The sequence below is a fragment of the Enterobacter sp. 22499 genome (assembly GCF_052044815.1).
Lineage (GTDB): Bacteria > Pseudomonadota > Gammaproteobacteria > Enterobacterales > Enterobacteriaceae > Enterobacter > Enterobacter bugandensis.
This window is the reverse complement of sequence record NZ_JBQENR010000002.1, coordinates 286,858-344,528: the sequence shown is the minus strand read 5'-3', so window position 1 is coordinate 344,528 and position 57,671 is coordinate 286,858. Positions and strand designations below refer to the sequence as shown.

51 protein-coding genes (2 of these 51 only partly in view) are annotated in these 57,671 nt (G+C 56.6%); 26 read left to right on the top strand and 25 right to left on the bottom strand.

Translation table 11 applies throughout. From position 1 onward, the window contains the following. Positions 1-293: the start of a DEAD/DEAH box helicase gene (locus tag ACTJI7_RS09505; RefSeq protein ID WP_047363059.1), read on the bottom strand. The gene continues 1,468 nt to the left of window position 1, outside the view; only the first 293 of its 1,761 coding nucleotides appear in the window; its start codon is at positions 291-293; its stop codon lies off the left edge, out of view. 152 nt (positions 294-445) lie between these two features. Here ACTJI7_RS09505 and rsuA point away from each other — a divergent pair, with 152 nt between their 5' ends. The 3 genes from rsuA (at position 446) to ACTJI7_RS09490 (ending at position 2,989) form a co-directional block, all read left to right on the top strand. After that, positions 446-1,153: a 16S rRNA pseudouridine(516) synthase RsuA gene (gene rsuA / locus ACTJI7_RS09500; RefSeq protein WP_028013885.1), complete on the top strand. Its 708-nt coding sequence runs from the start codon at positions 446-448 to the stop codon at positions 1,151-1,153. 15 nt (positions 1,154-1,168) lie between these two features. Continuing rightward, positions 1,169-2,365, top strand: coding sequence for a Bcr/CflA family multidrug efflux MFS transporter (locus tag ACTJI7_RS09495; protein ID WP_041908984.1), 1,197 nt, complete (start codon positions 1,169-1,171; stop codon positions 2,363-2,365). Positions 2,366-2,644: 279 nt separating this feature from the next. Then, positions 2,645-2,989 (top strand): YejG family protein, encoded by a 345-nt coding sequence (locus tag ACTJI7_RS09490; RefSeq protein WP_028013883.1) that lies wholly within the window; start codon positions 2,645-2,647, stop codon positions 2,987-2,989. 3 nt (positions 2,990-2,992) lie between these two features. On the opposite strand, the gene yejF is transcribed toward ACTJI7_RS09490, so the two are convergent. From yejF to ACTJI7_RS09445, 9 genes are all read right to left on the bottom strand, one after another. Continuing rightward, positions 2,993-4,582, bottom strand: a complete 1,590-nt coding sequence (gene yejF, locus ACTJI7_RS09485; protein ID WP_063155046.1) for a microcin C ABC transporter ATP-binding protein YejF — start codon at positions 4,580-4,582, stop codon at positions 2,993-2,995. A 1-nt stretch (position 4,583) separates the two neighbouring features. Next, positions 4,584-5,609 carry an ABC transporter permease gene (locus ACTJI7_RS09480; protein WP_063155045.1) on the bottom strand — a complete coding sequence of 342 codons (1,026 nt, stop codon included), beginning with the start codon at positions 5,607-5,609 and terminating at the stop codon, positions 4,584-4,586. Then, positions 5,609-6,703, bottom strand: coding sequence for a microcin C ABC transporter permease YejB (locus ACTJI7_RS09475; protein WP_063155044.1), 1,095 nt, complete (start codon positions 6,701-6,703; stop codon positions 5,609-5,611). The genes ACTJI7_RS09480 and ACTJI7_RS09475 overlap by 1 nt, the downstream gene beginning before the upstream one ends. A 9-nt stretch (positions 6,704-6,712) precedes the next feature. Next, on the bottom strand, positions 6,713-8,518 hold the full coding sequence (locus tag ACTJI7_RS09470) for an extracellular solute-binding protein (protein WP_028013879.1): 1,806 nt from the start codon (positions 8,516-8,518) through the stop codon (positions 6,713-6,715). A gap of 74 nt (positions 8,519-8,592) precedes the next feature. After that, the gene (locus tag ACTJI7_RS09465; RefSeq protein WP_063437075.1) at positions 8,593-10,149 is read right to left on the bottom strand and encodes a cyclic di-GMP phosphodiesterase; all 1,557 of its coding nucleotides are present in this window, start codon (positions 10,147-10,149) and stop codon (positions 8,593-8,595) included. A 127-nt stretch (positions 10,150-10,276) separates the two neighbouring features. Beyond that, the gene (gene mepS / locus ACTJI7_RS09460; RefSeq protein WP_028013877.1) at positions 10,277-10,846 is read right to left on the bottom strand and encodes a bifunctional murein DD-endopeptidase/murein LD-carboxypeptidase; all 570 of its coding nucleotides are present in this window, start codon (positions 10,844-10,846) and stop codon (positions 10,277-10,279) included. A 415-nt stretch (positions 10,847-11,261) separates the two neighbouring features. Next, positions 11,262-11,975 carry a phosphatase PAP2 family protein gene (locus ACTJI7_RS09455; RefSeq protein ID WP_080461434.1) on the bottom strand — a complete coding sequence of 238 codons (714 nt, stop codon included), beginning with the start codon at positions 11,973-11,975 and terminating at the stop codon, positions 11,262-11,264. 33 nt (positions 11,976-12,008) lie between these two features. Next, complete coding sequence (locus ACTJI7_RS09450) at positions 12,009-12,995, bottom strand: CobW family GTP-binding protein (protein WP_048960965.1); 987 nt, start codon at positions 12,993-12,995, stop codon at positions 12,009-12,011. 123 nt (positions 12,996-13,118) lie between these two features. Beyond that, positions 13,119-14,585: a mannitol dehydrogenase family protein gene (locus ACTJI7_RS09445; RefSeq protein WP_045629871.1), complete on the bottom strand. Its 1,467-nt coding sequence runs from the start codon at positions 14,583-14,585 to the stop codon at positions 13,119-13,121. 205 nt (positions 14,586-14,790) lie between these two features. On the opposite strand from ACTJI7_RS09445, the gene uxuA reads away from it, so the two are divergent. Further along, complete coding sequence (gene uxuA, locus ACTJI7_RS09440) at positions 14,791-15,981, top strand: mannonate dehydratase (protein WP_192979356.1); 1,191 nt, start codon at positions 14,791-14,793, stop codon at positions 15,979-15,981. A gap of 45 nt (positions 15,982-16,026) precedes the next feature. Here uxuA and yeiP read toward each other — a convergent pair whose 3' ends face one another. Beyond that, positions 16,027-16,599 (bottom strand): elongation factor P-like protein YeiP, encoded by a 573-nt coding sequence (gene yeiP, locus ACTJI7_RS09435; protein ID WP_008500940.1) that lies wholly within the window; start codon positions 16,597-16,599, stop codon positions 16,027-16,029. A 162-nt stretch (positions 16,600-16,761) separates the two neighbouring features. On the opposite strand from yeiP, the gene ACTJI7_RS09430 reads away from it, so the two are divergent. Next, on the top strand, positions 16,762-17,016 hold the full coding sequence (locus tag ACTJI7_RS09430; RefSeq protein ID WP_028013872.1) for a YkgJ family cysteine cluster protein: 255 nt from the start codon (positions 16,762-16,764) through the stop codon (positions 17,014-17,016). Here the strand turns inward: ACTJI7_RS09430 and setB are convergent. Further along, positions 17,013-18,194, bottom strand: a complete 1,182-nt coding sequence (setB, locus tag ACTJI7_RS09425) for a sugar efflux transporter SetB (protein ID WP_222563428.1) — start codon at positions 18,192-18,194, stop codon at positions 17,013-17,015. The two genes, ACTJI7_RS09430 and setB, sit on opposite strands and share 4 nt — an antisense overlap. Positions 18,195-18,555: 361 nt before the next feature. Here setB and fruB point away from each other — a divergent pair, with 361 nt between their 5' ends. From fruB to fruA, 3 genes are read left to right on the top strand one after another with little or no spacing between them, the layout of a single operon-like run. Next, positions 18,556-19,686 carry a fused PTS fructose transporter subunit IIA/HPr protein gene (gene fruB / locus ACTJI7_RS09420; RefSeq protein WP_192978688.1) on the top strand — a complete coding sequence of 377 codons (1,131 nt, stop codon included), beginning with the start codon at positions 18,556-18,558 and terminating at the stop codon, positions 19,684-19,686. Then, the gene (gene fruK / locus ACTJI7_RS09415; protein ID WP_010433510.1) at positions 19,686-20,624 is read left to right on the top strand and encodes a 1-phosphofructokinase; all 939 of its coding nucleotides are present in this window, start codon (positions 19,686-19,688) and stop codon (positions 20,622-20,624) included. Before fruB ends, fruK begins: the two co-directional genes overlap by 1 nt. A gap of 16 nt (positions 20,625-20,640) precedes the next feature. Further along, on the top strand, positions 20,641-22,326 hold the full coding sequence (gene fruA, locus ACTJI7_RS09410; protein ID WP_192978690.1) for a PTS fructose transporter subunit IIBC: 1,686 nt from the start codon (positions 20,641-20,643) through the stop codon (positions 22,324-22,326). Positions 22,327-22,372: 46 nt separating this feature from the next. Here the strand turns inward: fruA and nfo are convergent, their stop codons facing one another. Together nfo and ACTJI7_RS09400 are read right to left on the bottom strand one after the other, a co-directional pair. Further along, positions 22,373-23,230, bottom strand: coding sequence for a deoxyribonuclease IV (nfo, locus tag ACTJI7_RS09405; protein ID WP_041909003.1), 858 nt, complete (start codon positions 23,228-23,230; stop codon positions 22,373-22,375). Between the two features lie 64 nt (positions 23,231-23,294). Next, positions 23,295-24,341 carry a YeiH family protein gene (locus ACTJI7_RS09400; RefSeq protein ID WP_028013867.1) on the bottom strand — a complete coding sequence of 349 codons (1,047 nt, stop codon included), beginning with the start codon at positions 24,339-24,341 and terminating at the stop codon, positions 23,295-23,297. Between the two features lie 97 nt (positions 24,342-24,438). Here ACTJI7_RS09400 and yieE point away from each other — a divergent pair, with 97 nt between their 5' ends. Together yieE and ACTJI7_RS09390 are read left to right on the top strand one after the other, a co-directional pair. Further along, positions 24,439-25,305, top strand: a complete 867-nt coding sequence (gene yieE, locus ACTJI7_RS09395; RefSeq protein ID WP_045629869.1) for a DNA-binding transcriptional regulator YeiE — start codon at positions 24,439-24,441, stop codon at positions 25,303-25,305. 158 nt (positions 25,306-25,463) lie between these two features. Beyond that, complete coding sequence (locus tag ACTJI7_RS09390) at positions 25,464-26,933, top strand: amino acid permease (protein WP_028013865.1); 1,470 nt, start codon at positions 25,464-25,466, stop codon at positions 26,931-26,933. A 54-nt stretch (positions 26,934-26,987) separates the two neighbouring features. On the opposite strand, the gene ACTJI7_RS09385 is transcribed toward ACTJI7_RS09390, so the two are convergent. Then, the gene (locus ACTJI7_RS09385) at positions 26,988-28,973 is read right to left on the bottom strand and encodes a ligand-gated channel protein (protein ID WP_126300529.1); all 1,986 of its coding nucleotides are present in this window, start codon (positions 28,971-28,973) and stop codon (positions 26,988-26,990) included. Between the two features lie 268 nt (positions 28,974-29,241). Beyond that, positions 29,242-30,069: an S-formylglutathione hydrolase gene (fghA, locus tag ACTJI7_RS09380; protein WP_182033958.1), complete on the bottom strand. Its 828-nt coding sequence runs from the start codon at positions 30,067-30,069 to the stop codon at positions 29,242-29,244. A 138-nt stretch (positions 30,070-30,207) separates the two neighbouring features. Here fghA and ACTJI7_RS09375 point away from each other — a divergent pair, with 138 nt between their 5' ends. From ACTJI7_RS09375 to mglC, 7 genes are all read left to right on the top strand, one after another. Beyond that, positions 30,208-31,356 carry a YbfB/YjiJ family MFS transporter gene (locus tag ACTJI7_RS09375; RefSeq protein ID WP_045259730.1) on the top strand — a complete coding sequence of 383 codons (1,149 nt, stop codon included), beginning with the start codon at positions 30,208-30,210 and terminating at the stop codon, positions 31,354-31,356. A gap of 102 nt (positions 31,357-31,458) precedes the next feature. Next, the gene (folE, locus tag ACTJI7_RS09370) at positions 31,459-32,127 is read left to right on the top strand and encodes a GTP cyclohydrolase I FolE (protein ID WP_023330924.1); all 669 of its coding nucleotides are present in this window, start codon (positions 31,459-31,461) and stop codon (positions 32,125-32,127) included. A gap of 18 nt (positions 32,128-32,145) precedes the next feature. After that, entirely contained in the window at positions 32,146-33,303 is a 1,158-nt protein-coding gene (gene yeiB, locus ACTJI7_RS09365; RefSeq protein ID WP_126326824.1) for a DUF418 domain-containing protein YeiB, read from the top strand. A gap of 155 nt (positions 33,304-33,458) precedes the next feature. After that, positions 33,459-34,481 (top strand): HTH-type transcriptional regulator GalS, encoded by a 1,023-nt coding sequence (gene galS / locus ACTJI7_RS09360; RefSeq protein ID WP_048960194.1) that lies wholly within the window; start codon positions 33,459-33,461, stop codon positions 34,479-34,481. A gap of 294 nt (positions 34,482-34,775) precedes the next feature. After that, entirely contained in the window at positions 34,776-35,774 is a 999-nt protein-coding gene (mglB, locus tag ACTJI7_RS09355) for a galactose/glucose ABC transporter substrate-binding protein MglB (protein ID WP_008500923.1), read from the top strand. Between the two features lie 79 nt (positions 35,775-35,853). Continuing rightward, a complete protein-coding gene (gene mglA / locus ACTJI7_RS09350) occupies positions 35,854-37,374 on the top strand; it encodes a galactose/methyl galactoside ABC transporter ATP-binding protein MglA (protein WP_028013859.1) in 1,521 nt (506 codons plus the stop codon). A gap of 15 nt (positions 37,375-37,389) precedes the next feature. Then, entirely contained in the window at positions 37,390-38,400 is a 1,011-nt protein-coding gene (gene mglC / locus ACTJI7_RS09345; RefSeq protein ID WP_013097952.1) for a galactose/methyl galactoside ABC transporter permease MglC, read from the top strand. Between the two features lie 49 nt (positions 38,401-38,449). Here mglC and ACTJI7_RS09340 read toward each other — a convergent pair whose 3' ends face one another. From ACTJI7_RS09340 to ACTJI7_RS09315, 6 genes are all read right to left on the bottom strand, one after another. Continuing rightward, entirely contained in the window at positions 38,450-39,838 is a 1,389-nt protein-coding gene (locus ACTJI7_RS09340; RefSeq protein WP_049137397.1) for a glutamine synthetase family protein, read from the bottom strand. A 121-nt stretch (positions 39,839-39,959) separates the two neighbouring features. Beyond that, positions 39,960-40,679: an outer membrane permeability protein SanA gene (gene sanA / locus ACTJI7_RS09335; protein WP_028013857.1), complete on the bottom strand. Its 720-nt coding sequence runs from the start codon at positions 40,677-40,679 to the stop codon at positions 39,960-39,962. 126 nt (positions 40,680-40,805) lie between these two features. After that, positions 40,806-41,690, bottom strand: coding sequence for a cytidine deaminase (gene cdd, locus ACTJI7_RS09330; RefSeq protein ID WP_048958063.1), 885 nt, complete (start codon positions 41,688-41,690; stop codon positions 40,806-40,808). Between the two features lie 129 nt (positions 41,691-41,819). Beyond that, positions 41,820-42,515, bottom strand: coding sequence for a CidB/LrgB family autolysis modulator (locus ACTJI7_RS09325; protein ID WP_440670182.1), 696 nt, complete (start codon positions 42,513-42,515; stop codon positions 41,820-41,822). Beyond that, complete coding sequence (locus tag ACTJI7_RS09320) at positions 42,512-42,907, bottom strand: CidA/LrgA family protein (RefSeq protein ID WP_045629863.1); 396 nt, start codon at positions 42,905-42,907, stop codon at positions 42,512-42,514. The genes ACTJI7_RS09325 and ACTJI7_RS09320 overlap by 4 nt, the downstream gene beginning before the upstream one ends. 190 nt (positions 42,908-43,097) lie before the next feature. Next, a complete protein-coding gene (locus ACTJI7_RS09315; RefSeq protein WP_028013853.1) occupies positions 43,098-43,802 on the bottom strand; it encodes a type 1 glutamine amidotransferase in 705 nt (234 codons plus the stop codon). A 59-nt stretch (positions 43,803-43,861) separates the two neighbouring features. On the opposite strand from ACTJI7_RS09315, the gene ACTJI7_RS09310 reads away from it, so the two are divergent. The 4 genes from ACTJI7_RS09310 to ACTJI7_RS09295 all read left to right on the top strand — a co-directional run bounded on the left by ACTJI7_RS09310 (position 43,862) and on the right by ACTJI7_RS09295 (position 48,019). Next, positions 43,862-44,659 (top strand): AraC family transcriptional regulator, encoded by a 798-nt coding sequence (locus ACTJI7_RS09310; RefSeq protein WP_126326827.1) that lies wholly within the window; start codon positions 43,862-43,864, stop codon positions 44,657-44,659. Positions 44,660-44,700: 41 nt separating this feature from the next. Beyond that, complete coding sequence (dusC, locus tag ACTJI7_RS09305; protein WP_028013851.1) at positions 44,701-45,633, top strand: tRNA dihydrouridine(16) synthase DusC; 933 nt, start codon at positions 44,701-44,703, stop codon at positions 45,631-45,633. Between the two features lie 152 nt (positions 45,634-45,785). Further along, positions 45,786-47,204, top strand: a complete 1,419-nt coding sequence (gene mdtQ / locus ACTJI7_RS09300) for a multidrug resistance outer membrane protein MdtQ (protein ID WP_028013850.1) — start codon at positions 45,786-45,788, stop codon at positions 47,202-47,204. 50 nt (positions 47,205-47,254) lie between these two features. Then, entirely contained in the window at positions 47,255-48,019 is a 765-nt protein-coding gene (locus tag ACTJI7_RS09295; protein ID WP_440670186.1) for an SDR family oxidoreductase, read from the top strand. Positions 48,020-48,063: 44 nt separating this feature from the next. On the opposite strand, the gene ACTJI7_RS09290 is transcribed toward ACTJI7_RS09295, so the two are convergent. After that, entirely contained in the window at positions 48,064-48,636 is a 573-nt protein-coding gene (locus ACTJI7_RS09290) for a DedA family protein (RefSeq protein ID WP_028013848.1), read from the bottom strand. A gap of 157 nt (positions 48,637-48,793) precedes the next feature. Between ACTJI7_RS09290 and ACTJI7_RS09285 the strand changes: the two genes are divergently transcribed. Continuing rightward, positions 48,794-49,381 carry a Yip1 family protein gene (locus tag ACTJI7_RS09285; protein WP_028013847.1) on the top strand — a complete coding sequence of 196 codons (588 nt, stop codon included), beginning with the start codon at positions 48,794-48,796 and terminating at the stop codon, positions 49,379-49,381. Between the two features lie 167 nt (positions 49,382-49,548). Next, positions 49,549-50,472, top strand: coding sequence for a D-alanyl-D-alanine endopeptidase (gene pbpG, locus ACTJI7_RS09280; RefSeq protein WP_193051503.1), 924 nt, complete (start codon positions 49,549-49,551; stop codon positions 50,470-50,472). Positions 50,473-50,568: 96 nt separating this feature from the next. Here the strand turns inward: pbpG and ACTJI7_RS09275 are convergent, their stop codons facing one another. Next, entirely contained in the window at positions 50,569-51,123 is a 555-nt protein-coding gene (locus ACTJI7_RS09275) for a GNAT family N-acetyltransferase (protein WP_028013845.1), read from the bottom strand. 112 nt (positions 51,124-51,235) lie between these two features. Then, the gene (gene dld, locus ACTJI7_RS09270; RefSeq protein ID WP_440670189.1) at positions 51,236-52,984 is read right to left on the bottom strand and encodes a D-lactate dehydrogenase; all 1,749 of its coding nucleotides are present in this window, start codon (positions 52,982-52,984) and stop codon (positions 51,236-51,238) included. A 189-nt stretch (positions 52,985-53,173) separates the two neighbouring features. Here dld and bglX point away from each other — a divergent pair, with 189 nt between their 5' ends. The 3 genes from bglX to ACTJI7_RS09255 all read left to right on the top strand — a co-directional run. After that, on the top strand, positions 53,174-55,471 hold the full coding sequence (gene bglX / locus ACTJI7_RS09265) for a beta-glucosidase BglX (RefSeq protein WP_041909044.1): 2,298 nt from the start codon (positions 53,174-53,176) through the stop codon (positions 55,469-55,471). Positions 55,472-55,617: 146 nt separating this feature from the next. Then, entirely contained in the window at positions 55,618-56,535 is a 918-nt protein-coding gene (osmF, locus tag ACTJI7_RS09260) for a glycine betaine ABC transporter substrate-binding protein OsmF (RefSeq protein WP_041909045.1), read from the top strand. Between the two features lie 12 nt (positions 56,536-56,547). Next, on the top strand, positions 56,548-57,671 hold the 5' portion of the coding sequence (locus ACTJI7_RS09255) for an ABC transporter permease (RefSeq protein ID WP_440670191.1). The gene runs 34 nt beyond the window's last position; 1,124 of the gene's 1,158 nt are visible here — the first part of the coding sequence; it begins with the start codon at positions 56,548-56,550; the stop codon falls past the right edge of the window.

Sequence of the window (57,671 nt, the reverse complement as noted above, 5' to 3'; positions counted from 1 at the left end):
TGTACGCTGCCGAAAACCACTTTGCCGTGGCTCTCTTTGCGCTTCAGCCCGGCGGCGAAAATGTCGGCTTCCAGCCCCAGCGCACAATATTTGGCATGGTTTTGCGCCACCAGCTCTTTGACGTGGGCCAATACCAGCACGCGACCACGCGCCAGGCGCGCCAGTTCGGCAATGACCAGGCTCTTGCCTGCACCGGTCGGGAGGACAATGGCCGCCGGTTCCCGGTGTTTACGGAACCAGGCGAGCGTCGCGTCAACGGCTTCCTGCTGATAGGGACGAAGTGTAAAAGTCATGGGGTCTCGGTTTCGTTAATCCGCATATAGTATGCCACGAAACTTTTTCCCTTGAGTGGCGCAACCAGACCATTATACTGAACCGTTCCTGACTGCTTCTTTTTTCGGACGCACGGTCCGACATCCAGCACCATTAAGGCTAAAAAGATTTCATGCGACTTGATAAGTTTATCGCTCAGCAACTCGGCGTAAGCCGCGCTATTGCCGGGCGCGAAATTCGCGCCAACCGCGTTACCGTGGATGGCGACATTGTGCGAGACAGCGCGTTCAAACTGCAGCCTGACCATCAGGTTGAGTACGACGGCAATCCGCTGACCCAGCAGCACGGTCCCCGCTATTTCATGCTCAATAAGCCGGAAGGCTATGTCTGCTCAACGGACGATCCGGATCACCCGACGGTGCTCTATTTCCTCGACGAGCCGGTGGCGCACAAGCTGCATGCCGCAGGCCGCCTCGACATCGACACCACCGGTCTGGTGCTGATGACCGACGACGGTCAGTGGTCGCATCGCATCACTTCCCCGCGCCACCACTGTGAGAAAACCTATCTGGTCACGCTGGAGTCACCGGTTGCGGATGACACGGCAGAGCAATTCGCGAAAGGCGTTCAGCTGCATAATGAAAAGGATCTGACCAAACCCGCCGTGCTTGAGGTCATCACCCCGACGGAGGTCCGTTTGACCATCAGCGAAGGACGCTACCATCAGGTGAAACGCATGTTTGCCGCCGTGGGTAACCACGTTGTGGGCCTGCACCGTGAACGCATCGGTGCGATTGCGCTCGATCCCGACCTGGCGCCCGGTGAATATCGTCCGCTGACGGAAGAAGAGATTGCCAGCGTCGGTCTGCCTTCGCACTAATTTCAGGAGAACCCTGTGACCACCAGGCCACACTCGTCGTTCAAAATTGTCTTCATTCTTGGCCTGCTGGCGATGCTGATGCCGCTGTCTATCGATATGTATCTGCCTGCGCTGCCGGTGATTTCCGCGCAGTTTGGCGTACCGGCAGGCAGCGCGCAGATGACGCTCAGCACCTATATTCTCGGTTTCGCGCTCGGACAGCTGCTGTATGGCCCAATGGCCGACAGCCTGGGGCGTAAGCCGGTTATTCTTGGCGGGACGCTGGTCTTTGCGGCCGCAGCGGTCGCCTGTGCGCTGGCGCAGAGTATCGATCAGCTGATTATCATGCGCTTCCTGCACGGGTTGGCCGCCGCTGCCGCGAGCGTGGTGATCAACGCCCTGATGCGTGATATCTACCCGAAAGAAGAGTTCTCCCGCATGATGTCGTTCGTCATGCTGGTGACGACGATTGCGCCACTGGTGGCACCGATGGCCGGTGGTGCGGTGCTGGTGTGGTTTAGCTGGCACGCGATTTTCTGGATCCTGGCGCTGGCCGCGCTGCTGGCCTCGGCGATGATTTTCTTCTTTATTGATGAAACGCTGCCCGTCGAGCGCCGCCAGAAATTTCATATTCGAACCACGATAGGCAACTTTGCCTCGCTGTTTCGCCACAAGCGAGTGCTGAGCTACATGCTGGCGAGCGGGTTCAGCTTCGCCGGAATGTTCTCCTTCCTGAGCGCCGGGCCGTTTGTCTATATCGAATTGAACCACGTTTCGCCGCAGCACTTTGGCTATTATTTTGCGCTCAATATCGTCTTCCTGTTTGTCCTGACCATCATTAACAGCCGCTTTGTCCGGCGGGTGGGCGCGCTGAACATGTTCCGCGCCGGGCTGTGGATCCAGTTTGTGATGGCGGTCTGGCTGGTGGTGAGCGCGTTTCTGGACGTGGGCTTCTGGGCGCTGGTGATCGGCGTGGCGGCCTTTGTCGGCTGCGTGTCGATGATCTCGTCCAATGCGATGGCGGTGATCCTCGACGAATTCCCGCACATGGCGGGAACCGCATCGTCACTGGCGGGAACCTTCCGCTTCGGGATTGGTGCCATCGTCGGGGCGTTACTCTCTATGGCGACCTTTACTACGGCCTGGCCTATGCTGTGGGCGATGGCTTTTTGCGCAACCAGCTCTGTGCTTTTCTGTCTTTACGCCAGTCGGCCGCGAAAAGCGGCGCACTAACGCGCAGATAAGGCCCGAAAGGGCCTTTTTTGTTGACGCATATCAACCAAACTCGCGTTCGTTTATTCCGTGTTTGTTTATTTTATGTAAAATCTATTTATGTAAAAAGTCACATCATTGTATTCAAAAAGGTTGAGTTAGATCGCAGAAACGGGTACATATAGCGCCGACGCGAGCCTCGATACCGATAAAAAAGCGCTGAATAGTGCAGGTTGGCGATGATGTGTTACTATAAATGTAAATAAATTGTGAAGTAAATTTTGCTTCCGGGGAACGAACGTGAATACATTACAACTCTCCATTGTCCATCGCTTGCCCCAGAGCTATCGCTGGTCGGCGGGTTTTGCAGGTTCGAAAGTTGAACCGATTCCGCAAAGCGTCGCGGGCTGTGAGAATTGCCTGGTGGCGCTCAAGCTGCTGAGCCCGAGCGACGAAAATGCGTGGCGGGTGATGGAGCGTCTCAGCCAGGCCCTGACGGATATCGAAGTGGACAGCTCCGTACTGGAGTGCGAAGGGGAGCCGTGCCTGTTTGTCAAAAGCCAGGACGAATTCGCCGCGACCTGCCGCCTGAAAAACTTTGGCGTTGCGATTGCTGAACCTTTCTCCGGCCAGTATCCGTTTTAAGCGCTAGTCTGCCGCGAGCAGCTGGCGCGTGTAGCTCTGCGTTGGCGCAGTAAATACGCGCTGGCAATCACCCTGTTCGACCACCTCACCCTGTCGTAGCACAATCACCTGATGGCATAGCGCCCGAACCACCTGTAGATCATGGCTGATAAAGATATAGGCCAGCCGGTGCTTTTCCTGTAGCCCTTTGAGCAGCGCCAGGATCTGCGCCTGTACGGTTCTGTCCAGAGACGAGGTCGGTTCATCAAGAATAATCAGCTCCGGTTTCAGGATCAGCGCGCGGGCGATGGCGATACGCTGGCGCTGTCCGCCGGAAAATTCCGCAGGGTAGCGGTGGCGAGTGTCGGGATCTAAGCCCACTTCCGCCATCACCCGCATAACCTCCTGTTCCCGCTGTTGCGCACTCAGGCCAGGCTGGTGAACGCGCAGGCCCTCTTCGATAATCTGCAACACGCTGAGGCGCGGGTTAAGCGAGGAGTTGGGATCCTGAAATACCACCTGCATGCGGGGCCGCACGGGCAGCATCTGGCGGCGGTTCCAGCGGTGCAGCGGCATATCGTCAAACAGGATCTCGCCCTGAGAGGCAATTAAGCGCAGCAGCGCCAGACCGGTAGTGCTTTTCCCCGAACCGGATTCGCCCACCAGCCCCAGGGATTCACCCGGTCGCAGCGAGAAGCGGATATTTTTCAGCACCGGGTTCTGGTCAACGATGCGCCGCAGAACGCCTTTGCGGATCGGGAATGAGACGGATAAATCATCGACGCGCAGCAGCGGTGTGCTGTCTGCCGTGAGAGGCACCGGGTCGCCGGAAGGTTCGCTGTCGAGCAGGCGCTGCGTATAGGGATGCTGCGGCGCGTTCAGCAGCGTGGACGCGGTATTCTGTTCAACGCAGCACCCGTTTTGCATGACCGCGACGCTGTCGGCCAGCTTTTTCACGATGCTCAGGTTGTGCGTGATAAACAGCAGGCTCATGTCCAGCTCGTCACGCAGCTCCCTCAAGAGCGTCAGAATTTGCGCCTGCACCGTGACGTCCAGCGCCGTCGTCGGCTCGTCGGCAATCAACAGTTCGGGGCGCGTGAGCAGGGCCATGGCAATCATTACCCGCTGGCGTTCGCCGCCGGAGAGCTGATGCGGAAAATCATTCAGCCGTTTGGCCGCGTTGCGTATGCCTGTACGTTCCAGACAATCCAGAATTTCGCCCCGCGCGGCCTCTTTGCGCATCCCCCGATGAAGTGACAGCACTTCATAGAGCTGTTTTTCCAGCGTATGCAGTGGGTTGAGCGACACCATCGGCTCCTGGAAGATCATGGCAATCTTATTGCCGCGAATACCGCGCAGGGTATGTTCATCAGCGTGCAGCAGCGAACTGCCGTGGAACAGAATATCCCCTTGCGGATAGCTCACGGGCGGGGAGGGCAGCAGACGCAGGATGGAGAGCGCCGAGACGCTCTTGCCCGAACCGGATTCACCCACCAGCGCCAGCGTTTCACCGCGCTGGATCTGCAGCGACAGGTCGGTGACCACGGTACGGGTCTCGCCCTGCTTCGAGAAGGCAATCGACAGGCGATCAATACTGAGAAGAGGCTGCGTCATCTTATACCGCCTTGTTGGGATCGAAGGCATCGCGCACGGCTTCGCCAATAAAAATCAGCAGCGAAAGCAGCACGGCCACGGAAAGAAAGGCGGTGATGCCCAGCCACGGCGCCTGCAGGTTGTTCTTGCCCTGCAGCAGCAGTTCGCCGAGCGACGGCGACCCCAGTGGCAGGCCGAAGCCCAGAAAGTCCAGCGAGGTGAGGGTGGTGATGGAGCTGCACAGAATAAAGGGCAGGAAGGTGAGGGTCGCCACCACCGCATTGGGAAGCATATGGCGGAAGATGATTGCGCGATCGCTCACGCCTAACGCCTGCGCGGCGCGAATATAGTCGAAATTACGGGTGCGCAGAAACTCTGCCCGCACCACGCCCACCAGCGCCATCCAGCCAAACAGAACGGTGATGCCCAGCAGCCACCAGAAGCCCGGCTGTACCACGCTGGAAAGCAGAATGATCAGAAACAGCGTTGGCATACCGGACCAGACTTCGATGATACGCTGCCCCCACAGGTCAATTTTTCCGCCGTAGTAGCCCTGAACGGCGCCGGCCACTACGCCCATTACGCTGGAGAAGACGGTCAGCATCAGTCCAAAGAGAATAGAAATCCGCGTACCGTAGAGGATGCGCGCCAGCACGTCGCCGCCGTTGGCGTCTGTTCCCAGCCAGTTTTGCGCAGAGGGCGGAGAAGGGAAGGGGGTTGTGGTCGCGAAGTTAATGCTGTTGGCGCCAAAGCGCACCGGAGCCCAGAGGGCCCAGCCGTGCTGTTCGATCTGCTGACGCAGCCACGGATCCTGGTACTCCGCCGGGGTGGCAAACGGGCCGCCGAAGTCGCTTTCACTGTAGTTAGCCAGTACCGGCACGTACCAGCGGTCGTTAAAGTGCACCAGCAACGGTTTGTCGTTGGCGATCAGCTCCGAACACATGCTCAGGACAAACAGGACAGCAAAAATCCACAGCGACCAGTAGCCGCGGCGGTTATGGCGAAAACGGGCCCAGCGGGCCTGGTTAACGGGGCTTAAACGCGACATCAGCGGCCCTCAAAATCAATTCGGGGATCGACCAGCGTATAGCTGATATCGCTGATGATATTCAGCAGCAGGCCAATCAGGGTGAAAATATAGAGCGTGCCAAACATTACCGGATAATCGCGCGATACGGTGGCTTCGTAGCCCAGCAGACCGAGACCGTTGAGCGAGAACATCACCTCAATCAGCAGTGAGCCGGTAAAAAACATGCTGATGAACGTGGCTGGAAATCCGGCAATCACCAGCAGCATGGCGTTGCGGAAAACATGTTTCCACATAATCTGCTTCTCGCTGACCCCTTTGGCGCGGGCGGTCACGACATACTGCTTGCGGATTTCATCGAGAAAGGCGTTTTTCGTTAACATGGTCAGGGCGGCAAACCCGCCGATCACCGTCGCCAGCACCGGCAGCGTGATATGCCAGAGATAGTCGGTGATTTTCTGGTACCACGGCAGCGTGCTGAAATCGGCGGAGACCAGCCCCCGCAGGGGGAAGATGTCGAAATAGCTGCCTCCGGCAAAGAAGACAATCAGCAGAACGGCAAACAGAAACGCCGGAATAGCATAGCCGATGATGATGAAGGTGCTGCTCCAGATATCGAAGCGGCTGCCGTTATGCACCGCTTTTCGGATCCCGAGCGGTATAGAGACCAGATAGATAATCAACGTCCCCCACAGCCCCAGCGTGACCGAAACCGGCAGGCTTTGCTTGATCAACGTTAATACGGATGCACTGCGGAACAGGCTATCGCCAAAATCAAAGCGGATATAATCCCAGAGCATCTTGAAATAGCGCTCGTGTATCGGCTTATCAAAGCCGTAGCGATGGGTGATCTCGGCGATCACTTCAGGATCCAGCCCGCGCCCGCCGCGGTAGTGACTTTCACTGATATTCCCCACGCCGGTTCGCGCATGGCTGGCGCCCATGCCTTCTCCGCCGCCGCCGGGCATGCCGGCGCTGTTGCCAAACTCAATGGCGGCAATGGCCTGGTCGACCGGCCCGCCCGGGGCAATTTGCACGATAAAAAAGTTAATGGTGATAATGGCCCACAGCGTGGGAATGACCAGCAGAAGTCGGCGTATTAAATAGGCACCCATGATAATTCCTTATCGCCGCTCGGCAGGCAGTCTGGCGGCTTTATTCACGTCATACCACCAGGTGTCAAAGCCCAGAGAATAGACAGGGCGCACGGCAGGCACGGAGAACTTGTCCCAGCGCGCAAGGCGGTCTTCGCCCATATACCACATGGGCAGCATGTAGTAGTTCCAGGTTAACACCCTGTCGAGGGCGCGACCAAGCGGCAAGAGCTTATCTTTATCGCCCTGCGCCGCCACAATTTTTGCAATCAGGGCATCAATCGCCGGGCTTTTTACGCCTGGCGCATTGTACGAGGAGTCGATGTAGCTGGAGGCCCAGGAGATTTGCAGATCCGAGCTGGGCCACGGCTGCGCGGGCCACAGGCGTTGCATCATGTCGTAATCGCGGCTGCGCATGCGGTTGGTGATCTGCGCGTTATCGACCTGGCGAATGTTCATGGTGATCCCCAGCCGCGCAAGGTTGTGCTTAAACGGCAGCACCCACTGATCGTTGCCGCCGGAGGAGAGCAGCAGTTCAAAGCTTAAAGGCTTGCCGGTTTTCGCATTGACGCGTTTCTGGTTCTTCAGCTGCCAGCCTGCCTCATCCAGCAGCTTGCTGGCCTTCAGCAGGTTGTCGCGGTCGTAGCCGTCACCCTTTGAAGCGGGCGGCTGAAACACCGTGGTAAACACCTCCGGCGGCACTTCCGCTTTCAGCGGCGCCAGCAGGAGCAGTTCGTCGGCTTTAGGGTAGTCGCGCGCGGCATATTCGGTGTTCTGGAAATAGCTGTTCGCGCGGCTGTACGCCCCGTAAAACAGGGCTTTGTTCATCCATTCAAAATCGAAGGCCAGGGAAATGGCTTCCCGAACGCGGCGGTCGGTAAATACCGGGCGCTGAATATTAAACGCCAGCCAGCGCGTGTCCTGGGCGGATTCGTTTTTGTGCTCGTCTTTAACGATGTAGCCTTTCGTGAAGTTTTTGCCGATATAGCGGGTCGCCCAGTTTTTGGCGCTGTTCTCCACGCGTAAATCGAAGGCGCCGGCCTTGAACGCTTCAAACGCCACGTTATCGTCGAGGTAGTAGTCATAGCGAAGGGTGTCGAAATTCCAGCGCCCGCGGTTTACCGGCAGGTTAGCCGCCCAGTAATCTTTCACGCGGGAATAGACCACGTACTGCCCCATGCGCCAGTCGGTAATGCGGTAAGGGCCACCGGCCAGCGGCGGCGTGGAGAGCGGGTCGCTTAACTTATGGTTTTTCCAGAACGATTCAGGCATAACCGGCAGCGAGAACAGGCTAAGCATATTCTCTTTGTTCGGTTCGCTCAGCTCAATGCGTACGGTGAGGGGCGCAATGGCGCGCACCGTTGCGCCTTTATACACAATGCGGAACTGAGGCACGCCTTCGGTCATAAATTTATGAAACGTAAAAGCGACGTCGCTGGCCTTGACCGGCGTGCCGTCGTGAAAGCGGGCCCGGGGGTTTAGGGTAATTTCGGCCCAGGCGAAGTTATCCGCATAGCGCACGTTATCGGCAATCAGCGGGTAATAGCTGCCGGGTTCATCATCCGACGTGACAAAAAGCGTGTCATAAAGCGATTCCGTTCGCGCCGCGGCCACGCCGCGCAGGGCGAAGCGGTTAAAGTTGTCGAACGTTCCCGTTGCCGAGAGCGTGACCTTTCCACCCTTAGGGGCGGCAGGATTGACGTAATCGAAGTGCGTAAAATTGACCGCGTATTTTGGCTCGCCAATCACGGCGAACGCGATGTTCTCTTTGATGGTTTGCGCCTGGCTGGACAGGCTCACGACTGCCAACCAAAGCAACATAAAGCGCATAAACATCTCGCGGTGGCTCCCTCTTTTACAGCCCGGCTCAGTTAAGCTGAATAATAAGTGACGCCACGGGCAATGTGAAATTATTCCCCGTCAGGGGACACTGTATTTTGCCACGTGCGGAACTGCTCCAGCGGCATCGGGCGGCTAATCCAGTAACCCTGCAGATAATTAACCCCATGCTCGCGCAGCCACGCCGCCTGTTCCGGTGTTTCCACCCCTTCCGCAACGGTCGACATATTCAGTCGTCTTGCCAGCGTCAGTACGGCATCCAGCACCGGGGAGGTCACGGTTTCTGTGCCAATGGCGTTGACAAAACCACGGTCGATTTTCAGATAGTCCATGGTGAAATGTTCAAGATAAATCAGCGCGCTGTGGCCGGTGCCGAAATCGTCGATGGCAATTTCAAACCCTTCGTTATGCAGCCATTCGAAGAGGCTGTTAGCTTCCCGATGGTTCAGCATGTCGCGCTCGGTAATTTCCAGTACGATCTGGAAGTAATCAGGCGGCAGCAGGGCTTTGAAGGTGCGCATATCGTCTTTGAAACTTTCCGCATGCAGATGCCCCGGCGCGATATTAATGCCCACTTTGGCACCCGGCGGCAGCACGGTCTGTAGCACTGGCGCATCGTGAATAATCAGGTCAAAAAGATGCAGCGTGAGCGGAACAATCAGCTTCTGCGCTTCGGCAAAATTGATAAAGGCGTCCGGCGGGATCTCACCCATGGTCGGGTGCTTCCAGCGCATCAGCACTTCAAGCCCGGTCATCCTGAGCGATTTGGCGTCGACAACGGGCTGATAAACCACATAAAACTGGCCGCGCTTGATGGCGCTCAGAATCTCTTTGCCCGGATTGAGACGCGTCGTGAGGATGTAGAAGTTAAGCGACCCTGCCGCAATCCCGCACACCAGCCCGAAGAACAGGGCGTAAAGTATCTCATCGGTCGTCCACTCCTCGGCGTACAGGTTGATGGTCAGAGGAACGTCTTTGAGCGTCGCGGTGCGCGCCGGCGTTTCATGTAAATCCTTCGCTTTGACGAGGGCGTTTGAGGCAGTGGATAACGCATTGTCGCCGATGACGATCGCGATGCCTGCAAACTCGTCCTGGCGCGCGGTGTAAAGCAGGTACGGCGTCAGGTTGAGATTCACCGAGGTGAATACGCCGCCGTCCTTCACAAGCGGATTACGATACCAGATGGCAATCGCGGGCTTATTGGGCAGCATGGGCGTGCCGGGGAGCAGTGCGATATCAACCTGCTTGTTGATGTGCAGCTCGGGTATCAGCTCCTCCATCGGGGCATTCATTGGCCCTGTGGCTGACGAGCAGAACGCCATTTTGTCTCTGACCAGCAGGAAGGCGCGTACGTTGAGGCTGAAGGCCGCGCGCGAGGTCAGCTCCGCGTTAACGTCCTGGCAATTATTGAGCGTCAGCGGCTGCAGCACGTCGATGGAGGCTTTCAGCTCGTCAAAATAGCTCTCCATGTAGATGCGCACATCCATGATCAACGTATCGAATCGGATTTCCCGCTTGTGGTAGCTCCAGAAAAATTGCAATGAACCCAGGAGCAGGGCGGCGATCAGGCCGGTAATGATACTGAGGAACAGTATCTTTCGATGACTGGAGAAGTAGCGGGTGAGCATAAACGTCGTGGTTCCTGAATTGCCGCTGATTGTATTCATTGTAACGGGCAAAAAAAAACACCGCCGAAGCAGTGCTTTTTTTTATTGTATCGCCAGCCAAGGGATAACCAACGATACAATTATCATATTAACTGCGGGTCAGTACGCGGCGCGCTTCGTTGTAGCGCTTCTTCCAGTACGGTTCATTCATGCTGGAAATGGTCACACCGCTGCTGGTGGAGGCATGTACAAACTGGTCATTACCAATGTAGATGCCCACATGTCGACCGGTAGAACCTGCACGGAACAGCACTAAATCGCCGGTGCGCAGTTTGGTACGTGAAATCGACTTGCCCATCTCCTGCTGTTCGTAGGTCGAACGCGGAAGATCTAACCCAAATTGCTCGCGGAAGGTACGCTGTACAAAGCCGGAACAATCAATGCCTTTTTTAGTGCTGCCGCCAAGACGGTAACGCACGCCTTTCCAGTCAGCATACTGGTCCATAATGCGGGACTTCACGTCCAGATTACGTACCATATTTTCAAATTCATCCTGAGAGGCTTGCAGTGAAGAGGAATCTTCCATTCCCACAACACGCGTCTCAGGATGCATATTCTTTGCGGTGTTCGATGTACTACATGCAGATAACAGTACCGCGACTGCTATCGCCGGGATCCCCCGTAAGATATATCTCAGAAACGGTTGAGATTTGACCATTTTGTTTATTTTCCCTTGAAGTCCTTAACGACAAATATCGTTATAAAAATGCCAAACGTGACGAGACTAATTATCTGTTCACATTGAGACAATTGTTTCTGGTGACATTTGTGGTGCAGCGCACAAAATTATTCACCATCGAAATAATTATCTCCATGGGGCAAAACGAGTTCGAGATTAACCGATTGCCAGGGCTATTGCGAGTAAAAAGAGCCTTTTTTTTATAAGAAATTGTGATACAGAAAGTAAAAATTTGTCATTGCACAAAATAGCGGCAGATCCGCCGCGTAATCGTGCAATTGATTCATTTTTATCACGAATGTGATGACAAGAATATGACAGAGCAGAAAGATCGCGGGAAGGGCATTATCAGGGATCGTGATGATCCCCGATAGTTTACGTTAAAAAACGGTAATTATTTGTTCAATTTTTGTTGCTTTCTACGCGGAAGATAGCGATCGAAAAGGGTAATTAGGCGATCGCTTAAAGGCGTCATCAGAACCCACGGCAGACCAATCAGCACCGCGGAAAGGGAACCCACGACAATATCCGTCAGCCAGTGCGCGCCAATCATCACGCGTGGGAAGGCAAATATCACCACAATAAGCAGGGCGATTGCGAACGCCTTCTTACCGAAATAGCGCAGCATAAACCCAGAAAAAATAAGCAGCATCATGCCGTGATCGCCCGGGAAACTGTCCTTCGAGGCATCTTTTGTTGGAATATGCAGCAGTTCACTCACGCGATAAATATTCGGGAAAGAGAGCGAAGGACTTGCACGTTTTACCGGCATCAGATGTTGCGCCAGCTGATTAATGATCACCGCAGCCAGAAGCATCACCAGTCCCATAATCATGATGCGGCGACGCCCCGTGTCATCCTCTTTGAGCCAGAAAGAGAGCATCAGGCAGCCCATGGCCAGCAGGGAAAAGCCGTCGAAGGCGCGGTTATTGGTAATTGCCACCAGCCACAGAAAGGCGTCACTCTTCACCAGCCCCTGGTTGAAGAAATGAAACAGGGATGAATCCAGCGGGAACCAGAAACCGTGATTCACCGGGATATACCAAGAGAAAAAGAGCGCCAGACCGGCGACATTAAGCAGTAGTATCTGGGGAATTCGAGTCGTCATAACGTTCTGCATTGAGTGAAAACTGGGGCAACGTTAGCCGCCCGAACTTAAACGAAGCTTCAACAGGCTGGACTGCAGGGCATTCCAGTCGGCGTTAACCGCACTAATTAACTCTATTCGGCTGTCAGGTGGCGCGACGTTTTGCGTTTCGATAAAGAAATCGTCGCCCTGGCGGTTGATCCGCACCAGCCCGTCTGGCGTGCGCATGATCCCTTTCACGCGGTCGACCGGCGCAAGCCTGGCCCACTCAAGGATGCCAATGGTGTCGAAAACGGTATCGGCATCGAAAATCCATCCGCAGGCCTGATACCCCTGACCGCTGTTAAGGTTACGACGCCAGCGCTGGTGTTCCGGCAGGCTAAGCGCGGCCAGACCCTGCTTTGCAGAATGGTGATGCGCATGCTCTGCACTGGCCGGGAGTTGCGCCAGGTTCAGGCGGGGAAGATCCAGCAGGGCGCTATCAATATTCCCCTGCGTGGCCTGCACCCGTGTCCGATTGCCGCCGAAATGCTGCCACCACGCGTCCAGCGCGGCCCGGCTTTCCGCCGTGGCGCGATCTTCTTTATTGGCGACAATAACGTCTGCTGCGGCGAGCTGATCGCGAAAGTTCTCATTGGCCACCGCTTTTTCATCCAGAAGCTGACGCGGATCGAGCAGGCACAGCGTGGCGCGAAGATCGATCCACGGCTCGTAAACCGGGGCGGTCAGTAAATCGAGGATCTGCTTCGGGTGGCCCAGACCGGTAGGTTCAATCAGCAGGCGGTCCGGTTTGCCCTGACGCAGCAGCGTATTGAGGCCTACCTGCATCGGTAAGCCGTTTACGCAGCACATGCATCCGCCGGGGATCTCTTTAATCATTGCGCCGCTGGATGACAGCAACGCGCCATCAATCCCCACTTCGCCGAATTCATTGACCAGCACGGCCCATTTCTCGGCGGGATCTTTATTCGCCAGCAGATGAAGAATAGAGGTGGTTTTACCGCTGCCGAGAAAACCGGTGATGAGGTTGGTTTTGGTCACGTGCGCTCCGCAAGAGAATTGTGATGCTATAACACTATGCTCTTATCCTGGCGAAAAACGGGCGCAATGAGAAGGGGGAGGGCGAACGGAGGCAATGTCCGTTCGCATTAAGCGCAATAATCGCTAAAGATTTAACGTTTCAATAACAGCCTGGCGTGCGCCACGGCGGGTGATGCGCTGGTAGGCCTGGCTAACAGCCTCAGCGAAAACGCTATTTTGCGCGAGATCGTGACCGAAGACCTCGCTCAGCCCCAGCAGCGCATTGACGCGGTCGGCGTCGCTGCTGGCCTCGACAATCGTGCGGATTTTATCGCTGAGGGGATCGCGAACGTCAATCGCGTTGCCGCGTTCGTCGAACCCGCTGACGTAGCGTATCCAGCCAGCGACGCCCAGCGCCAGCAGCGGCCATTCTGTTTTACGCTCAAGGTGGACGCGGATGCCATCCAGCATTCGCTGCGGCAGCTTCTGGCTACCGTCCATCGCGATTTGCCAGGTACGATGCTGCAGCGCCGGGTTAGCAAAGCGATCGATCAGGCTGTCGGCATAGGCAGTCAGGTCGACATCCTTTATACGCAGCGTAGGCGCCTGTTCATCCAGCATTAGCCGCCGGGCGGCTTCGCGGAAGGTGGCGTCCTCCATGCATTCATTAATATGCGCGTACCCGGCGAGATACCCCAGATACGCCAGGAAAGAGTGGCTGCCGTTAAGCATGCGTAATTTCATCTGCTCCCAGGGCAGAACGTCCTGCACCATCTGAACGCCCGCCACTTCCCACTCCGGACGCCCGGCGACAAAATTATCTTCCACTACCCACTGAATAAACGGCTCGCAGCTTATGGCGCACGGATCGTCAACGCCGAGCGCGTCGGCGATTTCCGCAAGCGAGGCCTCCGTCGCGGCGGGAACAATTCTGTCGACCATCGTTCCCGGAAAACTCACGTGGCCCTCGATCCACTCCGCCAGCGCCGGGGAGCGCTTTTGCGCCATGCCAAGCACCGCATTTTTCACCACGTGGCCGTTGTCCGGAATGTTGTCGCAGGAAAGCACGGTAAACGCAGGCAAGCCGCGCTCGCGGCGGCGATTAAGGGCTTCGACCAGGATCCCCGGCGCGGAATGCGGCTCAGCGGGATTTTCCAGATCGTGGACGATCCGGGCGTTTTGTAAATCCAGCTTACCGGTCGCGGGATCGATGCAGTAGCCTTTCTCCGTAATGGTGAGCGACACAATCGCCACCTGCGGCTCGCAAAACTTCTCTATTATCGCGGGCAGAGAGTCCAGCTTTGCATTCAGGCATTCATGTACGGCCCCGACAATAATCGGCTGATTTCCTTCAGCACCTTTCTCCAGCACGGTAAACAGGTGATCCTGCGCGCGCAGCTGGCTCATCAGCACGTCGCCGCTGAACAGGCTAATCTCACAAATCCCCCAGTCGCCGCCTTTTTCATTCAGCACCCGGTTTGTTAACAATGCCTGGTGCGCGCGGTGAAACGCACCGAAGCCGAAATGGACGATGCGGGAGCGCAGTTGATGACGATCGTAGCGCGGTTGTTGAACCTGGGCTGGAAGGGCGGTTGAGGCAATTGTCTTCATGAAATACACACCTGATTAACCATTAATTAACAATGCCAGTCTAAAGTTATATGACAGCAAATAAAATTGGTAAGCCGTAAATATCCCCGTTATGTGAGTTTGATCAATCAATGTGTGGCGGCGTGTTGACCCTTCACGGCAAACATGTATGGTAGTCGTCATTGCAGTAACCCATATTGGTATAACAACTTGAGAGGATGAGGCAATGGAACAAACCTGGCGTTGGTACGGGCCGAACGATCCGGTTTCTCTTGATGATGTGCGTCAGGCTGGCGCAACGGGTGTCGTCACGGCGATGCATCACATTCCTAACGGCCAGGTATGGCCGGTTGAGGAGATTCAACAGCGTCAGGCGCTGCTGGCGGAGAAGGGGTTAACCTGGTCTGTGGTAGAAAGCATTCCAGTTCACGAAGATATCAAAACCCATTCCGGGGAATACCGGACCTGGATTGCAAACTATCAGCAGAGCATTCGCAACCTGGCGGCCTGCGGCATTGATACGGTCTGCTATAACTTCATGCCGATTCTGGACTGGACGCGTACCGACCTGGAATATCAGATGCCGGACGGCTCGAAAGCGCTGCGTTTTGACCAGATTGCCTTTGCGGCGTTTGAGCTGCACATTCTGAAACGCCCGGGCGCCGAAGCGGATTACACCGCTGAAGAGCAGCAGCAGGCCCTTGAATGGTTCAATGCCGCCAGTGAAGCGGACGTTGAGAAGCTGACCCGCAATATCATTGCTGGCCTGCCGGGTGCGGAAGAGGGTTACACGCTGGATCAGTTCCGCGCGCGTCTGGCGGAATACGGCAATATTGATAAGCAGCAGCTGCGTGAAAACATGGCGTATTTCCTGCGCGCTATCGTTCCGGTTGCGGAAGAAGCCGGCGTGCGTCTGGCGGTACACCCGGACGATCCGCCGCGTCCTATCCTCGGCCTGCCGCGTATCGTGTCTACGATTGAAGATATGCAATGGCTGAAACAGACGGTCGACAGCATCTATAACGGCTTTACCATGTGTACCGGCTCCTACGGCGTGCGCGCTGATAACGACCTGGTACGGATGATTGAAACCTTTGGCGATCGCATTCACTTTACGCACCTGCGTGCGACCTGCCGTGAAGAGAACCCAAAAACCTTCCATGAGGCGGCGCACCTTGGCGGTGATGTGAATATGGTGGCGGTGGTCGACGCTATTCTGGCTGAAGAGGCGCGTCGCAAGCAGGCGGGCGATGTGCGTCCTATTCCGTTCCGTCCGGATCACGGACACCAGATGCTGGACGATCTGCGGAAGAAAACCAACCCGGGCTATTCGGCGATTGGCCGCCTGAAGGGGATGGCGGAAGTGCGAGGGGTCGAGCTGGCGCTCAAGATGACGAAATATCCGGAGCTTCTGTAACCGGAATTGTCGGGTGGCGAAGCCGCCACCCGACAAATGCCATAATCAGTCAGCACGACCCATATAGCGTTTTTCTTCAATATGGATGCGGATCTTCTCGCCAGCGGAGAGATATTCCGGCACCTGCACAACCAGACCGGTGGTCAGGGTCGCTGGTTTGTTGCGCGCACTTGCTGACGCGCCTTTGATGCCCGGCGCGGTTTCAACGATTTCCAGATCCACGGTCTGCGGCAGTTCAAGCGCCAGCAGCACGCCGTCCCAGGTCAGTACCTGCATGTCTGGCATACCGCCTTCAGGAATGAACAGCAGCTCTTCTTCGATCTGATCTTTGGTGAAGATGTACGGGGTGTAATCTTCTTTATCCATGAACACGTATTCGTTGCCGTCGATGTAGGAGAAATCAACGTAGCGGCGGGTCAGGGTCACGGTATCAACGATATCGTCACCTTTAAAACGTTCTTCCACCTTCAGGCCGGTACGCACATCGGCGAAACGCATTTTGTACAGCGTCGCTGCACCACGGGCGCTTGGTGCCTGAATGTCGATGTCTTTCACAATCAGCAATTTGCCGTTGTAATTCAGTACCATACCTTTCTTAATTTCGTTCGCTCTTGGCATTGCAGTAATCCTGTCTACGGGAGGTAAAAAATATCGCGCCAAATTACTCGCGCGCGGCCTTTCAGGCAAGTGGAATTCGTGGCTTTTGCTATCAATACGCAAAAGGTGTTACTGTGCGCCCGATGCCCGACTGTACGGGTGTTCGCCACCGAGAGAGCATGTATGGATTGTCGTCCAGATTGCGGCGCGTGCTGTACCGCTCCGTCCATTTCAAGCCCCATTCCAGGCATGCCTGAAGGCAAGCCCGCCAATACCCGCTGCGTTCAGCTCTCTGAATCCAACCTGTGTATGATCTTTGAGTCTCCCCTGCGCCCGAAGGTCTGTTCCGGGCTTCAGCCATCAGCTGAAATGTGCGGCAGCACGCGCGCGCAGGCAATGACATGGCTGCTGGAGCTGGAAGCGCTCACCGCGCCTTAAACGTCTTTGATCCTCGCCAGACAGCCAATCGTCAGCGTACACATCACCAGTGCAATCCAGAACACCGTGTGGTAGTTCCAGATCTCGGCAACGATACCGGCCATCGAGCCCGCGATAATCCAGCCCACGCGGGTGGTATTAGTATAAAGGGTGGTGGCGGCACCTGCCTGCCCCGGCATCAAATCCTGGAAGTAGAGCATGCCAATCCCCGCCAGGATGCCGATATACACGGCGTTCAGCAGCTGTAAAGCAAGAAGCAGGGCTGGCGTATGGACCGTCAGCATGCCAACGTAGAATAGCAGCCCGGCGACGGCCGCGATGCGCATTAAAAAACGCTTTCCAAAACGCTTCGCATAATAGCCTGCAATCAGCATGGTTGGGATCTCAAGACCCGCGGCGGTGCCCATCATAATGCCGGCCAGCTTCTCCGGCAGGTGTAGCTCATCAATAATAAACAGCGGCATGTTAATGATATACAGGCTGTTGGTGCCCCACATCAGCGTGCAGATAACAAACAGGAGCAGGGCATCGCGGCGGTTACGACGCGGCGCTTCCAGCACGCCCGTTGCCACTTTGGGCTCTTTGCGCATTGACGGCAGAAAAAACCATACCATTGCGCCGCACGCCACAAACGCGACCGCCGCGCTCAGGTACATCACCGTAAAGCCAAACCCCATCGCCAGCGCGTAGGCCAGCGGCGGGCCAATTACCCATGCCAGCGACACCTGAGCGCGCAATATCGAGCTGAACATCACCGCTTCCCGCCCGGTATGGTCGGCATGTTCGCGGGCAAGGGCAAACAGCTGCGGGTTGGCGGTTGAGCCAAAGCTGCTCAGAAAAACGCCGATGAACAGCAGAATGAAATAGTTACGGTTCCAGGCAAACAGGACGCAGGCCAACACCCCCATCAGACAGCAGAAAACGATCAGGCTTTTACGATCGCCTTTGCGGTCGGAACGACCGGCGAGAAACTGGCTGACAAGAATGCCGATGATGGCGCTTCCGGTAAAAAAGAAGCCAACCATCGCCGGACGGGCGTGAACTTCGTTGGTCAGGAACAGGCTCAGCGTCGGGGTTTGCAACGCACCGGCGATGCCCGTAAAGAAGGCAACAATCAGGAACGCCGTTGACGTCAAATCAAAGGGCTTCGGCGCGGTGGCCGCAGGGGTGTTATGCATGTTTTATAATTAGCGAGTAACAGAGAGGGGCGGAGTTTACGCCGTCAGTTAAAAAATAAACAGAGGGTGAAGTCAATTACCCCACGAAAAATCAAAATGGCATTTCAACTTACTCCCCACCTGGCTGAACTTAGCTGAAACTGGTTTGCTGAAGTTCAGCAAAATTTAGCTGAACGCAGAAGAAATGTGCAGTATCTCTAAATTCTGATATCGGAAATACGACATTTCTTGCAAGCCAATGCAGAAAGCGCAAGACTTTTTGAAACGTTTCAGCGCTATCTTGTTTTAACAAACGGAGCAGGCTAGCGCATTTTTTCTCATGTAAGCTGAAACGATTCACTTTCAGCAGGAGAGGAGAACCATGTTCCAGTTATCTGTTCAGGATATTCACCCGGGCGCTCAGGCCGGGGATAAAGAAGAGGCTATTCGTCAGGTTGCCGCTGCCCTTGTGCAGGCGGGTAACGTTGCGGACGGCTACGTAAACGGTATGCTGGCGCGCGAGCAGCAGACATCCACCTTCCTCGGCAATGGCATTGCCATTCCGCACGGCACAACCGACACCCGCGACCAGGTGCTCAAAACCGGCGTTAAGGTCTATCAGTTCCCGCAGGGCGTGCTCTGGGGCGACGGCCAGGTGGCTTATGTTGCTATCGGTATCGCGGCGAGCAGCGACGAACATTTAGGCCTGCTGCGTCAGCTGACGCATGTCCTGAGCGATGACTCCGTGGCGGAACAGCTGAAGTCTGCAACAACCGCTGAAGAGCTGCGGGCGTTGCTGATGGGCGAAAAACAGAGTGAAGCGCTGAAGCTGGATAACGACACGCTGACGCTGGATGTTGTGGCCTCCAACCTGGTCACGCTGCAGGCGTTGAACGCGGGTCGCCTGAAAGAAGCGGGTGCCGCTGATGCCACCTTTGTGACGCGCGTGATTAACGATAAACCGCTGAATCTCGGCCAGGGCATCTGGCTGAACGACAGCGCTGAAGGCAACCTGCGCAGCGCAATTGCAGTGAGCCGCGCCGCCACCGCGTTCGACGTTGAGGGCGAGACAGCAGCCATGCTGGTGACCGTGGCGATGAACGATGAGCAGCCGGTTTCGGTGCTGAAGCGTCTGGGCGATCTGCTGCTGAACAATAAAGCTGAAAAACTGCTGAACGCCGATGCGGCGACCGTGCTGGCGCTGCTGACCAGCGACGACGCGCTAACGGACGACGTGCTGAACGCCGAGTTCGTGGTGCGCAACGAACACGGCCTGCATGCCCGTCCGGGCACCATGCTGGTCAACACCATTAAACAATTTGAAAGCGAGATTACCGTGACCAACCTGGATGGTTCGGGCAAACCGGCCAACGGCCGCAGCCTGATGAAAGTCGTCGCGCTGGGCGTGAAGAAAGGCCATCGCCTGCGCTTCACCGCGCAGGGCGCAGATGCTGAACAGGCGCTGAAAGCAATTGGCGACGCCATCGCGGCAGGTCTGGGGGAGGGCGCATAATGAGCAGACGTGTTGCGACTATTACGCTGAACCCGGCTTATGATCTGGTGGGGTTTTGCCCGGAAATTGAGCGCGGCGAAGTTAACCTCGTGCGTACCACTGGCCTGCATGCTGCGGGCAAAGGGATTAACGTCGCGAAGGTGCTCAAGGATCTCGGTATTGACGTCACCGTGGGCGGATTCCTCGGTAAAGATAACCAGGATGGCTTCCAGCAGCTGTTCAGCGAGCTGGGCATTGCCAACCGTTTCCAGGTTGTGCAGGGCCGTACCCGCATCAACGTTAAGCTGACGGAAAAAGACGGCGAAGTGACCGATCTTAACTTCTCCGGTTTCGAAGTGACGCCAGCTGACTGGGAGCGCTTTGTGACCGACTCCCTGACCTGGCTGGGCCAGTTCGATATGGTGTGCGTCAGCGGCAGCCTGCCGTCCGGCGTCAGCCCGGAAGCGTTTACCGACTGGATGACGCGTCTGCGCAGCCAGTGCCCGTGCATTATCTTCGACAGCAGCCGCGATGCGCTGGTGGCGGGTCTGAAAGCCTCTCCGTGGCTGGTGAAGCCAAACCGCCGCGAGCTGGAGATCTGGGCAGGCCGCAAGCTGCCGGAATTAAAAGATGTGATTGAGGCCGCCCATGCGCTGCGCGAGCAGGGTATTGCTCACGTGGTGATCTCGCTGGGTGCAGAAGGGGCGTTGTGGGTTAACGCTTCAGGTGAATGGATTGCCAAACCGCCGTCAATGGAAGTAGTGAGCACCGTTGGCGCAGGGGATTCTATGGTTGGCGGCCTGATTTACGGCCTGCTGATGCGTGAATCCAGTGAACATACGTTACGTCTTGCCACCGCCGTTGCAGCCCTGGCCGTGAGCCAGAGCAATGTCGGTATTACCGATCGTACCCAGTTAGCCGCGATGATGGCGCGCGTTGACTTAAAACCTTTTAACTAACAGCAGGAGAGGAATAATGAAAACGCTGCTGATCATTGACTCCGGTCTCGGACAGGCTCGCGCCTACATGGCGAAGACCCTGCTGGGCGCGGCGGCACAAAAAGCACACCTGGACATCATTGATAACCCAGGCGATGCCGAACTGGCGATTGTCCTGGGCGATAAAATTCCCGCTGACAGCGCGCTGAACGGCAAAAAAGTGTGGCTGGGCGATATTAATCGCGCGGTGGCACACCCGGAACTGTTCCTGAGCGAAGCGAAAGGTCACGCGACCGTCTACAGCGCGCCTGTCGCGGCGGCTCCTGCTGCGGCCTCGGGTCCGAAACGCGTTGTCGCGGTCACGGCCTGCCCGACGGGCGTGGCGCATACCTTTATGGCGGCTGAAGCCATTGAAACCGAAGCGAAAAAACGCGGCTGGTGGGTGAAGGTTGAAACCCGTGGCTCCGTGGGGGCGGGCAATGCCATTACGCCGGAAGAGGTCGCTGAGGCCGATCTGGTGATTGTGGCGGCAGATATCGAAGTGGATCTGGCGAAATTTGCCGGCAAACCGATGTACCGCACCTCTACCGGCCTGGCGCTGAAAAAGACCGCGCAGGAGTTTGATAAGGCCCTGGCAGAAGCCAAACCGTATCAGGCCACCGGCGCAGTAAAAACGCCGACCGAAGGCAAAAAAGAGTCTGCGGGCGCATACCGTCACCTGCTGACCGGCGTGTCCTACATGCTGCCGATGGTGGTTGCGGGCGGCCTGTGTATCGCACTGTCGTTCGCGTTTGGTATTACGGCATTTAAAGAAGAAGGGACGCTTGCGGCTGCGCTGATGCAGATCGGCGGCGGTTCAGCGTTCGCGCTGATGGTGCCGGTGCTGGCGGGCTTTATCGCCTTCTCCATTGCTGACCGTCCGGGTCTGACCCCGGGTCTTATCGGCGGTATGCTGGCGGTGAGCACCGGCTCCGGCTTTATTGGCGGTATCATCGCCGGTTTCCTCGCGGGTTACGTCGCGAAGATGATTAGCTCGAAGCTGAAGCTGCCGCAGAGTATGGAGGCGCTGAAGCCAATCCTGATCATTCCGCTCATCTCCAGCCTGGTGGTCGGTCTGGCGATGATTTACCTGATTGGTAAGCCGGTTGCGGGTATCCTGGCGGGCCTGACCCACTGGCTGCAAACCATGGGCACGGCGAACGCAGTGCTGCTGGGCGCAATCCTCGGCGGCATGATGTGTACCGACATGGGTGGCCCGGTGAACAAAGCAGCATACGCCTTTGGCGTTGGCCTGCTGAGTACCCAGACTTACGCGCCGATGGCGGCGATCATGGCGGCCGGTATGGTGCCACCGCTGGCGCTTGGCCTGGCGACGATTATTGCCCGTCGTAAGTTCGACAAAGCGCAGCAGGAAGGCGGTAAAGCGGCGCTGGTGCTGGGCCTGTGCTTCATCACCGAAGGTGCGATTCCGTTCGCGGCGCGTGACCCAATGCGTGTTCTGCCGTGCTGTATCGTCGGCGGCGCGGTAACGGGTGCCATCTCCATGGCGATTGGCGCGAAGCTGATGGCGCCGCACGGCGGTCTGTTCGTCCTGCTGATCCCTGGCGCCATCACCCCAGTACTGGGTTATCTGCTGGCGATTGTTGCCGGTACGCTGGTGGCAGGCCTGTCTTACGCGGTGCTGAAACGTCCGGAAGCGGAAGTTGTGGCAAAAGCAGCGTAAGCACTAAGCAATAAAAAAGCCGGGTGCTAATGCAACCCGGCTTTTTTTATGCCGCCTGTTCTGCGGTTTGCTGAGCCTTCAGCCAGGCAATCTCCTCCGCCCAGATATCCGGATTGATGGTTTCCAGCACCATCGGAATACCGTCGAAGCGGGCGTCCTGCATAATAAAGCGGAAGGCATCGTGACCGATATTGCCTTCGCCCAGGCTGTGGTGGCGGTCAACGCGGCTGCCGAACGCGCTTTTCGCATCGTTCAGGTGCATACCGCGAAGATATTTAAAGCCAACAACGCGCTCGAACTCCTCGAAAGTATTTTTCGTGGCCTCGGTGGTGCGCAGGTCATACCCGGCGGCAAACGCGTGGCAGGTATCAATGCATACGCCCACGCGAGACTTATCTTCCACGCCGTCAATGATTGCCGCCAGATGTTCAAACCTAAAGCCGAGGTTGCTGCCCTGACCAGCCGTGTTTTCAATCACTGCGGTGACGCCTTTGGTTTTATCCAGCGTCATGTTGATGGATTCGGCAATGCGCGCCAGACAGGCATCTTCATCAATCTGCATCAGATGACTACCCGGATGGAAGTTCAGCAGCGTCAGCCCGAGCTGTTCGCAGCGCTGCACTTCATCAAGGAACGCCTCGCGGGACTTATCCAGCGCTTCCTGCACCGGATGCCCGAGGTTAATCAGATAGCTGTCGTGGGGAAGGATCTGGCCCGGCCCGTAATGGTATTTTTCACAGGCGGCTTTGAAATCGTCAATGACCTCAGCGGTGAGCGGCGCGGCGCGCCACTGGCGCTGGTTTTTGGTGAACAGGGCGAAAGCGGTCGCCTCAATTTCGGCGGCGCGAATGGCGGCATTCGCCAGGCCACCTGCAGCGCTGACGTGCGCTCCAACGTATTTCATAAAAAAACTCCTGTTAACCCGAAACGCTTATGATAGCGGGTTAACAGGAGAAGGACGAGATGGTTTATGCCATCAGGCTGTGCACGGCGAGGTTAATCGCACCGCCGCCGACAATCAGCCAGATGAAGAGCACCAGCGCCATCAGCAGCGGCTTCGCACCGGCTTTTTTCAGCGCGCTGACGTGCGTGGTCACCCCCAGCGCCGCCATCGCCATCGCCAGCAGCACCGTATCCAGCGTCACCAGCATCTCCACTACCGCTTTTGGCAGCAGGTGGAAGGAGTTAAAGATAGCGACAACGATGAACAGGATCGCAAACCACGGAATGGTGATTTTGCTCTTCTCGCTGCCGCCAGCCGGTGCCAGCTGTTTAACACGGGCCGCGAGGAAAATCAGGAACGGGGCCAGCATCATCACGCGCAGCATTTTGGCAATGACCGCCGCGTTTTCCGCTTCCGGGTTAATGGCGTGACCTGCCGCCACCACCTGCGCCACTTCGTGCATGGTTGAGCCAATATAGATGCCGTAGGTTTCCGGGCTAAACCAGTGCGCCACCAGCGGGTACATGGCCGGATACAGGAAGATTGCCAGCGTACCGAAGATAACCACCGTCGCGACCGCCACCGTCACTTTACTGGCTTCGGCTTTAACGACGGGTTCTGTTGCCAGCACTGCCGCCGCGCCGCAGATGCTGCTGCCTGCGCCGATTAACCAGCTGGTTTGCTTATCCAGGCCAAACACTTTCTGACCGATAAAGCACGCCAGTAAAAAGGTGCTGGTCAGTGTCAGGACGTCAATGGCAATCCCGCTGACGCCCACGTCCGCAATCTGCGAAAAGGTGAGACGGAAGCCGTAAAGGATAATCCCGAGACGTAATAAATGCTGCTTGGCGAAAATCACGCCGCCGTCACAGGATTTCCAGATGTGGGGGTAAACGGTGTTCCCGACCACCATGCCGAGCAAAATGGCCAGCGTTAACGCGCTGAACCCTGCACCGGCCACTGCCGGAATACTGCCGCCCCATAAGGCCACGCCGGTGACGACGGCGCTGAGCGCAAGGCCGGGCACGAAGTGCCACACTGTACGATGATGTTGTAAGGTGATTTCTGACATAACCTTCTCCTTTGTCTGGCTAAAGGTTACGGCGCGCTGGCTTAAAAATAAAATTGATTATATATTTATAATCAATCTTTATAAGTGGTAAGCAACCATGCACATTACATTGCGTCAGCTGGAAGTGTTTGCCGAGGTGCTGAAAAGCGGCTCGACGACCCAGGCGTCACAAATGCTGGCGCTCTCGCAGTCTGCCGTCAGCGCGGCGTTGACCGATCTCGAAGGCCAGCTGGGCGTCCAGCTGTTTGACAGGGTAGGGAAGCGACTGGTGGTCAACGAACATGGCCGCCTGCTTTACCCGCGCGCGCTGGCGCTGCTGGAGCAGGCTATTGAAATCGAGCAGCTGTTCCGCGAGGACAACGGCGCGATCCGCGTTTTTGCCAGCAGCACCATCGGCAACTACATCCTGCCGGAAGTGATTGCCCGCTACCGCCGGGATTTCCCGACCCTGCCGCTGGAGATGAGCGTGGGTAACAGCCAGGACGTGATCAACGCGGTGATTGATTTCCGCGTGGATATCGGACTTATCGAAGGTCCTTGCCACAACGTCGATATCATTGCCGAGCCCTGGCTGGAGGATGAGCTGGTAGTGTTTGCGTCTCCGGCCTCGTCGTTATTGCAGGGCGAGGTGACGCTGGAGCGGCTGGCGCAGGCGCAGTGGATCCTCCGCGAGCAGGGTTCCGGCACGCGCGAGATTGTCGACTACCTGCTGCTGTCGCATCTGCCGCATTTCCAGCTGGGAATGGAGCTGGGAAACTCAGAGGCGATTAAGCACGCGGTGCGTCATGGCCTGGGCATCAGCTGTCTTTCCCGGCGGGTGATTGCCGAACAGCTGGAGACCGGATCGCTGGTGGAAATCCCCGTTCCGCTGCCAAAACTGGTGCGCACGCTGTGGTGCATCCACCATCGTCAGAAACACCTGTCCAGTTCGCTGCAGCGTTTTCTGCGCTATTGCGAGATGTAAAAGCGCCCCTCACCCCAAAGGGGAGAGGGAAAAATAATGCGTTACTTATAATCCTGGACGCGTCATGAAGCTCTCTTATAACAGGGTATTTCTGCCGGAAGGAACGCAGATCGTCTGCTACAATCGCGCCTCATTTATTAAATGGACAGCATTTTCACATGGTTTCAGAAACTAAAACCACAGAAGCGCCCACGCTACGTCGTGAACTCAAGGCGCGTCACCTGACGATGATCGCCATTGGCGGCTCAATCGGTACAGGTCTTTTCGTTGCCTCTGGCGCAACGATTTCGGCAGCCGGCCCGGGTGGGGCATTATTCTCTTATATCCTGATTGGCCTGATGGTTTATTTCCTGATGACCAGCCTGGGCGAACTGGCGGCATACATGCCGGTGTCAGGTTCGTTTTCGACCTACGGACAAAAATACGTTGAGGAAGGCTTCGGCTTCGCGCTGGGCTGGAACTACTGGTACAACTGGGCCGTCACCATCGCCGTGGACCTCGTCGCTGCGCAACTGGTGATGACCTGGTGGTTCCCGGACACGCCGGGCTGGATCTGGAGCGCCCTGTTCCTCGCCGTCATCTTCCTGCTGAACTACATCTCCGTGCGCGGCTTTGGCGAAGCGGAATACTGGTTCTCTTTGATCAAAGTGGCCACCGTCATCATCTTTATCGTCGTCGGCGTGGCGATGATCGTGGGTATTTTCAAAGGGGCTGAACCTGCGGGCTGGAGTAACTGGACCATCGGCGATGCGCCGTTTGCCGGGGGCTTCTCGGCGATGATTGGCGTGGCGATGATTGTCGGCTTCTCCTTCCAGGGCACGGAGCTGATTGGTATCGCGGCCGGTGAATCCGAAAACCCGGAGAAGAACATTCCGCGCGCGGTGCGTCAGGTGTTCTGGCGTATCCTGCTGTTCTACGTGTTCGCTATTTTGATTATCAGCCTGATCATTCCGTATACCGATCCAAGCCTGCTGCGTAACGACGTGAAAGACATCAGCGTCAGCCCGTTCACCCTGGTCTTCCAGCACGCGGGCCTGCTCTCAGCGGCGGCGGTAATGAATGCGGTGATCCTGACGGCGGTGCTGTCGGCGGGTAACTCCGGCATGTACGCCTCCACCCGTATGCTTTATACCCTGGCCTGCGACGGCAAAGCGCCGCGCATTTTCTCGAAACTGTCCCGCGGCGGCGTACCGCGCAACGCGCTGTATGCCACCACGGTGATTGCCGGCCTGTGCTTCCTGACCTCCATGTTCGGCAACCAGACGGTGTACCTGTGGCTGCTTAACACCTCCGGGATGACGGGCTTTATCGCCTGGCTGGGCATTGCCATCAGCCACTACCGTTTCCGTCGCGGCTACGTCATGCAGGGTCATGACCTGAATAACCTGCCGTACCGTTCAGGGTTCTTCCCGCTGGGGCCGATTTTCGCCTTCGTTCTGTGCCTGATCATTACTCTGGGTCAGAACTATGAGGCCTTCCTTGCGGACACCATTGACTGGGGTGCCGTCACGGCGACCTACATTGGTATTCCGCTGTTCCTGATCATCTGGTTTGGCTACAAACTGACGAAAGGAACCCGCTTCGTTCGCTACAGTGAAATGGATTTCCCGGAACGATTTAAACAATAACCGCGCTTCCTCTCTTTCAGCCCGCTCAACCGAGCGGGCTTTTTTATGGGCAGATCAGAAGCTGTAGGTCATGCCAACCGTATAGCGACGCCCGTCCAGCACGGTGTCATACGTGTCGTAGTCAATCTGCTTATCCAGCACGTTATACACACCGGCGGTAACCAGCAGGTTTTTGTTCGCGTTGTAGCGCAGACCGACATCAACCTGAGTGTAGGACGGTGTGCCCTGGGACATTGACGTGCGGCTCAGGTACTCAGACGTTTTACCGCGAAGGTTCAGACGGCTCCAGAAACCTACGTCGGGCGTCGCCTGCCAGTCCAGGGTAGTGTTGAACATGTGCTTCGGCATCTTGTTCAGCGGCTTGCCTGAGAACTGACCGCTCTTCTGCTCAGATTCGGTATAGGTATAGTTTGCGGTCCAGTTTACATCGCGCGAGATTTTCCAGCCGAAGGAGGACTCCACGCCGCGCATGTTGGCTTTGTCCACGTTAACGCGGTCGCTCACGAAATCATAGCTGTGATCGCCAATCGTACAGGCGGGATCGGCGCTGCTGTTACAGCGGCGAACTTCCGTAATCTTGTCCTTGAAGTCGGTATTAAACAGCGTCACGCCGGCATTCAGGTTATCGTTGTTATCCCAGAGCAGGGCGAGCTCTTCGCTCAGGCTCTTCTCTGGTTTCAGATCCGGGTTGCCAACGATGATACCGTCAAGACGGCCGCCACCCGTTACCTGGCCCCAACTGGCAGACGACTGCCGCAGATCCGGCGCACGATAGCCAGCCGAAACCCCGCCTTTCAACGTCCAGTGATCGGCCAGGTGCCATACGCCGTAACCGCGCGGCGTCCAGTTCGTCCCGTAGTTTTGGTCTTTGTCCATACGCAGGCCGCCGGTCAATGTAAAGCTTTCCGTCATTGACCATTCATCTTCGGCAAACAGGGCCCAGCTCCAGCGCGTCAGTTTGTTCAGGCCGTCCGCAGCTTCCAGCTGATTGCCCTCGTCGCGCAGTTTCTCATACCGATACTGCCCGCCGAGGGTCAACGTATGATCGCCGAGGAAAATCTGGTTCTGGTTGTTGAAGGTGGTGTTATACGAGCGCATTTTGCGACCTGGATTATTGGTCTCTTCCTGCTGGATATAGCTGGTGGTATTGAAGTCGTCGTAATACCCGCTGTGGGTTAAGGAGTAAGTTGTGTGCTCATAGCGTGAGTCGCTTTTAGTATTTGGCGTACAGGTCGTTCCCCGGCAGGTTTCAGCCGCTTTCGACATCCCTGGCGTGCTGTTTCTGTCCTGAAGCTCGCGAGCAAAATCAAGATCGAAATCGTTCTTCTCATCCGGGGTGAAGTTCAGGGTAATGCCACCGTTACGCATTTTCTGCTCGTTATACCCGTTCACGATTTTATCTTCGGCGCGGCGTGACAACAGCCCCGTCACTTTTGCGCCAAGCAGACCGTCAATCAGAGGACCAGAAGCGTAGGCGTTGGTCTGGAAGATATCGCCGGAATCATGGTTTTCCTGGAAGGTTGCATCGCCGTGCAACGAACCGGTCCAGGCTTTAGTGTTTGAGACTTTTTTGGTAATGACGTTGATGACGCCACCCATCGCATCGGAGCCGTAAAGTGAGGACATCGGGCCGCGGATAACCTCAATGCGCTCAATGGACTCCAGCGGCGGCAGCCAGCCTTGTTCAATACCCGAGTTGTCGCTGTTTGGGCGGGTGCTTCGCGTACTGACGCGTTTGCCGTTCACGAGGAACAAGGTGTACTGAGATGCCATGCCGCGAATGCTGATATCACTGCTACTCCCGCCGCCGGTGACGACCACGCCCGGGACGTCTCTCAGGGCATCGGTAACATCACGGTAGGCTTTATCTTCAATCTGCTGTTTCGAAATAACAGAGATGGAGGCGGGGGCATTCTGGATCTTTTGTTCAAAACCCGTCGCGGTGACGACAACGGTGTCCTGATCGGCTGCGTGAACGAGAGGGGTGAATGTGGCAGCGCCAACGGCGACGGCCAGGAGCTTAATGCGGGGTATTGTCATTTGTACATTCCGTATAAAAATGAATAAAACTCCATCGGGATAACCCTGAGAACTGTATGTTTTTGTCTTTTAAGAACTCTTTAAGATGGAGAAGAGCCTGGAATTGTACAAAAGAATGAAGAATTGTAAACACAAATGATAATTGAAATCATTTGTGTTTGAGGAGAGTGAAAGGAAACCAGCCTGGATTCAAGCGGATAGAACTATGTAAATGAGGGGGAGGGGAAAGGCCCGGTATGCAGGAGGCTACCGGGCAAAAAGGCTGAACTTACCTGAACAGATGTACCGCATGGAAGCGGAGATGATCTTCAATAAAGGACGCCATAAAGTAATAGCTGTGATCGTATCCCGCCTGAATGCGCAGCGTCAGCGGCCAGTCCTTCTGGCGCGCCGCTTCAGCCAGAACCGCAGGCTGTAACTGTCCGGCGAGGAACTGATCCGCATCGCCCTGGTCGATAAGCATCGGAATCGCATCTTCCGGCCGGCTTGCCAGCATCAGCGCGCAGCTATCCCATTCCTGCCATTTTTGACTGTCGTCACCCAGATAGTGTGTAAAGGCTTTTTGCCCCCACGGCACCTGCGTTGGGTTCACAATCGGTGCGAATGCCGACACGCTGGCGTACTTGCCCGGATTTTTCAGCGCCATGATTAACGCCCCGTGCCCGCCCATGGAGTGCCCGGTGATGGCGCAGCGGTCGCTCACCGTAAATTCGGCCTTAATCAGCGCAGGCAGCTCGTCGCGAATGTAGTCATACATGCGGTAATGGCTCGCCCACGGCTGCTCGGTGGCGTTGAGATAAAATCCGGCACCTTTGCCCAGGTCGTACCCGGCATCGTCCGCCACATCATCGCCGCGCGGGCTGGTGTCGGGCATCACCAGCGCAATGCCCAGCTCGGCCGCAATACGCTGCGCGCCCGCTTTGGTAGTGAAGTTTTCGTCATTACACGTCAGGCCTGAAAGCCAGAACAGAACCGGCGGGTTTTCCGTCGGGGGCAGGAAAATGCTGAACGTCATGGCGCAGTTCAGCGTGGTGGAGTCGTGCCGCCAGCGCTGCTGTCGACCTTCAAAACAACGGTGCTCTTCGAGCAGTTCCATGCAGGGCTCCTTAATGAGAATAGCTATTCATTAGAGCCATAATACAGCGTTTTCATTTACCTGTGAGCAACTTTCACTTTCGCGGAGCGGCGAGATGCTGCATCATAAATTTACTTTTCTTTAACAATTGGAGCTGTCATGGCGCTGCGTATTGCGCTTAGTGGGTTTGTCGTTCTGGTGGTGGCGATGGGGATAGGGCGCTTCGCCTTTACGCCTCAGGTGCCGCTGATGATTGCCGCCGGGCAACTCACGCTCACCAGCGCAGGTCTGGTGGCGGCGATGAATTATCTGGGCTATCTGGTGGGCGCGTGGGATGCCATGCGGGCGCACCGCTTTGTTGAAACGCGACTCTGGCTTGGCATCACCGGTGCGGTTGCGCTGACCCTGCTCTCCGCCGCCGCGGATAACGCGGTTGTGCACGGCCTGCTGCGCTTTGTGATTGGCTGCATGAGCGGCTGGTCAATGGTGCTGATTGCCGCCTGGAGCAACGAGCGGCTGGGGCAGTTGGGTAAACCGGGGCTCAGCGCTGCCGTGTTTGCCGGTCCTGGCGCGGGCATCGCCCTGAGCGGCCTGCTCGCGGTCTATATTCAGGCGAAATCCCTTTCGGCCGGTGCGGCGTGGCAAATCTACGGCGTGCTGGCGCTGGTATTGGTCGCGCTGGTGGCGCGCTATCTGCCGCGTTCCGGACAGCTTCATCGACCCGGCAGCGCGCCAGAGCCGCTGTTGCTGACGACGGATCTCAAGCGCCTGGTCTGGAGCTACAGCCTGGCGGGATTTGGCTATATCCTTCCGGCGACCTTCCTTTCGCAAATGGCGGCGGTGCGTTTTCCCGGCAGCCTGTTTGCCCAGTTTGTCTGGCCGATTTTTGGTGCCGCGGCCGTGGTGGGGATTGCGCTCAGCATTCTTTTGCGCCACACCTCAACGGCTAACCGCAGGCTGGCGATAGTGCTGTGGTTACAGGGGGCGGGCGTGCTGGCAGCCTGGCTGCTGCCGGGCATTGGCGGCTTGCTGACGGGCGGGCTGCTGGTCGGCGGCGGGTTCCTCTGCGCGGTGCAGCTCTCTCTTTTATACGGCCGCGAGCTGGCACCGAACCACACGCGCTATATGGCGGGGCTGCTCACCACCGGGTATGCCATCGGGCAATTGGTGGGGCCGGTGACCTCGGCGTTATCAACCTGGCTAACCCACCGTCTGGAGCCTGCGCTGGGGCTGGCTGGCGTTGCGCTGTTTGTCGCGGGTGCCCTGGTCTGGAATCGCCACGCTGAAAGGCAACAGCAATTGCAATAATTATCGTCGTGAATACTGGATTATGTGCGTCGCCTCACGCACAATGAGCGCATACTTTTGCCACAACGAGGGCGAAAGACGCCACACCTGCAGGAGAACAAAATGTCATCACTCAGTAAAGAAGCTGCCCTGGTCCACGAAGCCCTGCTCGCGCGCGGTCTTGAAACGCCACTGCGTCCGCCCGTTCAGGATATGGACAATGAAACCCGTAAAAGTCTGATTTCCGGGCATATGACCGAGATCATGCAACTGCTGAATCTCGATCTGAGCGATGACAGCCTGATGGAGACGCCCAAGCGTATCGCGAAAATGTACGTTGACGAAATTTTCTCCGGACTGGATTACGCCAACTTCCCGAAAATTACCGTCATCGAAAACAAGATGAAGGTGGATGAGATGGTGACGGTACGAGATATCACCCTGACCAGCACCTGCGAGCACCATTTCGTGACCATCGACGGTAAAGCGACCGTGGCGTATATCCCGAAAGACACGGTGATTGGCCTGTCGAAGATCAACCGTATTGTGCAGTTCTTCGCGCAGCGCCCTCAGGTGCAGGAGCGTCTGACGCAGCAGATCCTGATCGCGCTGCAAACGCTGCTGGGTACCAATAACGTGGCGGTCTCTATTGATGCGGTGCACTACTGCGTGAAAGCGCGCGGCGTGCGTGATGCGACCAGTGCGACCACCACCACCTCGCTGGGCGGCCTGTTTAAATCGAGCCAGAACACCCGCCAGGAGTTCCTGCGCGCCGTGCGTCACCACAACTAATCAGACAGGGCAGGGACCATGGAGCGAAACGTCACGCTCGATTTTGTTCGCGGCGTCGCCATTCTGGGTATCCTGCTGCTGAATATCAGCGCCTTCGGTCTGCCGAAGGCCGCTTACCTCAATCCCGCCTGGTACGGCGACATCACCCGCAGTGATGCCTGGACGTGGGCGATCCTCGACCTGTTTGCCCAGGTTAAATTCCTCACGCTGTTTGCGCTGCTGTTTGGCGCGGGCCTGCAGCTTCTGCTCAAACGCGGCACGCGCTGGATCCAGTCGCGCTTAACGCTGCTGGCAATTCTCGGCTTTATCCACGGCCTGTTCTTCTGGGATGGTGATATTCTTCTCGCTTATGGGTTAGTCGGGCTAATCTGCTGGCGGCTGATTCGCGACGCGCACAGCGTGAAAAGCCTGTTTAACACCGGCGTGATGCTCTATCTCATGGGACTCGGCGTACTGCTTTTGCTGGGGCTGATCTCCGGTGACGCGACAAACCGTTCCTGGATCCCGGACGCCGCTAACCTCCAGTACGAGCAGTACTGGAAGCTGAAGGGCGGTACGGAAGCGATAAGCAACCGTGCGGATATGCTGGGCGACAATCTGCTTGCCCTGGGGGCGCAATACGGCTGGCAGCTGGCGGGCATGATGCTGATGGGCGCGTCACTGATGCGCACCGGCTGGCTGAAAGGGGAATTCAGCCTGCGTCACTACCGCCGCACCGGCGCGGGGCTGGTCCTGCTGGGCGTGCTGATTAACCTTCCGGCGGTGATGGCGCAGTGGCACCTTCACTGGGATTACCGCTGGTGCGCGTTCCTGCTGCAGACGCCGCGTGAATTGAGCGCGCCGTTCCAGACCATCGGCTATGCGGCGCTGATCTATGGTTTCTGGCCGCAGCTTTCTCGCCTGTGGATCGTCAGCGCCGTAGCCTGCGTTGGGCGGATGGCGTTAAGTAATTACCTCCTGCAGACGCTGATCTGCACCACGATTTTCTATCGCTTTGGCCTGTTTATGAAATTCGACCGCCTCGGACTACTGGCGTTTGTTATTCCGGTCTGGATAGTAAACCTGGCGTTTTCTGTCATCTGGCTGCGTTATTTCCGCCAGGGACCGCTGGAGTGGGTGTGGCGTCAGTTAACCGCACATGCTTCGGGGGTATCATTGAGTAATACATCCAGATAACGATCTGGATCACAATCATTAACAAAACGGATGTAAGCGTTTTCATGAGTGTGACCTTCTTCACGTAGTCCCCTTTCTCTCGCTGCCAAAATAGCCTCCTTGCTAAACACAGGGGGTGTCTGTGAGTTGCTGCAATTCTTTGAAGGATGGTGAATATGATCACCATTCGTGACGTCGCCCGTCTGGCGGGCGTTTCTGTGGCTACCGTTTCCCGCGTGCTGAATAACAGCGCGCTGGTCAGCCCTGAAACCCGTGAAACCGTAATGAAAGCCGTGACCCAGCTCGGGTACCGGCCAAATGCCAACGCCCAGGCGCTGGCAACACAGGTCAGCGATACCATCGGCGTGGTGGTAATGGATGTCTCGGACGCCTTTTTCGGTGCGCTGGTGAAAGCGGTCGATGTGGTCGCCCAGCAGCATCAGAAATACGTGCTGATTGGCAACAGCTATCACGAGGCGGAAAAGGAGCGTTATGCCATTGAAGTGCTGATCCGCCAGCGCTGCAACGCCCTGATTGTTCACTCAAAAGCCTTAAGCGATGAAGAGCTGGTCGGGTTTATGGAGCAGATCCCGGGCATGGTGTTAATCAACCGCATCGTCCCGGGCTATGCCCACCGCTGTGTCGGGCTGGATAACGTCAGCGGCGCCATGATGGCCACCAAAATGCTCATCAATAACGGCCATCAGCGGATCGGCTATCTGGCCTCCAGCCATCACATTGAAGATGACGAGCTGCGGCGTGAGGGGTGGCAAAACGCCCTGAAAGAGCACGGTATTACGCCATCAGAAAGCTGGATTGGCACCGGCACGCCGGATATGCAGGGCGGTGAGGCGGCAATGGTGGAACTGCTGGGCCGCAATCTGCAGCTTTCTGCGGTGTTTGCCTATAACGACAGCATGGCGGCAGGCGCGCTGACTGCGCTGAAGGATAACGGCATTGCGGTGCCACAGCATTTGTCATTGATTGGTTTCGATGATATTCCGATTGCCCGTTACACCGACCCGCAGCTGACTACGGTGCGCTATCCCATTGCTTCTATGGCAAAACTGGCGACCGAGCTGGCGCTACAGGGAGCGGCAGGGCTGCTGGATCCGGGGGCAACTCATTGTTTCATGCCGACGCTGGTGCGTCGTCATTCCGTCGCCGCCCGGCAAATTGTGGTTCCGATCACTAACTGATTACACCAGGTGATGTAACCGTTTTCAATCTGTGAGTAAATTCACAGTATCTTAACAAGGCGCTGACTATGATGTCAGCGTTTTAGGAGCTGAAACGCTATGTAACGGTGATTATTCGCTTTCACTATAGCCAATGTGCCGCAAACAACGAATAAAACGCATTTTTGGAGCGTTACCGACCACGGAAGATAGAAATTTTATAAGTGAACGTCGGCTGTCAGTAACGTTTTATTAACACCTGCCTGCCGATCGTTATTCACAAGAACTACCCTGCATAAAAAAACCGGAGATACCATGAATAAGAAGGTGTTGACCCTGTCTGCTGTAATGGCAAGCATGCTTTTTGGTGCAGCAGCGCACGCTGCGGATACCCGTATTGGTGTGACCATCTATAAATACGACGACAACTTCATGTCTGTTGTGCGTAAAGCAATTGAGAAAGATGCGAAAGCAGCGCCAGACGTACAGCTGCTGATGAATGACTCCCAGAACGACCAGTCCAAACAGAACGATCAGATCGACGTTCTGCTGGCTAAAGGCGTTAAGGCCCTGGCGATCAACCTGGTTGACCCGGCTGCAGCAGGCACGGTTATTGAGAAAGCGCGCGGCCAGAACGTGCCAATCGTCTTCTTCAACAAAGAACCTTCCCGTAAAGCGCTGGACAGCTATGACAAAGCGTATTACGTCGGTACTGACTCTAAAGAGTCCGGCATTATTCAGGGCGATCTGATCGCGAAGCACTGGGCGGCGAACCCGAACTGGGACCTGAACAAAGACGGTCAGATCCAGTTCGTGCTGCTGAAAGGCGAACCCGGCCACCCGGATGCTGAAGCGCGTACCACCTATGTTATCAAAGAGCTGAACGACAAGGGCCTGAAAACCCAGCAGCTGGCGTTAGATACCGCGATGTGGGACACCGCTCAGGCGAAAGATAAGATGGACGCGTGGCTGTCTGGCCCGAACGCGAACAAAATCGAAGTGGTCATTGCCAACAACGATGCGATGGCAATGGGTGCGGTTGAAGCGCTGAAAGCTCACAATAAATCGTCCATCCCGGTATTTGGCGTGGATGCCCTGCCGGAAGCGCTGGCGCTGGTTAAATCTGGCGCGATGGCCGGTACCGTTCTGAACGATGCCAACAACCAGGCGAAAGCGACCTTCGATCTGGCGAAAAACCTCGCCGACGGTAAAGGCGCGGCGGATGGCACCAACTGGAAAATTGACAACAAAATCGTTCGCGTGCCTTACGTGGGCGTAGACCAGTCCAACCTGGCTGAGTTTATCGGTAAATAAGATCTTTGTTTTGTCTTCACTGGGCGCAATTCGTTGCGCCCTTTTATAACGCGATATGCGAGGCCAACAAGGTATAATTATGGTCAGCACAACTACTCAGTCGTCCGGTGAATACTTGTTGGAAATGACAGGCGTCAACAAGTCCTTCCCCGGTGTTAAGGCACTCGATAATGTTAATTTAAAAGTCCGTCCTCACTCTATTCATGCATTAATGGGGGAGAACGGTGCGGGTAAATCAACGTTATTAAAATGTCTTTTTGGGATCTATCAAAAAGATTCTGGCAGCATTCTTTTTCAGGGGAAAGAGATCGATTTCCATTCAGCGAAAGAAGCGCTGGAAAACGGTATCTCGATGGTTCACCAGGAATTAAACCTGGTACTGCAACGCTCGGTAATGGATAACATGTGGTTGGGACGTTACCCAACTAAAGGTGTGTTTGTCGATCAGGATAAAATGTATCGCGACACCAAAGCGATTTTCGATGAGCTGGATATTGATATCGATCCGCGCGCCCGCGTGGGGACATTATCCGTTTCCCAGATGCAGATGATCGAAATTGCCAAAGCGTTCTCCTATGATGCGAAAATCGTCATCATGGATGAACCCACCTCGTCATTAACGGAAAAAGAGGTTAATCACCTTTTTACCATTATTCGTAAACTGAAAGAACGCGGCTGCGGCATTGTGTACATCTCGCACAAAATGGAAGAGATCTTCCAGCTGTGCGATGAAATTACCATCCTGCGCGACGGCCAGTGGATTGCCACGCAGCCGCTTGAAGGGCTGGACATGGACAAGATCATCGCCATGATGGTCGGCCGTTCCCTGAACCAGCGCTTCCCGGACAAAGAGAACAAGCCGGGTGAAGTGATACTCGAAGTGCGCAATCTGACCTCGCTGCGCCAGCCGTCCATCCGCGATGTTTCTTTCGACCTTCACAAAGGCGAAATTCTTGGCATTGCTGGCCTGGTAGGGGCAAAGCGTACCGACATCGTGGAAACCCTGTTTGGCATCCGCGAGAAGGCCGACGGCACCATCACGCTGCACGGGAAGAAAATTAACAACCATAATGCCAACGAAGCCATTAATAACGGTTTTGCGCTGGTGACGGAAGAACGTCGTTCGACCGGTATTTATGCTTATCTGGATATTAACTTTAACTCGTTAATCTCTAATATTCGCAATTACAAAAACAAAGTCGGGCTGCTGGATAACTCCCGCATGAAGAGCGATACCCAGTGGGTAATTGACTCCATGCGCGTGAAAACGCCAGGCCACCGTACCCAAATTGGTTCGCTTTCCGGTGGTAACCAGCAAAAAGTTATTATTGGCCGTTGGTTATTAACCCAGCCAGAAATTCTGATGCTGGATGAACCGACCCGCGGTATTGACGTCGGCGCGAAGTTTGAAATTTATCAGCTGATTGCCGAGCTGGCGAAAAAGAATAAAGGGATCATTATTATTTCTTCCGAAATGCCGGAACTGTTAGGGATCACGGACCGTATTCTGGTTATGAGCAATGGTCTCGTTGCCGGTATTGTTGACACCAAAACGACAACGCAAAACGAAATTTTGCGTCTTGCGTCTTTGCACCTTTAAGATCAGGGGCTCCTCATGAGTGCGTTAAATAAAAAAAGTTTTCTCACTTACCTGAAAGAAGGCGGTATTTACGTTGTTCTTTTAGTCCTGCTGGCCATAATTATTTTCCAGGACCCTACGTTCTTAAGCCTGCTGAACCTGAGTAATATTCTGACCCAGTCCTCCGTGCGTATCATCATTGCGCTGGGCGTGGCGGGCCTTATCGTCACCCAGGGGACGGACCTTTCTGCCGGTCGTCAGGTCGGCCTGGCGGCGGTTATTGCGGCAACCCTGCTGCAGTCGATGGAAAACGCCAACAAGGTGTTCCCGGAGATGGCGACTATGCCGATTTTCGTGGTGATCCTGATTGTCTGCGCCATCGGGGCGGTGATTGGCCTGATCAACGGTATTATCATCGCTTACCTGAACGTGACGCCATTTATCACTACGCTGGGTACGATGATCATCGTTTATGGTATCAACTCCCTGTACTACGACTTTGTGGGCGCGTCGCCGATTTCGGGCTTTGACAGCGGCTTCTCCACCTTCACGCAGGGGTTTATCGCGCTGGGCAGCTTCCGCCTGTCGTACATTACCTTCTATGCGCTGATTGCGGTGGCGTTCGTCTGGATCCTGTGGAACAAAACGCGCTTCGGTAAAAACATCTTCGCTATCGGCGGTAACCCGGAAGCGGCGAAAGTGTCCGGGGTAAACGTTGCCCTGAACCTGCTGATGATTTACGCGCTGTCCGGTGTGTTCTACGCCTTCGGCGGGATGCTGGAAGCAGGCCGTATCGGCTCCGCAACGAACAACCTTGGCTTCATGTACGAGCTGGATGCGATTGCGGCCTGCGTGGTCGGCGGCGTCTCCTTCAGCGGCGGGGTGGGTACCGTGCTCGGCGTGGTCACCGGTGTGATCATCTTTACCGTCATCAACTACGGGTTGACCTACATCGGCGTGAACCCGTACTGGCAGTACATCATCAAGGGCGCCATCATTATCTTCGCGGTGGCGCTGGATTCACTGAAGTACGCCCGTAAGAAGTAATCGTCACTCGCCATACCCGGCCCGCTCACCGAGCGGGCTTTTTTATGGCCTATGCCAGATGGGACTCTTCTTGCGTCACAATGCGCTCAAACCACTCGAGTTCAGAAAGCTTGCAGGCGACCCACTGTTCGGAAAAGGCGTCGCCCAGGCTGTCGGTGAGATACTGACAGCGGGCGAAGGCCTCAATTGCCTCCTGCTGGAACAGCGGGAGTTCCGGTTGGTCCTGCTGCGGTTCCGGGAGTTCCCCCTCGTCGATATGTTCCAGCCCGTACAGCATGCCGGTCAGGATTGTGGCCGCCACCAGATACGGATTCGCATCGGCTCCGGCCAGTCGGTACTCGATACGACGGTTGCTCTCTTCCGAGCAGGGAATGCGCAAGGCAGCGGAGCGGGTGTTATAGCCCCACGAGTTAAAGACGGGTTCCGTCAGGTTTTTTCGCAGGCGACGAAACGCGTTGACCCCCGGCGCAAGAATGGCGACGGAGGCGGGCATCAGCGCCAGCTGGCCTGCGATGCACAAGCGCATCATGCTGCTCAGCGCGTTCACCGGCGAGGCGAAAACGTTCTCGCCACGGCTGTTGTTAAGGCTGAAATGGATGTGCAAACCGCTGCCGGAGAGCTGGCTGAAGGGCTTAGCCATAAAGTTAGCCTGAAGACCGTGCTTTTCAGCGACATAGCGGGTCAGGCGGCGCAGGGCCAGCACGTTATCACAGACCTCTACGACGCGCTGGCTGTGCTTCAGGTTTAATTCGTACTGTCCGGACTCGGCTTCCGCTACCACCCCTGACAGTGGGATGCGTTGAAGGTGCGCCAGCTGTTCCAGCTCGTCAAAAAGCGCCGCGTGCGCCGACGAGGTGTCCATGTGAAAACAGCCCTGATTTTGCGGATCGCGATCGCCCTGTCCCGTCAGGTAAAACTCGATTTCCGGGGCAATGACCGGGAAAAGGCCGTGCTGGTGGAAGCGGGCCACGACGTTCTGCAGTATCGCCCGTGGCTCAAGCGGGCAGGGGTTACCGTCGCTATCCTTCATCGTCAGCAGGATCTGCGCGGTATGCTCCGGATCCTGCGGACAGGGACGCAGAGAACCGGCGACAGGGAGGCACAGCCGGTCGGGTTCATCATAAAGCGGGGCGGCGATTTTTCCCTTCTGATCCATGGAGTAAACGGAAAGCGGAAAATAACAGCCTTTTTCCAGACTCAGCATGCTCTCCACCGTGAGGCGCTTGCCGCGCATCGTGCCGTTGATATCGTTCAGGTAAACGTCAACGTGTTTCGTCTGCGGGTAGCGTTCCAGATAGTCGGCCACTTCCACGGCAATATTGTGCTGCAGGGCGTCAATTTTTTCATCCAGCCAGAGACCAGAATTAAGTGCGCCGGGGAGTGATAAACCGGGGAAGTTAAAATACGGGCGAAGACTTTTGAGGAAAAACGCATTCATTATCGAGTTCATAGTCATTCTTCAATGAAGCCGTAGCGGCAGTGAACTCAGGTTAAAAGAGCTGGCGTAAAGGGGGGATAAAAAGCGTCAGTGCCGGCGTAAAGAAAGTATAAAGGCAGGCCTACTTTTTCTCTTTTTTCTGCATATCCAGCAGCTGCTCCGGCGTCACCGCCGGGTAACCCTGCGCGTCTTCCGGCACTTCGTGCATCGCCGGAATGGGCACCAGAGGGCCTAAAAAGCGCGGTTCGCGTTTGAAGATATAGAGATCGGCCAGGGCACCAAAGCGGGCACCAAACTCGCGGACGCGCACGCTCAGCATATCTTTCGGCGACGGCACCGCGTAGCACTGGGCCTGAATGCCCATGTGCAGGGCGATAAACAGCGCGCGCTCGCAGTGGAAGCGCTGGGTGATGATGATGAAGTCGTTGGTATCGAAGACTTTGCGCGTGCGCACGATGGAGTCCAGGGTGCGGAACCCGGCGTAGTCGAGCACGATATCGGCAGGGTCCACGCCCGCGGCAATCAAATCCTTCCGCATCGTCACCGGCTCGTTATAGCTTTGCAGCGCGTTATCGCCGCTCAGCAGCAGGTAGTTTACCTTGCCGCTGTTGTAGGCGTTCAGCGCGCCCTGAATGCGGTAGCGGTAATACTGGTTGATCACCCCTGTGCGGTAATACTTGGCGGTGCCGAGCACCACGCCCACCTGACGATAAGGCAGGTCCTGCAGGTCATCAAAGATGTAGGGGGCCGTTTTCCAGCTCATCCAGCGGTCGAGACCCAGCACGATAAACAGCAGTATGCCGACCAGGACAGACAGGCTGTAAAAAACGCGCTTTAACATGAAGATGGCTCGTTCGTGGATGAAATTTAACTCAGGCTACTTTACCCGCCTGGTTAGCGCAAGAAACAGCGACTCAACTGAGGGGTTTTTCAGCAACGTGGCGGACATTTCTGTCCGCCGGAAGGTTTACGCCAGCAGGACGCGGTCGATCGTCGTGCAGCCTAACGCCTTGAGCGTTGCGGCGGTGGCATCCCACTGAATCAGCGGCGCATCGGCCTTTTCGGCCAGAACGGCACGCTGAATGTCCGGATAATCGTAGCCGTTCAGGCTCAGCAGGTTGAGTGCGCCCTGCAGCGGCGGCAGCGTTGGGTTAAACGCGGCGTTTTCCGCATAGCTGCCGGTGAAGATACGGCCATCGCGGCACTGCAGTGCCACGCCGCTCGGGGACTTGCTGTACGGGGTGTGGCTCTTGTTCGCCGCGCGTATGGCCGCCTGGTTCAGGTCATCGCCGGACAGGGCGAAACCGTGATCCTGCTCGTCCATCAGCAGCGTTTTAATCTCAAGATCTTTCGGGCCGAAGGCGTCAGGCAGGTAGTCCCCCAGCGTGTGCGGCGCGCGGCCCGGCAGGTTAATGCGCAGCTGCAGCCCGCTGTTCAGCTCGTTCATAAACTGGCGGCAGTGGCCGCATGGGGTGTAGTTTACGGTGATGGCGCTCAGGGCTTTCTCACCGCGCAGCCAGGCGTGGCTGATGGCGCTCTGCTCGGCGTGAACGGTCTGCTGCATGGTTGCGCCGAGGAACTCCATGTTCCCGCCGAAGTACCAGGTTCCGCTGACGCCGCGCGCGATGGCGCCGACGTTGAAGTGGGAAAGATCGGCCCGGGCGCAGGCGGCAGCCAGGGGCAGCAGTGCGAAAGCCAGCGCGTCTTCATCCAGCCCGGTTGCCTGTTTAAGCACCGTGACCTGCTCCGCCGTCAGCAGGGCGGGGAAATGTGCATCTGCCAGAACGGGAGCCAGGGCTGACTGCAAATTCTCTGCAAGCTGAGCGAAGGCAGCTTGAAAACGTGGGTGCATGGCGTTTGCCTCATAAAGGTTAATGGATCGGTAGTTTACGGAGCCGCAAGGTCTTTATATGTGATCCACATCTCATTATGTATGCAACTTATGAAATCAAAACGAAATTTGCGCGACGCATCGCAAATTTTAGCCCATCACCGCCAGAATCAGCGGGAAAATGAACGGGGCGAGTAGGGAGGTGATAATCCCGCAGATCACCAGCGCAAGCGAGCTAAACGCCCCTTCCTGATAGTCCAGCTCCGCGCAGCGGGCGGTACCCAGCGCGTGCGAGGCGGTGCCCATCGACAGCCCGCGCGCTGCTTTGGTGCGAATACGCATCCAGTTCAGCAGAGTGTGGCCAAAAACTGCGCCGAGAATACCGACGAAAATCACGCACATCGCGCTGATGGCCGGAATACCGCCGAGGCTGCCGCCTACCGCCATCGCGATAGGCGTGGTCACTGATTTAGGCAGGATAGAGGCGGCAATTTGCGGGGAGGCCCCCATCAACAGCGCCACCGACGTGCCGGTGATCATCGCCACCAGGCTTCCCACAAAACAGATAGTAATGATGGACTTCCACCGTGCGCGGATCTGGTGCAGCTGCTCATATAAAGGAAAGGCAAGCGCGACAACGGCGGGCTGCAGGAGGTCGTTTAAGATTTTGCTGCCTGCAAAGTAACGCTCATAAGGAATGCCGGTGAGCAGCAGGAAGGGAATAATCACCACCATCGCCACCAGCAGGGGGTTCAGCAAGGGCATTTTAAATCGTGCGGCAAGCTTGCGCGCGGCGAAGAATACCAGCAGGGTTAACGGCAGTGACCACCAGATATTAGCCATCATTTTTTTGTTTTCTCCCCGACCACGTTGCGTTCGCCATGTACCAGATGAGAACTCCAGCTCACCACCAGGAAAACCACCAGCGTGCTGACCGCGCAGGAAACGACAATCGGGCCGAACTGCGCCTTGAGCAAATCAAAATACTGCATGACGCCCACCCCGATAGGCACGAACAGCAGCGCCATATAGCGAATGAGGACGAAGCAGCCTGGGTTGACCCACTTTGCAGGCAGAATTTGCAGCGCCAGTAAAACGAAGAGGATCAGCATACCGATAATGCTGCCGGGAATGGTGATAGGCAGCAGCGACGCGATGAAAATGCCGGCATACAGGCAGGCGTAAATCAGGACGAATGCGCGCAGATATTGCCAGATAATGTTCAATGATTTGCTCATGGTGATAGTCCTTGCTGAAACGCATTCATCATACAATTAAACCCGAAAATGTGCCACGGATCACATCATGAATTTTGAGCATACCAGACATTCCGGAATGGAACGTCCGGTATCACCTTATTGGTGCAGGCTACAGTTTAGAGGAAAGGGATTGCGCTGGCGAAGTAACGCGCCAGAGAAGGCATCAGCGTCAGGCGGTCAGTTTATCGAGAAAAGAAAACAGCACCTGGTTCATTTCGCGATAATCATGCGAGCGGAGTTTTTCCGCCGTTTCGACAAAACGGAATTCACCCGCACGGCGGAGGTCATTCTGCGAATGCTCAATCAGCAACTCTACCACCTCCGGCGTCAGCTCCATATGGCACTGGAAACCGTAAACCCGTTCGCTGTATTGCACGATCTGGCGGGGACAACCCTCGCTGTAAGCCAGAACCTTAGCCTGCGGCGTCAACCCAGGCATATCGTTATGCCAGTGACCGACGTTCAGCACGCTGCCAAAGTCCTCAAACAGCGGGTTCGCCTTGCCTGCATCTGTGAGCCTGACGGGAAATTTGCCGATCTCTTTTTCCGGGCTGTGGCAAAACGCTGCGCCCAGCGCTTCGCCGATAAGCTGTGAGCCCAGACAAACGCCTATCACCGTTTTACCTGCCTCTATCGCGCGGCTGATGAGTGCCTTTTCCGCCTGCGCATCAAACCAGGGGCATTCCTCAAGCGTGGTGGCGGGGGATTGCGGGCCTCCCATGATGATAAGCAGGTCTGTGCCCCCCAGTTCCTCAGGTAAAGGTTCGCCCTGATACACTCTGGTGTAGCTCAGACTGCAGCCGCGACTTTTCCCCCAGATTTCATAGGCGCCTGGCGCCTCGAAATGTTCATGAATAATAAAATGGATGTGCATTGCGTCTCTCTCTGGTTACGTGTACAAGCAGCATCATAAGAGGAAGGGGGGAATGTGAAATGCCAACCGTTATCGATAAAACGCCAATTCACGACGATGCTATCGGATGGTCAAGAGGGGCAATTCGCTATACGCGCGGCGAAGTCGATCCGCCTCACCAGCATTCGCAGGGACAACTTTTGTTTGCCATTAAGGGGGTTATGCTGGTTGAAACCGGCAGCAAACGCTGGGTCATACCGCCGCAGCGCGCGCTGTGGATCCCTCCCTTACAGGAGCATACCTACAGCGTGTTATCCGCAACGGAGCTTCGCGCGGTCTGGTTTAGCCCGGCACTGATTTCGCAATGCGAACCTTTTAAGCGGAAAGACGAGGTTCACGTGATTATGGCCACAGCGTTGTTCAAAGAGCTGATTGCCGGGCTGTTCAGCGCGGAATACCGGCCGGCAAGCCAGCGCAGCATGGCCGTTTTGCTGCTCGACATCCTCAGCGAGACGCAGCAGATTTCTGCCGAACTGCCGATGCCCGTGGATGAGCGCTTACATCGCGTGGCCTGTGACATCATTGCCAACAATCTCTGGGATCTCTCTCTGGAAAGGCTGGCGGAACGGGCCGCGATGTCTGAACGCACATTTTCACGTGCGTTTATCAACGATACCGGCTTTAGCTTCCGGGCCTGGCGACAGCGCGCAAGGATTTGTGCCTCGCTGGATCTCCTCGCCAACGGATACCCGGTTAAGCAGGTGGCCTGGATGCTGGGGTTTTCCGGCCCGGCGGCATTTGCGGCGGCGTTTCGCGCTATTGTTGGGGCAACGCCGGGTGACTTTCTGCCTGAACAGAAGCGCTTCCCAGCGATATAGAGAGCGGCTACTATAGCGCGTCTTTTTTCACAGGTACTGCTATGCGTGTTTTACTGGCCCCAATGGAAGGCGTGCTCGACTCCCTCGTGCGCGAGCTTCTGACCGAGGTGAACGACTACGATCTCTGCGTGACGGAGTTCCTGCGCGTGGTCGATATGTTGCTGCCAGAAAAGTCATTCTATCGTCTCTGCCCTGAACTGCATCGCCAGAGTCGGACCCCTTCCGGTACGCTGGTGCGTATTCAGCTGCTCGGCCAGTATCCTGAATGGCTGGCGGAAAATGCCGCCCGCGCGGTAGCGCTTGGCTCTTACGGGGTGGATCTTAACTGCGGCTGCCCGTCGAAGCTGGTAAACGGCAGCGGCGGTGGAGCGACGTTGCTGAAAGATCCTGAGCTGATTTACCGCGGCGCGAAAGCCATGCGTGAGGCCGTGCCCTCGCATTTGCCGGTGACGGTTAAGGTGCGCCTGGGGTGGGACAGCGACGCCCGACAGTTTGAAATTGCCGATGCGGTGCAGCAGGCCGGGGCCACCGAGCTGGTGGTGCATGGCCGCACTAAAGAAGACGGCTACAAAGCCGAGCGCATTAACTGGCAGGCGATTGGTGAAATCCGCAAACGACTTACTATTCCGGTGATCGCCAACGGCGAAATCTGGGATTACGAGAGCGCGCAGGCGTGCCTGAAAGCCACCGGCTGCGATGCGGTGATGATTGGCCGCGGCGCGCTGAACGTGCCGAACCTCAGCCGGGTGGTGAAATATAACGAGCCGCGGATGCCGTGGGCAGACGTGGTGACGCTGCTGCAAAAATACAGCCGTCTGGAGAAGCAGGGCGACACCGGTTTGTATCACGTCGCGCGAATTAAACAGTGGCTGAGTTATTTACGCAAAGAGTACAGCGAAGCGCTGGGATTATTTCAGGAGATCCGCACGCTGCAAACGTCGGCTGATATTGCGCGGGTTATACAGTCAAAATAATCGGCAGTTATATTTAAAAATAAATAATTCACTCGGTGAATATTTTGCCGAGTATGTAAGTGTATGACAATTTGCGGATTGCCACGCGTTACTAAAAAATAGCGCGTCATCAAGCGTAAGTTGCGCCTTTATTTTTTTGAGTGCATGGCGTAATGAAACGTTTTCTTATTTTATCTCTGAGTGCTCCCCTTGTTTTTATGCTGGCTGCCTGCGCACCGGAACATTCCACGGTGTCGCCAATTCAAACGCAAACGACAGCCGCGTCCGTTAATACCCAACTTCGTCATGCGGACTGGCCGAAAAATGAATGGTGGAAAGAATATAACGACCCGCAGTTAAATTCGCTTATTGCCAAAGCCATAGCGGATGCGCCCGATATGCAAATTGCCCGGCAGCGCATTACGCTTGCCGAAGCGCAGGCCAGAGCCGCTATCGCAGCCGATGGCCCACAAATGGATTTTTCAGCGGATGTTGAACGGCAAAAAATGTCGGCAGAGGGGCTGATGGGGCCGTTTGCCCTAACCGACCCGGCGGCGGGCACCACCGGCCCATGGTATACCAACGGCACCTTTGGCCTGACGGCGGGCTGGGATCTCGACCTATGGGGAAAAAACCGCGCCCGGATTGCAGCGCGTATCGGTAAAGTGAATGCGCAAAAAGCGGAGCTGGAGCAGACCCGTCAGCTGCTTTCAACCAGCGTTGCGCGCCTTTACTGGGCGTGGCAGACCCAGGCCGAAGCAGGGGAAGTTCTTACCCGGATTAAACAGGAGCAGGAAAATATTATCGACGCCGATCGCGAACTGTATCAGCACGGTATTACCTCCTCGGTGGAGGGCGTCGAAACCGATATACACGCCAGTAAGACTAATGAACAGCTGGCCGACGTAAAGGGCAAAATGAAGGCCATTGAAGCGCGTCTGGATGCGCTGACCGGCACCCCGGCGACACACCTTACGCGCCACCCGTTGCCTGCAGCAGAAGCCTCGCTACCGTCAACGCTCGGCTATGAACTGCTGGCTCGTCGACCGGATCTGCAGGAAGCGCACTGGTATATCGAAGCCTCCATGAGCGAGGTGGAAGCCGCCAGAGCGGCGTTCTATCCTGACGTCAACCTGATGGCGTTCTTACAGCAGGATGCCCTGCACCTGAGCGATCTGTTCCGCTCTTCAGCCCAGCAGATGGGCGTGACTGCCGGACTGACGCTGCCAATCTTCGACAGCGGCAGGCTGAACGCTAATCTGGATATCGCCCAGGCGCAGAATAACCTCTCGGTCGCGAACTACAACAAAGCGGTGGTGGAGGCGGTGAATCAGGTGGCGCGTACGGCAAGCGAAGTTGAAACCCTGACGGCAAAAAATCGTCACCAGCAGCAGATCGAAAAAGACGCGGCGCGCGTGGTGGCGCTGGCGCAGGCGCGTTTTAGCGCAGGTATTATTGCCGGTTCGCGGGTCAGCGAGGCCAGAATCCCGGCACTGAAAGAGCATCTCGAAGGCGTCATGTTGAAAGGCCAGTATCTCGACGCCACGCTGCAGCTGACGTCAGCGCTGGGCGGCGGCTATCATCATGGCTAAACAGGGCCATTATCTATACTTACCTCTTTGCAGTTTTTCTGGAGGTGAGTATGAACAGAGTAGCGATTGTAACCGCATCGGATTCCGGGATCGGTAAAACCACGGCGCTGATGCTGGCAGAGCGCGGGTTTGATATTGGCGTCACCTGGCATTCGGATGAAAAAGGGGCTCTGGAAACCTGCCGTGAAGTTGAAGCGCATGGGCAGCGCGCAGAGGCTATCCATCTTGATTTAAGCACGCTCCCGGACGGCGCTGATGCTATTGAAACGCTGATTGCACGTTTCGGCCGGCTGGACGTGCTGGTTAACAATGCCGGAGCGATGACCAAAGCGCCATTTCTTGAGATGGCGTTTGATGACTGGCGGAACATTTTTACCGTCGACGTGGACGGCGCGTTTCTCTGCTCGCAGATTGCGGCACGGCAGATGGTGAAGCAGGGGGAAGGGGGGCGGATTGTGAACATCACCTCGGTGCATGAGCACACGCCGCTGCCTGATGCCAGCGCTTACACGGCTGCGAAACACGCGCTCGGCGGCTTAACCAAATCGATGGCGATGGAGCTGGTGAAGCACAAGATTCTGGTGAACGCCGTCGCGCCGGGGGCCATTGCCACGCCGATGAACGATATGGACGACAGCGAAGTGAAGGAAGGGTCAATGCCGGAAATCCCGCTGGCAAGGCCGGGCCACACCAAAGAAATCGCCAGCCTGGTGGCGTGGCTGTGTGACAGCGACGCCAGCTATACCACAGGGCAATCGTTTATCGTCGACGGGGGCTTTATGCTGGCGAATCCGCAGTTTAAGCCGGAAGGGTAACAGGTTTCCCCTCTCCCCAAAGGGGGGAGGGGCACCAGGCTGACTCACTCCTCATCCCGCTTCTTCTCTCTGTGCCGCATCCACAGCCTGACCCCAATCACCGCCACAACCACCAGAATCAACCACGCCCAGTGCTTCAGGTGTTGGTCAAGGTTATGCAGCCACGGGCCAATCACTTCGCCACCCACGTAACCAAGCGTCGTGAAGATCAGCGCCCAGGCTATCGCGCCAACAATATTCAGCGGCAGGAAAATTTTTGGCGGCAGGCGGCTGGCACCAATCAGTATCGGTCCGATAATCCTGAAGCCGTACATAAAGCGGGTGCCTATGACGAACAGATAAGGGTGACGCTGGATCAGGCGCTGCGCGCGGTTGATTTTCTTTTTGTGTTTAACGAAACGCTTGAGCAGCGTCGGGCCAAAGCGCAGCCCCAGGAAGTAGAGCAGCTGATCGCCAATCATGCCGCCCAGCGCGACCGCAGCGACGACCAGCGGAAACTTCAGTAAGCCCTGATGCGCGGCGACGCCGCCCAGCAGCGTGATGGTTTCACCTTCCGCCACGCTGCCGATGACCAGCGCGGCATATCCATATTGTTCAATGAGTGCGTTAATATCCATTACGTAACGGTTATCTCCCTCTGCGTACCTCGTTTAATCATATACCCCATGAATCAACCGCGCGGCAATCAACGGAAATTTCCCACTGTACATAAAATAATCTAAAGCCTGCATTATACTTAAGGTATCGCTGACGGGCCGACAACAAGGGGGCGCTATGAACCATGTCTGGGGACTTTTCTCCCATCCCGATCGTGAAATGCATGTCATCAAAAGTGAGAACGAAACGGTCTCGCATCATTACACCCACCATGTGCTGCTGATGGCCGCGGTGCCGGTAATATGCGCGTTTATTGGCACAACACAAATCGGCTGGAACTTCGGTGACGGTACCGTGGTTCAGCTCTCCTGGTTTACCGGGCTTTATCTGGCCATTCTCTTTTATGGCCTGATGCTGGCAGGGGTGGCGGTCATGGGGCGCGTCATTCACTGGATGGCGCGTAACTACCCACAGCGCCCATCGCTGGCACACTGTATGGTCTTCGCCGGATACGTCGCGACCCCGCTGTTCTTAAGCGGTATTGTTGCGCTCTATCCACTGGTCTGGCTGTGCGCGCTGATCGGTACTGTTGCGCTCTTTTACACCGGTTATCTGCTGTATCTGGGCGTTCCAACCTTCCTGAATATCAATAAAGAAGAGGGCCTGAGCTTCTCCGGTTCCACGCTTGCCATCGGGGTGCTGGTACTGGAGGTGTTACTGGCACTGACAGTTATTCTTTGGGGTTATGGATACCGTCTCTTCTAAGCTCACTGCATTGCTGGCGTAAATGCCAGCAATGCAGCATCTGTTCACGATTATCCGCTGGCGACAAAGCACGGTGACCGCTATGATGCCGAAGCCAGCCTGTGTTTATCCGTCGACGCAGGCGGTGTACGTCATTACGTGCGTGAATAATTATCAGAAGTCTCACCATGCTGAAATTTCGTGTCTCCTTACTTAGCCTGGCGCTGCTGCTGGGCGCGTCCGCTGCCGTGCCAGCCGTCGCCAAAACGCCCGCGGTGACCACCGCTGCTGCTCAGCCGCAAATTGCGTCCGGCAGCGCGATGATTGTTGATCTCAACACCAATAAGGTGATTTACGCCAGCCACCCGGACCTGGTGCGCCCGATCGCCTCAATAACCAAATTAATGACCGCGATGGTGGTGCTTGATGCTCGCCTGCCGCTGGACGAAAAGCTGAAAGTGGATATCAGCCACACGCCGGAGATGAAAGGGATCTACTCTCGCGTGCGCCTGCACAGTGAAATCAGCCGTAAAAATATGCTGCTGCTGGCGCTGATGTCGTCCGAAAACCGTGCGGCGGCAAGTCTGGCGCACCACTATCCTGGCGGTTACGATGCCTTTATCCGCGCGATGAACGCCAAAGCCAAAGCGCTGGGGATGAGCAATACTCATTTTGTTGAACCGACGGGGCTGTCGATTAACAACGTCTCCACGGCCCGCGATCTGACGAAACTGCTGATTGCCAGCAAGCAGTACCCGCTGCTCGGCCAGCTCAGCACCACGCGTGAGGACATGGCGACATTCTCGAATCCGTCTTACACGCTACCGTTTCGCAACACGAACCATCTGGTGTACCGCGAGAACTGGAATATTCAGTTAACCAAAACCGGGTTTACCAATGCGGCAGGCCACTGCCTGGTGATGCGCACCGTGTTTAACGGTAAGCCGGTGGCGCTGGTGGTGATGGATGCCTTCGGGAAATATACCCACTTCGCGGATGCGAGCCGCCTGCGGACCTGGATTGAGACCGGGAAAGTGCAGCCCGTTCCGGCTGCAGCATTGACCTATAAAAAGCAGAAAGCGGAGCAGATGGCGACGGCGCAAAACGATTAGGTAAAAGCAAAACGGTAACATGCGTTACCGTTTTTTATGTTTTCTCCCTCTTCCTGTGGGAGAGGGCCGGGGTGAGGGCACCAGACCGCACTGCGTTTATTCCGGCAGCGTCCAGTCCCCATCGTTGAGTGGGCGCTGCATTATCACCGTATCCCGCCAGTCGCCTTTCTTATACCCCACGCTGCGAAGCTGACCGACAATCTCAAAGCCGTGTTTTTTATGCAGCCGTAACGAGCCGGAATTATTATTGCCATCTCCCACAACGGCAATCATCTGCCGCCACGGGCCCTGCTCGCAGCGCGCGATCAGCGCGTTCATTAATGCGGTGCCAAAACCGCGTCCGGTGATGCTGGCATCCACGTAAATCGACTCTTCCAGAGTATAGCGATAGGCCTGACGCGGTCGATAAGGGGTGGCGTAACAATAGCCCACCACGATGCCGCGATAGAGCGCGATGAGCCACGGTAAACCGTTCTCGGCCACGCTTTTCATGCGCTGACGCATTTCGTCGATGGTGGGGGGGACTTCTTCGAATGACGCGCGTCCGTGAAGCACATGCCAGGCATAGATGGCGGCGATGGCATGCACATCATCGGGAAGGGCGTCGCGCACTTCCAGTTCGGTTTCGGATAAAACATCAACAGCCGACATGATGCGCCTGCTCCTCGTTATAGAATGCCGGAGAAACATTTCTCCGGCGACAGACCGCTACTCTATTACGATTAAGGCGCGCGAAACAATCTCTCAAATTTGGCTGTAGGGTTTAATCAGACGCTTGCGTTATGCGCTGCTCCGCGTCTGCACTCTCTTTCCAGAATTTCTTCCGCGTTGTTTTCCCGATTCCGGGGTTCATGCTGTTTGTAGGGTCATTCTCGCGATAAAACTGCTTAAGGGCGTCAGGGGCTTTATAAAGATGCCCGACGTTATGTTCCGCAGGATATTGTGCGCCACGCTCGCGCAGCAGGGCGAGCATCTGCTCCTTCAGTTCATGAGCATCTACCCCTTTTTTGACGATGTAGTCCTGATGGAAGACGTAGCACATAAAGTGGCCGTAATAGAGCTTATGCACCAGCTTGCTGTCGATTTCCGGCGGCAGATGCTCAAACCATTCGGTGTCGTTGCGTCGCAGGGCGATATCCAGCGCCAGAATATCTTCCACCTCTTCGGAATGCACCGCCTGGTAACGGATAGCGGCACCCGCCGCGGCGAAGCGGTGCAGGAAGGCTTTGCTGCCTTCTTCCGGCGTGCAGGCAAAGAAATCACCCTCAGCCGTCCTGAAGAACTCGGTCAGCCAGCTCTGCGCTTCGGCGATCCCGTCCCCGGCCATTTTCAGCAGCAGGTGATGTTCGTACTTATCACGCCAGGTTTTCATTCGCTCCGGCAGATGCGCAGGGAACACGTTGCCCAGCTTCTGCATAAAGCGGTCGGTAAAGTGGGGCTTGAACAGCGGCACTTTCTCCAGCATCGCGTCGGTGCGTCCCTTCATGGTGAAGAAGAACGGCATTTTGTCGGTGCCAAGCTTATCGATCATCAGGAAGGTGTCTTTCCCGTAGCGCTCCGCGATGTCGTAAATATCCCGATGCATGTACTCGCCCGCCACCGGCAGGTGGGTGAATTCGCCCAGAATATGGCGACGAATTTTGGTCAGGACCTCAGGCTGATTGGTGCCGATGTAAAATACCTGCTGCTTTTTCTCTGCCGGGAAGGTGTCGAGACGCACCGCAAAAACCGCCAGCTTGCCCGCGCAGCCGGACGATTCAAACAGGCGATCCGGATCGGCGTTGTAGCGCGCCGGGGTATCGGCCTCGATATCGCGTACACGGGTGATGTAATCGTGGTCGTGCGCGTGGCGATCATCGTGCTGCACGTCTTCGTCCCTCACGCGGTCGTCGTCGAGCTTGCTGAGGATCTGTTCCGGCGTCACGCCCAGATCGATGCCCAGGTGGTTCACCAGCGTCAGCTTGCCGTTTTCATCAATGCGGGCAAAAAGTGACATTTCGGTATAGGCCGGGCCGCGCTGCACCAGCGAGCCGCCGGAGTTATTGCAGATCCCACCCACCACCGAGGCGCCAATGCAGGAGGAGCCGATCACCGAGTGCGGCTCGCGGCCCAGCGGCTTAAGCGCTTTTTCCAGCGAGTAGAGCGTGGTGCCCGGGAACGCGAGCACCTGCTCGCCTTTGTCCAGCAGGTGCAGCTTGTCGAGGCGCAGGGTGCTGATAATCACGATATCGCGATCGTAATCGTTGCCGTTCGGCGTGGAACCTTCGGTCAGGCCGGTGTTGGCCGCCTGCATTAAAATAATCTTGTCCGCCGCAACGCAGGCGCTCAGCACGCGCCACAGCTCCAGCAGCGTGCCGGGGAAGACCACCGCCAGCGCGTCGCCCTGGCCGGAGCGGAAACCCTTACGGTAGCGGGCGGTTTTGGCCGGGTCGGTAAGCAGGTGAGAGGAGCCAACCAGGCGCGACAGTTCGTTAATAAATGTTTTGTTATCGTCAGTTCGAACAGAAGACATCTTCCACTCCTTGTGGTGGGGCAAATTTCTCGCTGTAAAGCATAGCGCGATTAACTGTTCAGCGGTCGAGTATTCACGAGAAAAATCAGAGAATAACCCTGCAACGTTCAGAGGGTTTATGGCACACTGCGCTTTTCGCACGGTCTGGCCGGGTGCTTCCCACGGTTATTGATGAGAGAGAATAACAACATGAAATGGCTATGTTCTGTAGGTGTCGCCGTCAGCCTGGCGCTGCAACCTGCGCTGGCAGAGGATTTGTTTGGTAATCACCCGCTCACGCCTGAAGCCCGCGACGCGTTTGTCACGGAGTTGCTTAAGAAGATGACGGTCGATGAAAAAATCGGCCAGCTGCGTCTGATCAGCGTTGGCCCGGATAACCCGAAAGAGGCCATCCGCGAGATGATCAAAGAGAACCAGGTGGGCGCGATTTTTAACACCGTCACCCGCCAGGATATCCGCGCCATGCAGGATCAGGTGATGCAGCTCAGCCGCCTGAAAATCCCGCTGTTCTTCGCCTATGACGTGGTGCACGGCCAGCGCACCGTCTTCCCGATCAGCCTCGGCTTAGCCTCCTCATTTAACCTCGACGCGGTGAAAACCGTCGGGCGCGTGTCGGCCTATGAAGCGGCGGACGACGGCCTGAACATGACCTGGGCACCGATGGTGGACGTCTCGCGCGATCCGCGCTGGGGCCGCGCCTCGGAAGGCTTCGGTGAAGATACCTATTTAACGGCCACGATGGGCAAAACCATGGTGGAAGCGATGCAGGGCAAGAGCCCGGCGGACCGCTACTCGGTGATGACCAGCGTTAAACACTTCGCGGCCTACGGCGCCGTGGAAGGCGGTAAAGAGTACAACACCGTCGACATGAGCCCACAGCGCCTGTTTAACGACTACATGCCGCCGTACAAGGCAGGGCTGGATGCGGGCAGCGGCGCGGTGATGGTGGCGCTGAACTCGCTGAACGGCACGCCTGCGACCTCCGATTCCTGGCTGCTGAAAGACGTGCTGCGCGACCAGTGGGGCTTTAAGGGCATCACCGTTTCCGACCACGGCGCGATTAAAGAGCTGATCAAGCACGGCACGGCGTCCGATCCGGAAGACGCGGTGCGCGTGGCGCTCAAGTCCGGCATCAACATGAGCATGAGCGACGAGTACTACAGCAAATACCTGCCGGGGCTGGTGAAGAGCGGCAAGGTAACGATGGCGGAGCTGGACGATGCCGCGCGCCACGTGCTGAACGTGAAATATGACATGGGGCTGTTTAACGATCCGTACAGCCACCTGGGGCCGAAAGATTCTGATCCGGCGGATACTAACGCCGAAAGCCGCCTGCATCGCAAAGAAGCGCGTGAAGTGGCGCGCGAAAGCCTGGTGCTGCTGAAGAACCGCCTCGACACGCTGCCGCTGAAAAAATCCGGCACTATTGCTGTGGTCGGCCCGCTGGCTGACAGCAAGCGCGACGTGATGGGGAGCTGGTCTGCCGCGGGCGTGGCCGATCAGTCCGTTACCGTCCTGACCGGCATCAAGAGCGCCGTCGGTGAAAACGCCAAAGTGGTGTACGCCAAAGGGGCGAACGTCACCGACGATAAAGACATCGTCACCTTCCTCAACCAGTACGAGGAAGCGGTGAAGGTCGATCCGCGTACGCCGAAGGAGATGATCGACGAAGCGGTCAACGCGGCGAAGCAGTCTGACGTCGTTGTCGCGGTTGTGGGGGAAGCGCAGGGTATGGCGCACGAAGCCTCCAGCCGTACCGACATTACCATCCCGCAGAGCCAGCGCGATCTGATCGCCGCCCTGAAAGCGACCGGCAAGCCGCTGGTGCTGGTGCTGATGAACGGTCGTCCGCTGGCGCTGGTGAAAGAGGACCAGCAGGCTGACGCCATTCTGGAAACCTGGTTCGCCGGCACCGAAGGCGGTAACGCCATCGCCGACGTATTGTTTGGCGATTACAACCCGTCGGGCAAGCTGCCGATGTCCTTCCCGCGCTCCGTCGGGCAGATCCCGGTTTACTACAGCCACCTGAACACCGGCCGCCCGTACAACGCCGACAAGCCGAACAAATACACGTCTCGTTACTTTGACGAAGCTAACGGCCCGCTCTACCCGTTTGGTTATGGCCTGAGCTACACCACCTTCAAGGTCTCTGAGGTGAAAATGTCGGCGCCGAGCCTGAAGCGTGACGGCAAGGTCACCGCCAGCGTCGAGGTGACCAACACCGGCAAGCGTGAAGGGGCAACGGTGATTCAGATGTACGTGCAGGATGTCACCGCCTCGATGAGCCGTCCTGTGAAGCAGCTGCGCGGCTTTGAGAAGGTCAATCTCAAGCCTGGCGAAACCAAAACTATCAGCTTCCCGATTGACGTGGATGCGCTGAAGTTCTGGAACCAGCAGATGAAATATGATGCGGAACCGGGCAAGTTTAACGTCTTTATCGGGGTGGATTCCGCCCGCGTAAATAAAGGCGAGTTCGAGCTGCTGTAACCTTTCCCTCCTTTGCATCCCCCGTCCATCGGGGGATGCGTCTTACCTTATGCTAAAAAGGCATTTTGCCGGGTAAATCCGCCGTTTTAAGCTACGCTTTTCTCTCAAGCCTCTGAAAAAGGCAGCAAAAAAATGAGGATAGCGGAATGACGATTAAATCGGGGATGGTAGTTTCTGCGGCGCTACTCGCGGCGCTAAGCCTGCCGTTACAGGCGGCGGAGCCGGTAAAAGTGGGCTCAAAGATCGATACCGAGGGCGCGCTGCTCGGGAATATTATTCTCCAGGTGCTGGAAAGCCACGGCGTGAAAACCGTCAATAAAGTTCAGCTGGGCACAACGCCCGTCGTGCGCGGCGCGATTACCTCCGGCGAGCTGGATATCTATCCTGAATATACCGGCAACGGCGCGTTCTTCTTTAAAGAAGAGAACGATCCGGCATGGAAAAACGCCAAAGCTGGCTATGAAAAAGTCAAAAAACTCGACGCGGAACAGAACAAGCTGGTCTGGCTGACCCCGGCCCCGGCCAACAACACCTGGACTATCGCCGTGCGTAAGGACGTGGCGGAGAAAGGGAAGCTCACCTCGCTTGCGGATCTCAGCCGCTACCTGAAAGAGAAGGGCGACTTCAAGCTCGCGGCGTCCGCGGAGTTTATCGAGCGTCCCGACGCGCTCCCTGCATTCGAAAAAGCGTACGACTTCAAGCTCGACCAGGCGCAACTGCTCTCGCTGGCGGGCGGAGATACGGCGGTAACCATTAAGGCGGCGGCGCAGCAAACCTCCGGCGTTAACGCGGCGATGGCCTACGGCACCGACGGCCCGGTCGCGGCGCTGGGCCTGCAAACCCTGACCGATCCAAAAGGCGTTCAGCCGATCTACGCTCCAACCCCGGTTGTGCGTGAGGCGGTGCTGAAAGCCTACCCGGATATTGCGGAATGGCTCAAACCGGTCTTCGAAAAGCTGGATGAAAAAACGCTGCAACAGCTGAATGCCAGCATTGCCGTCGAGGGACTGGATGCCAAAAAAGTGGCCGCCGACTTCCTGAAACAACAAGGGCTTGTGAAGTAACGGGAAAGGGCTGTGCCAATAAAATGTCATAACCGCGTACTGCTGCTGTTGGCCTGCGTGGCCATCGCGGCGGTCGCGTTACCGTTTGTGAACGTCGCGCCTAACCGCCTGATGTCGGGGGAAGGGCGTGCTCTCTGGGACGTATGGTCGTTCACGCCGTGGTGGCTGGCGGCTGCGCTGGCCGCGTGGGTTGGACTGTCGCTCTGGCAAGGGCGAACGGCGCAGTGGCTGACGCTGCTGCTCTCGGAAGGTCTCTTTATCACGCTGTTCTGGAGCGCCGGGCTGGCGGCAACGCATATGGCCTCGGCGGAAAGTCCGCTGGCGAGAACCACGCCAGGCAGCGGCCTGTGGCTCTGGCTGGCTTTGTGTTTACTGGCCAGCAGCGATGCGATTCGTCGTCTCATCGCCAGTTCTGTCTGGCGCTGGGTGCTTAATGCGCAGATATGGTCTATTCCGCTGCTGTTATTGTTCAGCGGTGAACTGAACAACCTCTCGCTGTTAAAAGAGTACGCCAACCGTCAGGAGGTGTTTGATGATGCCCTGGCGCAACATCTGACGATCCTTTTCGGCACGCTGATCCCGGCCCTGCTGATCGGGATACCGCTCGGCATGTGGTGTTATCGTCATCCCTCACGTCAGGGTAGCATCTTTGCCGTGCTCAACGTCATCCAGACCATTCCCTCCGTTGCGCTGTTTGGCCTGCTGATTGCCCCCCTGGCCGGGCTGGTGAAGTCGTTTCCCGCGCTGGGCGCGGTGGGTATCGCCGGAACGGGGTTAACGCCCGCGCTGATTGCGCTGGTGCTGTACGCGCTGCTCCCGCTGGTGCGCGGCGTGGTCGCCGGCTTAAGCCAGGTTGCGCCGGATGTGCTGGAAAGCGCCCATGCGATGGGGATGAGCGCGCGACAGTGTTTCTGGAAGATTCAGCTCCCGCTGGCGCTGCCCCTGCTGCTGCGCAGCTTGCGGGTGGTGGCGGTTCAGATCGTTGGCATGGCGGTGATTGCCGCGCTGATTGGAGCGGGCGGCTTTGGCGCGCTGGTGTTCCAGGGGCTGCTGAGCAGTGCCCTCGATCTGGTGTTGTTAGGCGTAGTCCCTACCATTGCGCTGGCGGTTGTCGTCGACGCGCTGTTTGCCTTATG

Excerpts from the sequence above, each read along its gene's own strand:
- rsuA (WP_028013885.1), top strand. The coding sequence starts at position 446 with ATGCGACTTGATAAGTTTATCGCTCAGCAACTCGGCGTAAGCCGCGCT.
- yejF (WP_063155046.1), bottom strand. The coding sequence starts at position 4,582 with ATGACGCAGCCTCTTCTCAGTATTGATCGCCTGTCGATTGCCTTCTCG.
- ACTJI7_RS09480 (WP_063155045.1), bottom strand. The coding sequence starts at position 5,609 with ATGTCGCGTTTAAGCCCCGTTAACCAGGCCCGCTGGGCCCGTTTTCGC.
- ACTJI7_RS09475 (WP_063155044.1), bottom strand. The coding sequence starts at position 6,703 with ATGGGTGCCTATTTAATACGCCGACTTCTGCTGGTCATTCCCACGCTG.
- ACTJI7_RS09470 (WP_028013879.1), bottom strand. The coding sequence starts at position 8,518 with ATGTTTATGCGCTTTATGTTGCTTTGGTTGGCAGTCGTGAGCCTGTCC.
- ACTJI7_RS09465 (WP_063437075.1), bottom strand. The coding sequence starts at position 10,149 with ATGCTCACCCGCTACTTCTCCAGTCATCGAAAGATACTGTTCCTCAGT.
- mepS (WP_028013877.1), bottom strand. The coding sequence starts at position 10,846 with ATGGTCAAATCTCAACCGTTTCTGAGATATATCTTACGGGGGATCCCG.
- ACTJI7_RS09455 (WP_080461434.1), bottom strand. The coding sequence starts at position 11,975 with ATGACGACTCGAATTCCCCAGATACTACTGCTTAATGTCGCCGGTCTG.
- ACTJI7_RS09445 (WP_045629871.1), bottom strand. The coding sequence starts at position 14,585 with ATGAAGACAATTGCCTCAACCGCCCTTCCAGCCCAGGTTCAACAACCG.
- uxuA (WP_192979356.1), top strand. The coding sequence starts at position 14,791 with ATGGAACAAACCTGGCGTTGGTACGGGCCGAACGATCCGGTTTCTCTT.
- yeiP (WP_008500940.1), bottom strand. The coding sequence starts at position 16,599 with ATGCCAAGAGCGAACGAAATTAAGAAAGGTATGGTACTGAATTACAAC.
- ACTJI7_RS09430 (WP_028013872.1), top strand. The coding sequence starts at position 16,762 with ATGGATTGTCGTCCAGATTGCGGCGCGTGCTGTACCGCTCCGTCCATT.
- setB (WP_222563428.1), bottom strand. The coding sequence starts at position 18,194 with ATGCATAACACCCCTGCGGCCACCGCGCCGAAGCCCTTTGATTTGACG.
- fruB (WP_192978688.1), top strand. The coding sequence starts at position 18,556 with ATGTTCCAGTTATCTGTTCAGGATATTCACCCGGGCGCTCAGGCCGGG.
- fruK (WP_010433510.1), top strand. The coding sequence starts at position 19,686 with ATGAGCAGACGTGTTGCGACTATTACGCTGAACCCGGCTTATGATCTG.
- fruA (WP_192978690.1), top strand. The coding sequence starts at position 20,641 with ATGAAAACGCTGCTGATCATTGACTCCGGTCTCGGACAGGCTCGCGCC.
- nfo (WP_041909003.1), bottom strand. The coding sequence starts at position 23,230 with ATGAAATACGTTGGAGCGCACGTCAGCGCTGCAGGTGGCCTGGCGAAT.
- ACTJI7_RS09400 (WP_028013867.1), bottom strand. The coding sequence starts at position 24,341 with ATGTCAGAAATCACCTTACAACATCATCGTACAGTGTGGCACTTCGTG.
- yieE (WP_045629869.1), top strand. The coding sequence starts at position 24,439 with ATGCACATTACATTGCGTCAGCTGGAAGTGTTTGCCGAGGTGCTGAAA.
- ACTJI7_RS09390 (WP_028013865.1), top strand. The coding sequence starts at position 25,464 with ATGGTTTCAGAAACTAAAACCACAGAAGCGCCCACGCTACGTCGTGAA.
- ACTJI7_RS09385 (WP_126300529.1), bottom strand. The coding sequence starts at position 28,973 with ATGACAATACCCCGCATTAAGCTCCTGGCCGTCGCCGTTGGCGCTGCC.
- fghA (WP_182033958.1), bottom strand. The coding sequence starts at position 30,069 with ATGGAACTGCTCGAAGAGCACCGTTGTTTTGAAGGTCGACAGCAGCGC.
- ACTJI7_RS09375 (WP_045259730.1), top strand. The coding sequence starts at position 30,208 with ATGGCGCTGCGTATTGCGCTTAGTGGGTTTGTCGTTCTGGTGGTGGCG.
- folE (WP_023330924.1), top strand. The coding sequence starts at position 31,459 with ATGTCATCACTCAGTAAAGAAGCTGCCCTGGTCCACGAAGCCCTGCTC.
- yeiB (WP_126326824.1), top strand. The coding sequence starts at position 32,146 with ATGGAGCGAAACGTCACGCTCGATTTTGTTCGCGGCGTCGCCATTCTG.
- galS (WP_048960194.1), top strand. The coding sequence starts at position 33,459 with ATGATCACCATTCGTGACGTCGCCCGTCTGGCGGGCGTTTCTGTGGCT.
- mglB (WP_008500923.1), top strand. The coding sequence starts at position 34,776 with ATGAATAAGAAGGTGTTGACCCTGTCTGCTGTAATGGCAAGCATGCTT.
- mglA (WP_028013859.1), top strand. The coding sequence starts at position 35,854 with ATGGTCAGCACAACTACTCAGTCGTCCGGTGAATACTTGTTGGAAATG.
- mglC (WP_013097952.1), top strand. The coding sequence starts at position 37,390 with ATGAGTGCGTTAAATAAAAAAAGTTTTCTCACTTACCTGAAAGAAGGC.
- ACTJI7_RS09340 (WP_049137397.1), bottom strand. The coding sequence starts at position 39,838 with ATGAATGCGTTTTTCCTCAAAAGTCTTCGCCCGTATTTTAACTTCCCC.
- sanA (WP_028013857.1), bottom strand. The coding sequence starts at position 40,679 with ATGTTAAAGCGCGTTTTTTACAGCCTGTCTGTCCTGGTCGGCATACTG.
- cdd (WP_048958063.1), bottom strand. The coding sequence starts at position 41,690 with ATGCACCCACGTTTTCAAGCTGCCTTCGCTCAGCTTGCAGAGAATTTG.
- ACTJI7_RS09325 (WP_440670182.1), bottom strand. The coding sequence starts at position 42,515 with ATGATGGCTAATATCTGGTGGTCACTGCCGTTAACCCTGCTGGTATTC.
- ACTJI7_RS09320 (WP_045629863.1), bottom strand. The coding sequence starts at position 42,907 with ATGAGCAAATCATTGAACATTATCTGGCAATATCTGCGCGCATTCGTC.
- ACTJI7_RS09315 (WP_028013853.1), bottom strand. The coding sequence starts at position 43,802 with ATGCACATCCATTTTATTATTCATGAACATTTCGAGGCGCCAGGCGCC.
- ACTJI7_RS09310 (WP_126326827.1), top strand. The coding sequence starts at position 43,862 with ATGCCAACCGTTATCGATAAAACGCCAATTCACGACGATGCTATCGGA.
- dusC (WP_028013851.1), top strand. The coding sequence starts at position 44,701 with ATGCGTGTTTTACTGGCCCCAATGGAAGGCGTGCTCGACTCCCTCGTG.
- mdtQ (WP_028013850.1), top strand. The coding sequence starts at position 45,786 with ATGAAACGTTTTCTTATTTTATCTCTGAGTGCTCCCCTTGTTTTTATG.
- ACTJI7_RS09295 (WP_440670186.1), top strand. The coding sequence starts at position 47,255 with ATGAACAGAGTAGCGATTGTAACCGCATCGGATTCCGGGATCGGTAAA.
- ACTJI7_RS09290 (WP_028013848.1), bottom strand. The coding sequence starts at position 48,636 with ATGGATATTAACGCACTCATTGAACAATATGGATATGCCGCGCTGGTC.
- ACTJI7_RS09285 (WP_028013847.1), top strand. The coding sequence starts at position 48,794 with ATGAACCATGTCTGGGGACTTTTCTCCCATCCCGATCGTGAAATGCAT.
- pbpG (WP_193051503.1), top strand. The coding sequence starts at position 49,549 with ATGCTGAAATTTCGTGTCTCCTTACTTAGCCTGGCGCTGCTGCTGGGC.
- ACTJI7_RS09275 (WP_028013845.1), bottom strand. The coding sequence starts at position 51,123 with ATGTCGGCTGTTGATGTTTTATCCGAAACCGAACTGGAAGTGCGCGAC.
- dld (WP_440670189.1), bottom strand. The coding sequence starts at position 52,984 with ATGTCTTCTGTTCGAACTGACGATAACAAAACATTTATTAACGAACTG.
- bglX (WP_041909044.1), top strand. The coding sequence starts at position 53,174 with ATGAAATGGCTATGTTCTGTAGGTGTCGCCGTCAGCCTGGCGCTGCAA.
- osmF (WP_041909045.1), top strand. The coding sequence starts at position 55,618 with ATGACGATTAAATCGGGGATGGTAGTTTCTGCGGCGCTACTCGCGGCG.